Annotated in this window: 67 protein-coding genes (1 of these 67 running past the window's edge); 36 read left to right on the forward strand and 31 right to left on the reverse strand. The window is 58.8% G+C overall.

Going from position 1 to position 53245, the window contains the following annotated elements; translation table 11 throughout:
• Window positions 1–544, forward strand: the 3' portion of a protein-coding gene (gene thiC, locus PO778_RS00435; protein WP_271438210.1) for a phosphomethylpyrimidine synthase ThiC. Its footprint begins 1355 nt before the window's first position; 544 of the gene's 1899 nt are visible here — the last part of the coding sequence; its start codon lies off the left edge, out of view; its stop codon occupies window positions 542–544.
• Window positions 545–616: 72 nt separating this feature from the next.
• Window positions 617–1726: a GmrSD restriction endonuclease domain-containing protein gene (locus tag PO778_RS00440; protein ID WP_271438211.1), complete on the forward strand. Its 1110-nt coding sequence runs from the start codon at window positions 617–619 to the stop codon at window positions 1724–1726.
• Between the two features lie 510 nt (window positions 1727–2236).
• Here PO778_RS00440 and PO778_RS00445 read toward each other — a convergent pair.
• Together PO778_RS00445 and PO778_RS00450 are read right to left on the reverse strand one after the other, a co-directional pair.
• Window positions 2237–2848 carry a DUF2726 domain-containing protein gene (locus PO778_RS00445; RefSeq protein WP_271438212.1) on the reverse strand — a complete coding sequence of 204 codons (612 nt, stop codon included), beginning with the start codon at window positions 2846–2848 and terminating at the stop codon, window positions 2237–2239.
• A 136-nt stretch (window positions 2849–2984) separates the two neighbouring features.
• Entirely contained in the window at window positions 2985–3113 is a 129-nt protein-coding gene (locus tag PO778_RS00450; protein ID WP_271438213.1) for a hypothetical protein, read from the reverse strand.
• A gap of 189 nt (window positions 3114–3302) precedes the next feature.
• Here PO778_RS00450 and PO778_RS00455 point away from each other — a divergent pair, with 189 nt between their 5' ends.
• On the forward strand, window positions 3303–3695 hold the full coding sequence (locus PO778_RS00455) for a DUF6632 domain-containing protein (RefSeq protein WP_271438214.1): 393 nt from the start codon (window positions 3303–3305) through the stop codon (window positions 3693–3695).
• 153 nt (window positions 3696–3848) lie between these two features.
• On the opposite strand, the gene PO778_RS00460 is transcribed toward PO778_RS00455, so the two are convergent.
• Window positions 3849–4193 (reverse strand): alkylphosphonate utilization protein, encoded by a 345-nt coding sequence (locus PO778_RS00460; protein WP_271438215.1) that lies wholly within the window; start codon window positions 4191–4193, stop codon window positions 3849–3851.
• 120 nt (window positions 4194–4313) lie between these two features.
• Entirely contained in the window at window positions 4314–4916 is a 603-nt protein-coding gene (locus PO778_RS00465) for a hypothetical protein (protein ID WP_271438216.1), read from the reverse strand.
• 266 nt (window positions 4917–5182) lie between these two features.
• Here PO778_RS00465 and PO778_RS00470 point away from each other — a divergent pair, with 266 nt between their 5' ends.
• From PO778_RS00470 to PO778_RS00480, 3 genes are all read left to right on the forward strand, one after another.
• Complete coding sequence (locus tag PO778_RS00470; protein ID WP_271438217.1) at window positions 5183–5587, forward strand: GFA family protein; 405 nt, start codon at window positions 5183–5185, stop codon at window positions 5585–5587.
• Window positions 5588–5612: 25 nt separating this feature from the next.
• Window positions 5613–5957, forward strand: a complete 345-nt coding sequence (locus PO778_RS00475) for a hypothetical protein (protein WP_271438218.1) — start codon at window positions 5613–5615, stop codon at window positions 5955–5957.
• An 87-nt stretch (window positions 5958–6044) separates the two neighbouring features.
• Window positions 6045–7571 carry a hypothetical protein gene (locus PO778_RS00480; RefSeq protein WP_271438219.1) on the forward strand — a complete coding sequence of 509 codons (1527 nt, stop codon included), beginning with the start codon at window positions 6045–6047 and terminating at the stop codon, window positions 7569–7571.
• Here the strand turns inward: PO778_RS00480 and PO778_RS00485 are convergent.
• Complete coding sequence (locus PO778_RS00485) at window positions 7568–8026, reverse strand: YaiI/YqxD family protein (protein ID WP_271439312.1); 459 nt, start codon at window positions 8024–8026, stop codon at window positions 7568–7570. The genes PO778_RS00480 and PO778_RS00485 overlap by 4 nt on opposite strands.
• A 140-nt stretch (window positions 8027–8166) precedes the next feature.
• On the opposite strand from PO778_RS00485, the gene PO778_RS00490 reads away from it, so the two are divergent.
• Both PO778_RS00490 and PO778_RS00495 read left to right on the forward strand, forming a co-directional pair.
• Window positions 8167–9123 carry a hypothetical protein gene (locus tag PO778_RS00490; RefSeq protein WP_271438220.1) on the forward strand — a complete coding sequence of 319 codons (957 nt, stop codon included), beginning with the start codon at window positions 8167–8169 and terminating at the stop codon, window positions 9121–9123.
• 23 nt (window positions 9124–9146) lie between these two features.
• Window positions 9147–9584, forward strand: coding sequence for a COG3650 family protein (locus PO778_RS00495; RefSeq protein WP_271438221.1), 438 nt, complete (start codon window positions 9147–9149; stop codon window positions 9582–9584).
• A 17-nt stretch (window positions 9585–9601) separates the two neighbouring features.
• On the opposite strand, the gene PO778_RS00500 is transcribed toward PO778_RS00495, so the two are convergent.
• Together PO778_RS00500 and PO778_RS00505 are read right to left on the reverse strand one after the other, a co-directional pair.
• Window positions 9602–10027 carry an OsmC family protein gene (locus PO778_RS00500; RefSeq protein WP_271438222.1) on the reverse strand — a complete coding sequence of 142 codons (426 nt, stop codon included), beginning with the start codon at window positions 10025–10027 and terminating at the stop codon, window positions 9602–9604.
• Between the two features lie 43 nt (window positions 10028–10070).
• Window positions 10071–10673, reverse strand: a complete 603-nt coding sequence (locus PO778_RS00505) for a hypothetical protein (protein ID WP_271438223.1) — start codon at window positions 10671–10673, stop codon at window positions 10071–10073.
• Window positions 10674–11005: 332 nt separating this feature from the next.
• Between PO778_RS00505 and PO778_RS00510 the strand changes: the two genes are divergently transcribed.
• On the forward strand, window positions 11006–11212 hold the full coding sequence (locus tag PO778_RS00510) for a cold-shock protein (protein WP_160729178.1): 207 nt from the start codon (window positions 11006–11008) through the stop codon (window positions 11210–11212).
• 72 nt (window positions 11213–11284) lie between these two features.
• Entirely contained in the window at window positions 11285–11527 is a 243-nt protein-coding gene (locus PO778_RS00515) for a hypothetical protein (protein WP_160729179.1), read from the forward strand.
• A gap of 38 nt (window positions 11528–11565) precedes the next feature.
• Here the strand turns inward: PO778_RS00515 and PO778_RS00520 are convergent, their stop codons facing one another.
• Window positions 11566–12015, reverse strand: coding sequence for a GFA family protein (locus PO778_RS00520; RefSeq protein ID WP_160729180.1), 450 nt, complete (start codon window positions 12013–12015; stop codon window positions 11566–11568).
• Window positions 12016–12177: 162 nt separating this feature from the next.
• On the opposite strand from PO778_RS00520, the gene PO778_RS00525 reads away from it, so the two are divergent.
• Window positions 12178–12744 (forward strand): fasciclin domain-containing protein, encoded by a 567-nt coding sequence (locus PO778_RS00525; RefSeq protein WP_160729181.1) that lies wholly within the window; start codon window positions 12178–12180, stop codon window positions 12742–12744.
• Between the two features lie 116 nt (window positions 12745–12860).
• Here PO778_RS00525 and PO778_RS00530 read toward each other — a convergent pair whose 3' ends face one another.
• On the reverse strand, window positions 12861–14324 hold the full coding sequence (locus tag PO778_RS00530) for a S41 family peptidase (RefSeq protein ID WP_271438224.1): 1464 nt from the start codon (window positions 14322–14324) through the stop codon (window positions 12861–12863).
• A gap of 278 nt (window positions 14325–14602) precedes the next feature.
• Here PO778_RS00530 and PO778_RS00535 point away from each other — a divergent pair, with 278 nt between their 5' ends.
• Window positions 14603–15205, forward strand: a complete 603-nt coding sequence (locus PO778_RS00535; RefSeq protein ID WP_271438225.1) for a YbhB/YbcL family Raf kinase inhibitor-like protein — start codon at window positions 14603–14605, stop codon at window positions 15203–15205.
• A gap of 31 nt (window positions 15206–15236) precedes the next feature.
• Entirely contained in the window at window positions 15237–15488 is a 252-nt protein-coding gene (locus tag PO778_RS00540; protein WP_160729184.1) for an SWIB/MDM2 domain-containing protein, read from the forward strand.
• Between the two features lie 6 nt (window positions 15489–15494).
• Here the strand turns inward: PO778_RS00540 and PO778_RS00545 are convergent, their stop codons facing one another.
• Window positions 15495–15893, reverse strand: a complete 399-nt coding sequence (locus PO778_RS00545; protein ID WP_271439313.1) for a DoxX family protein — start codon at window positions 15891–15893, stop codon at window positions 15495–15497.
• 158 nt (window positions 15894–16051) lie between these two features.
• On the opposite strand from PO778_RS00545, the gene PO778_RS00550 reads away from it, so the two are divergent.
• Window positions 16052–17305 (forward strand): dipeptidase, encoded by a 1254-nt coding sequence (locus PO778_RS00550; RefSeq protein ID WP_271438226.1) that lies wholly within the window; start codon window positions 16052–16054, stop codon window positions 17303–17305.
• Window positions 17306–17383: 78 nt separating this feature from the next.
• Here the strand turns inward: PO778_RS00550 and PO778_RS00555 are convergent, their stop codons facing one another.
• The 9 genes from PO778_RS00555 to PO778_RS00595 form a co-directional block, all read right to left on the reverse strand.
• Entirely contained in the window at window positions 17384–17569 is a 186-nt protein-coding gene (locus PO778_RS00555; RefSeq protein WP_271438227.1) for a DUF3008 family protein, read from the reverse strand.
• Window positions 17569–17796, reverse strand: coding sequence for a hypervirulence associated TUDOR domain-containing protein (locus PO778_RS00560; protein ID WP_271438228.1), 228 nt, complete (start codon window positions 17794–17796; stop codon window positions 17569–17571). The genes PO778_RS00555 and PO778_RS00560 overlap by 1 nt, the downstream gene beginning before the upstream one ends.
• Window positions 17797–17853: 57 nt before the next feature.
• On the reverse strand, window positions 17854–18135 hold the full coding sequence (locus PO778_RS00565; protein WP_271438229.1) for a hypothetical protein: 282 nt from the start codon (window positions 18133–18135) through the stop codon (window positions 17854–17856).
• A gap of 84 nt (window positions 18136–18219) precedes the next feature.
• Complete coding sequence (gene dapD, locus PO778_RS00570) at window positions 18220–19044, reverse strand: 2,3,4,5-tetrahydropyridine-2,6-dicarboxylate N-succinyltransferase (RefSeq protein ID WP_271438230.1); 825 nt, start codon at window positions 19042–19044, stop codon at window positions 18220–18222.
• A gap of 81 nt (window positions 19045–19125) precedes the next feature.
• Window positions 19126–20184 (reverse strand): phosphotransferase family protein, encoded by a 1059-nt coding sequence (locus tag PO778_RS00575; protein WP_271438231.1) that lies wholly within the window; start codon window positions 20182–20184, stop codon window positions 19126–19128.
• Between the two features lie 11 nt (window positions 20185–20195).
• A complete protein-coding gene (locus PO778_RS00580; protein ID WP_271438232.1) occupies window positions 20196–21284 on the reverse strand; it encodes a Zn-dependent alcohol dehydrogenase in 1089 nt (362 codons plus the stop codon).
• Window positions 21284–22615 carry an acyl-CoA dehydrogenase family protein gene (locus tag PO778_RS00585; RefSeq protein ID WP_271438233.1) on the reverse strand — a complete coding sequence of 444 codons (1332 nt, stop codon included), beginning with the start codon at window positions 22613–22615 and terminating at the stop codon, window positions 21284–21286. The genes PO778_RS00580 and PO778_RS00585 overlap by 1 nt, the downstream gene beginning before the upstream one ends.
• 29 nt (window positions 22616–22644) lie before the next feature.
• Entirely contained in the window at window positions 22645–24081 is a 1437-nt protein-coding gene (locus PO778_RS00590; RefSeq protein ID WP_271438234.1) for an MFS transporter, read from the reverse strand.
• Window positions 24078–24923, reverse strand: a complete 846-nt coding sequence (locus PO778_RS00595) for an SDR family NAD(P)-dependent oxidoreductase (protein WP_271438235.1) — start codon at window positions 24921–24923, stop codon at window positions 24078–24080. The genes PO778_RS00590 and PO778_RS00595 overlap by 4 nt, the downstream gene beginning before the upstream one ends.
• Window positions 24924–25115: 192 nt before the next feature.
• Here PO778_RS00595 and PO778_RS00600 point away from each other — a divergent pair, with 192 nt between their 5' ends.
• The 3 genes from PO778_RS00600 to PO778_RS00610 are packed head-to-tail and all read left to right on the forward strand — an operon-like array spanning window position 25116 to window position 28262.
• The gene (locus PO778_RS00600) at window positions 25116–26297 is read left to right on the forward strand and encodes an acyl-CoA dehydrogenase family protein (protein ID WP_271438236.1); all 1182 of its coding nucleotides are present in this window, start codon (window positions 25116–25118) and stop codon (window positions 26295–26297) included.
• Between the two features lie 3 nt (window positions 26298–26300).
• Entirely contained in the window at window positions 26301–27440 is a 1140-nt protein-coding gene (locus PO778_RS00605; protein ID WP_271438237.1) for an acyl-CoA dehydrogenase family protein, read from the forward strand.
• Between the two features lie 15 nt (window positions 27441–27455).
• Window positions 27456–28262 (forward strand): SDR family NAD(P)-dependent oxidoreductase, encoded by an 807-nt coding sequence (locus PO778_RS00610; RefSeq protein WP_271439314.1) that lies wholly within the window; start codon window positions 27456–27458, stop codon window positions 28260–28262.
• A 67-nt stretch (window positions 28263–28329) separates the two neighbouring features.
• On the opposite strand, the gene gmk is transcribed toward PO778_RS00610, so the two are convergent.
• Genes gmk through PO778_RS00625 form a run of 3 tightly spaced genes read right to left on the reverse strand, consistent with a single transcriptional unit; the run spans window position 28330 to window position 29991 of the window.
• Window positions 28330–28965, reverse strand: coding sequence for a guanylate kinase (gene gmk / locus PO778_RS00615; RefSeq protein ID WP_271438238.1), 636 nt, complete (start codon window positions 28963–28965; stop codon window positions 28330–28332).
• Window positions 28966–29025: 60 nt separating this feature from the next.
• Window positions 29026–29436 carry a hypothetical protein gene (locus tag PO778_RS00620; protein ID WP_271438239.1) on the reverse strand — a complete coding sequence of 137 codons (411 nt, stop codon included), beginning with the start codon at window positions 29434–29436 and terminating at the stop codon, window positions 29026–29028.
• Between the two features lie 51 nt (window positions 29437–29487).
• Window positions 29488–29991, reverse strand: a complete 504-nt coding sequence (locus PO778_RS00625) for an SspB family protein (RefSeq protein ID WP_271438240.1) — start codon at window positions 29989–29991, stop codon at window positions 29488–29490.
• A 106-nt stretch (window positions 29992–30097) separates the two neighbouring features.
• Between PO778_RS00625 and hisB the strand changes: the two genes are divergently transcribed.
• From hisB to pal, 13 genes are all read left to right on the forward strand, one after another.
• A complete protein-coding gene (hisB, locus tag PO778_RS00630; RefSeq protein ID WP_160729198.1) occupies window positions 30098–30691 on the forward strand; it encodes an imidazoleglycerol-phosphate dehydratase HisB in 594 nt (197 codons plus the stop codon).
• Window positions 30684–31310, forward strand: a complete 627-nt coding sequence (gene hisH, locus PO778_RS00635; protein WP_271438241.1) for an imidazole glycerol phosphate synthase subunit HisH — start codon at window positions 30684–30686, stop codon at window positions 31308–31310. The genes hisB and hisH overlap by 8 nt, the downstream gene beginning before the upstream one ends.
• Before the next feature lie 13 nt (window positions 31311–31323).
• A complete protein-coding gene (gene hisA, locus PO778_RS00640) occupies window positions 31324–32052 on the forward strand; it encodes a 1-(5-phosphoribosyl)-5-[(5-phosphoribosylamino)methylideneamino]imidazole-4-carboxamide isomerase (RefSeq protein ID WP_160729200.1) in 729 nt (242 codons plus the stop codon).
• Window positions 32049–32810, forward strand: coding sequence for an imidazole glycerol phosphate synthase subunit HisF (hisF, locus tag PO778_RS00645; protein ID WP_271438242.1), 762 nt, complete (start codon window positions 32049–32051; stop codon window positions 32808–32810). The genes hisA and hisF overlap by 4 nt, the downstream gene beginning before the upstream one ends.
• Window positions 32811–32878: 68 nt before the next feature.
• Window positions 32879–33052 (forward strand): PEP-CTERM sorting domain-containing protein, encoded by a 174-nt coding sequence (locus PO778_RS00650; protein WP_160729202.1) that lies wholly within the window; start codon window positions 32879–32881, stop codon window positions 33050–33052.
• Between the two features lie 31 nt (window positions 33053–33083).
• Window positions 33084–33413: a phosphoribosyl-ATP diphosphatase gene (locus tag PO778_RS00655; protein ID WP_271438243.1), complete on the forward strand. Its 330-nt coding sequence runs from the start codon at window positions 33084–33086 to the stop codon at window positions 33411–33413.
• Window positions 33414–33424: 11 nt separating this feature from the next.
• Window positions 33425–33802, forward strand: coding sequence for an HIT domain-containing protein (locus PO778_RS00660; protein ID WP_271438244.1), 378 nt, complete (start codon window positions 33425–33427; stop codon window positions 33800–33802).
• A gap of 80 nt (window positions 33803–33882) precedes the next feature.
• On the forward strand, window positions 33883–34341 hold the full coding sequence (locus tag PO778_RS00665) for a YbgC/FadM family acyl-CoA thioesterase (RefSeq protein ID WP_271438245.1): 459 nt from the start codon (window positions 33883–33885) through the stop codon (window positions 34339–34341).
• Entirely contained in the window at window positions 34338–35057 is a 720-nt protein-coding gene (gene tolQ / locus PO778_RS00670; RefSeq protein WP_160729206.1) for a protein TolQ, read from the forward strand. The genes PO778_RS00665 and tolQ overlap by 4 nt, the downstream gene beginning before the upstream one ends.
• Window positions 35058–35537 (forward strand): ExbD/TolR family protein, encoded by a 480-nt coding sequence (locus PO778_RS00675; protein ID WP_271438246.1) that lies wholly within the window; start codon window positions 35058–35060, stop codon window positions 35535–35537.
• A gap of 9 nt (window positions 35538–35546) precedes the next feature.
• The gene (tolA, locus tag PO778_RS00680; RefSeq protein ID WP_271438247.1) at window positions 35547–36353 is read left to right on the forward strand and encodes a cell envelope integrity protein TolA; all 807 of its coding nucleotides are present in this window, start codon (window positions 35547–35549) and stop codon (window positions 36351–36353) included.
• 2 nt (window positions 36354–36355) lie between these two features.
• Window positions 36356–37735: a Tol-Pal system beta propeller repeat protein TolB gene (gene tolB / locus PO778_RS00685; protein WP_271438248.1), complete on the forward strand. Its 1380-nt coding sequence runs from the start codon at window positions 36356–36358 to the stop codon at window positions 37733–37735.
• 55 nt (window positions 37736–37790) lie between these two features.
• Complete coding sequence (pal, locus tag PO778_RS00690) at window positions 37791–38303, forward strand: peptidoglycan-associated lipoprotein Pal (protein WP_271438249.1); 513 nt, start codon at window positions 37791–37793, stop codon at window positions 38301–38303.
• A gap of 59 nt (window positions 38304–38362) precedes the next feature.
• Here pal and PO778_RS00695 read toward each other — a convergent pair whose 3' ends face one another.
• Complete coding sequence (locus PO778_RS00695) at window positions 38363–38512, reverse strand: hypothetical protein (RefSeq protein ID WP_271438250.1); 150 nt, start codon at window positions 38510–38512, stop codon at window positions 38363–38365.
• A 181-nt stretch (window positions 38513–38693) separates the two neighbouring features.
• Between PO778_RS00695 and PO778_RS00700 the strand changes: the two genes are divergently transcribed.
• Window positions 38694–39230, forward strand: a complete 537-nt coding sequence (locus tag PO778_RS00700) for a J domain-containing protein (RefSeq protein ID WP_160729211.1) — start codon at window positions 38694–38696, stop codon at window positions 39228–39230.
• A 22-nt stretch (window positions 39231–39252) separates the two neighbouring features.
• Here the strand turns inward: PO778_RS00700 and PO778_RS00705 are convergent, their stop codons facing one another.
• The 4 genes from PO778_RS00705 to PO778_RS00720 form a co-directional block, all read right to left on the reverse strand.
• Window positions 39253–40020, reverse strand: a complete 768-nt coding sequence (locus PO778_RS00705; RefSeq protein WP_271438251.1) for an SDR family NAD(P)-dependent oxidoreductase — start codon at window positions 40018–40020, stop codon at window positions 39253–39255.
• A 21-nt stretch (window positions 40021–40041) separates the two neighbouring features.
• On the reverse strand, window positions 40042–40923 hold the full coding sequence (locus PO778_RS00710) for an ATP-grasp domain-containing protein (RefSeq protein WP_271438252.1): 882 nt from the start codon (window positions 40921–40923) through the stop codon (window positions 40042–40044).
• A gap of 22 nt (window positions 40924–40945) precedes the next feature.
• The gene (locus tag PO778_RS00715; RefSeq protein WP_160729213.1) at window positions 40946–42265 is read right to left on the reverse strand and encodes a cystathionine gamma-synthase family protein; all 1320 of its coding nucleotides are present in this window, start codon (window positions 42263–42265) and stop codon (window positions 40946–40948) included.
• Window positions 42266–42404: 139 nt separating this feature from the next.
• A complete protein-coding gene (locus PO778_RS00720; RefSeq protein ID WP_271438253.1) occupies window positions 42405–43817 on the reverse strand; it encodes an SLC13 family permease in 1413 nt (470 codons plus the stop codon).
• A gap of 323 nt (window positions 43818–44140) precedes the next feature.
• On the opposite strand from PO778_RS00720, the gene PO778_RS00725 reads away from it, so the two are divergent.
• Window positions 44141–45022: a hypothetical protein gene (locus tag PO778_RS00725; protein ID WP_271438254.1), complete on the forward strand. Its 882-nt coding sequence runs from the start codon at window positions 44141–44143 to the stop codon at window positions 45020–45022.
• A 70-nt stretch (window positions 45023–45092) separates the two neighbouring features.
• On the opposite strand, the gene infC is transcribed toward PO778_RS00725, so the two are convergent.
• Together infC and pdeM are read right to left on the reverse strand one after the other, a co-directional pair.
• Window positions 45093–45614 (reverse strand): translation initiation factor IF-3, encoded by a 522-nt coding sequence (gene infC, locus PO778_RS00730; RefSeq protein ID WP_160729216.1) that lies wholly within the window; start codon window positions 45612–45614, stop codon window positions 45093–45095.
• Window positions 45615–45762: 148 nt separating this feature from the next.
• Window positions 45763–46455 carry a ligase-associated DNA damage response endonuclease PdeM gene (gene pdeM, locus PO778_RS00735; protein ID WP_271438255.1) on the reverse strand — a complete coding sequence of 231 codons (693 nt, stop codon included), beginning with the start codon at window positions 46453–46455 and terminating at the stop codon, window positions 45763–45765.
• A gap of 44 nt (window positions 46456–46499) precedes the next feature.
• On the opposite strand from pdeM, the gene hemF reads away from it, so the two are divergent.
• From hemF to PO778_RS00755, 4 genes are all read left to right on the forward strand, one after another.
• On the forward strand, window positions 46500–47357 hold the full coding sequence (gene hemF, locus PO778_RS00740) for an oxygen-dependent coproporphyrinogen oxidase (protein WP_271438256.1): 858 nt from the start codon (window positions 46500–46502) through the stop codon (window positions 47355–47357).
• A gap of 79 nt (window positions 47358–47436) precedes the next feature.
• Window positions 47437–49311, forward strand: a complete 1875-nt coding sequence (locus PO778_RS00745) for a M1 family metallopeptidase (RefSeq protein WP_271438257.1) — start codon at window positions 47437–47439, stop codon at window positions 49309–49311.
• 68 nt (window positions 49312–49379) lie between these two features.
• Entirely contained in the window at window positions 49380–51470 is a 2091-nt protein-coding gene (locus tag PO778_RS00750) for a RelA/SpoT family protein (protein ID WP_160729220.1), read from the forward strand.
• Window positions 51470–51829, forward strand: coding sequence for a VOC family protein (locus tag PO778_RS00755; protein ID WP_271438258.1), 360 nt, complete (start codon window positions 51470–51472; stop codon window positions 51827–51829). Before PO778_RS00750 ends, PO778_RS00755 begins: the two co-directional genes overlap by 1 nt.
• On the opposite strand, the gene PO778_RS00760 is transcribed toward PO778_RS00755, so the two are convergent.
• Together PO778_RS00760 and PO778_RS00765 are read right to left on the reverse strand one after the other, a co-directional pair.
• A complete protein-coding gene (locus tag PO778_RS00760) occupies window positions 51826–52143 on the reverse strand; it encodes a DUF1905 domain-containing protein (protein WP_271438259.1) in 318 nt (105 codons plus the stop codon). The two genes, PO778_RS00755 and PO778_RS00760, sit on opposite strands and share 4 nt — an antisense overlap.
• Window positions 52144–52149: 6 nt before the next feature.
• Window positions 52150–53232, reverse strand: coding sequence for a peptidylprolyl isomerase (locus PO778_RS00765; RefSeq protein ID WP_271438260.1), 1083 nt, complete (start codon window positions 53230–53232; stop codon window positions 52150–52152).
• Between the last annotated feature and the right edge of the window lie 13 nt (window positions 53233–53245).

The raw sequence follows: 53245 nt of genomic DNA on the forward strand, positions 1-53245 counted from the left end.
CGACCACATCACCAGCGGCATCGGCGCGGCGCAGATCGGCTGGTACGGCACCGCCATGCTTTGCTACGTCACACCGAAAGAACACCTCGGCCTGCCCGACCGTGACGATGTGAAAGTCGGCGTTGTCACCTACAAACTGGCCGCCCACGCCGCCGATCTGGCAAAGGGGCACCCGGCCTCGCAAGTCCGCGACGATGCCCTGTCAAAAGCGCGCTTCGAATTCCGCTGGCGCGACCAGTTCAACCTGTCGCTCGACCCCGAAACGGCAGAGGAATATCACGACCAGACCCTGCCGGCAGAGGGCGCCAAGACCGCCCATTTCTGCTCCATGTGCGGCCCGAAATTCTGCTCGATGCAGATCAGCCAGGAAGTGCGCGACTTCGCGGCAAAGCAGAACCAGTCCCCCGAAGGCTTCCTCGCCAGCGAAAAACTGGGCGCGGATACGGCAGAGGCGAGCCGCTTGGCGGCCGAGCAAGGTATGCGGGAGATGTCGAAGAAGTATGCTGAAAAGGGCAGCGAGCTGTATTTGCCGGAGGATAGTTAGTAGATCAACCTTGCGGTCAAGGCAGCCAACCCTCACACAGTTCTAAGTAAATCCGAATTTATGGCGGACACAATGGAAGATGACTTCGAAGAATCGCCCGAGCTTGACCGGGAGCTCGCACTAATTGAGAAATCCCAGTCCGATGAGGATGAGTTAAATGAAACTCCCCCTTCAGACATTGTTGCTTTCAATGAGCTCAGATCGTGTTCCGACCTAAAAAGGCTTAGAGACGCGAAGCAGTTGCAGATTCAGCCGGAATTCCAACGCGAGGATGTATGGCAGGCTACTCAGCAGACGCGATTTATCGACTCTCTTGCCAAGCAACTTCCGATTCCCAGTATGTGTATCAGCTTAGACTACAAGACTGATAAGCGTCAGATTGTCGACGGCCTTCAAAGAATGTCTTCTATCCTCAAGTTCCTAGGTGACGATAGTTGGCGCTTGTCAAAACTTGAGGACATCGATAATAGAATTTCCAACAAGACTGTTGGCCATATAAGGAAAAACCACCCCGAGATATTTAGCAGGGTGGAGAACACTGTAATTCCGGTAACGGTTCTTCGGTGTGACTTGGCTAAAAGAAGTCACCAAGAATATTTGTTTACTATCTTTCATCGCCTCAATACGGGTGGTATGAAATTGAACAACCAAGAGATACGTAATTGTATTTACAGTGGATCGTTCAACGAGATGCTCAAGCAAGTCGCCTGGTCAGAGAATTCCAAGGCCATTTTTGGCCTTGTAGAAGGAAAGAAATACCGGTTTTCGACTGAGGAATTGCTACTTAGATTCTTGGCGTTCTCTGAAGATTTAGCCTCGTATAAACGCCCGCTTCCAAGGTTTCTGAACGAGTATATGGCCAAGTTCAGGATAGCAAAAGATGAAACGGTAGCCGAGAAAAAGGATGTCCTCGAACGCGCGCTCAAGGTTGTTTACGAAAAAGCATTGGCAAGTGAACCGCTCCCTCGATTGAGTAAAGCAACAGTCGAGGCTATCTTCGTCGGAGTTATCACTAACCTTGAGAAGGTCGAGATGCTTCCCGCCGAAGAGATCTCAAAGCGATATCAGCAGCTGCGTCAACATGACGAATTTAGTGTTGAATCGCTAAAGGAAGGATTGTCAGACGCTACCAAAGTCACCTCGAGGCTCAACACAGCAGCGAGCATTTTTGGCGCTGATTAGTGATCCGTTACGCCAGAACGCGAAAGCTCCTCCAAAAGCTCGACAGCTGCTTCAACGATTCCCAAGCTAGCGATCCTACACTCTCGATCGTTTACTCGAAGGCGGCTATCCTTGAAGTCTGCGGATGGCTAGAGGAAGCATTCGACGAGATAGCTCATAATTGCGTTCGGAAGAGGCTTCGAACACTGGAGCGGCGGAAGTTTTTGAACGATAAAATCAAGGCCACTTATGGCTTTGAATACAATACAAAAGCACGGCCGCTGATTACCCACGCAATCGGCGTTGTAAAACTGCTCGAGATCGAGAAAAATTTGGAGAATGACGCCTCTCTTACAGTTCTGAAAACTACGTGCTCTAATCTGAATAAACTTCGACAAGACGCTGCACACACTACGATCTATGGACGCAAGATGACCTATCCTGCACCATCGGTCGCGATACAGGAATTTGAGAAGTGTCTTCCGATAGTGAATCGCCTTTGGGTATTAGTGAGAGAGTAATTTATCTTGCTCAGTCAGCCACCACCAACTTCTCCACCAACGCCCGCAGCTCGCTCGGCGTCGTGTGCCCGGCGACAATCTCGTGATAGCCGATGCCCGCTTTTCGTAGCGCCTCTTTCTTCACCGCATCGCGGGCGGCGGCGCTGCCCTGGTGGTGGCCGCTGCCCTGATATTCCAGCGCGTGAACGACGCGGCATTTCTCGTCCATCAGCGCGAAATCGACGCGTTTTGAATTGACGCAGAGATAGGCGTCCTTGTCTTCGCTGGCGATAAATTCGCCCAGCGATACCTGCGCCATCACCTGCCATGCGGGATTGCGGGCGATCACTGCGCTGTCCAGCGCCTGAAACACTTTCGCCTCTGGCCGGTTCAGCAGCGCGCGGGGCGAGAAATCCGCCCGCATCACCGTTTTCAGCTGGTCGCCAGCCAGATCGGCCGCGCTGGCCTGATGCTTTTCGGCAGCCTTGACGACCTTGAGGCCGCCTTTCTTCCCGTCGTTGCGCCCGCGCCAATAGGCTTTGCGCTTTTCGCGGTCGGCCTTTTCAAAGGCGCGTTCAAGAAACATCCCGATCGCTGCGCCAATCGCGAGTACGATCAGCAAGGCTATTGGCCGGTCTAACAAGTAGTTCGCAGTCTCCATAGGCGCGGAATATTATGCAAATCTGGAGAAATAGTGAAACTGACTGTTTGTCTGGGGGGTGGCGGGGCACCGGACACCATCTCGCGCCCGGTGCTCCAACGGTCACTTGCGTGCGGACTTAGTCGTTCTTCATATTCTCCAGCCCCTTGATGGAGCCGGGCTTGGTCGAAGGCTGCGAAGCGTTGGTTTTTACCTTTTCCTTCTTGGGTTTGCGGGCTTCGCGGTTCGATTTCTGTCCTTTGGACATGGTGTTTCCAATCGGGGCGGAATGCCCCGCGCGCAGCCTACGCCCTTTTCGCAGGACGCTTGCATGAAATCGGTCGGGGTTTGATCGGGCAGTGCTATCAACTGAACTTGTCCACCGCATGATTTGCCAGCGGTAAGCTTGCGGCCTAGCTCACGGTACACCGGGGTCGCTCTTGGAGAGGGCTTCGTTATGCTTGGCAAATACACATATCTGCAAGCCGCGCTGGTGGTTTTTGGCGCGATATTCTGTCTGGTCTATCCGCTGGCGCTGGTCTGGCCCGCGGGCTGGATGTGGCACGAGGGGCCGCCGCTATCCAACCATTATTATGCGATGATCCTGGGCGTGTATTTCACGCTGGGGGTCCTGCTGATGCTCGCCGCGCGCAATCCGGCGGAGCATCGCTCGCTGATCCGTTTCACCATCTGGTCGAGCGTGGTTCACGCACTGATCATGGCGGTGCAGGCGTATGGCGATCCGATGCATAGCGGCCATTTGCTGGGCGATGTTCCGGCGCTGCTGCTGGTCGCCGTGGTCCTGTGGTGGCTGACGCGAGGGGCGGAAAACCCAGCGTTCGCCGGATAGAGCGCGCGCGCAGGCAGGGGTACGGGCCGCGATACGCCCGTGCCGCCTGCCATGCGTTCGGGCAGACTGCCGTGAAAGAGGGTGGAGGTGATTGGTCGTTAGGCCGAACGGACCGTTTCTGCCGGGCGGCCCATGCCTCGAATGAACGGCGCGTTAGCGCTTCTTCACAAACTCCGCGCGCAGAACGAGGCCCTTGATACCCGGATAACGGCAATCGATTTCCTGTGCGTCACCGGTCAGGCGAATGCTTTTGATCAATGTGCCTTGCTTCAGCGTCTTGCCCGCGCCCTTGACCTCCAGATCCTTTATCAGGGTGACCTGGTCGCCATCGGCCAGTAAATTGCCAACCGCATCGCGCACCTCGATCTGATCGTCGTCGTCGCCGGCGTCCGCCAGACCTGCCGCTTGTTTTGCTGCGAGCTCCGAGGCCGGCATCCATTCGCCGCTTTCCTCGTCATAAACGTAATCTTCGTCGGTGTTCTGATCTGCTGTGCTCATCGCCGCGATATGGGCCAACCGGCATCGCTTGTCGAGCCGGCCAATGGGAAGGGTGGGCGGCGCCGCCAATCAGATGTTTGGCCAAGGCGCCGCGCCGTTCCCGAAGTACCGCGAAGGGCCCTAGCCATGCGCGCCCGGATGGTTTTCGAACGCGAACTGCTGCGATGGCGCTATTCCCCACGATGCGTAATAGGCGATCTTGTTGCTGTTCGGGTCGAACGGGAATGTCTGCTGCGCCGGGGCCAGCCCGATCAGGACATCGTCTTCAATGCCGAAATTGAACCGCATTTCAGTGCCCGGTGCGATGCCCTGGTCAGCCGGGTTGAAGGTATAGACCTGGTTCTTGAACAGGTTGCGGTAATCGCCTGTCTTGTTGATCCGCACGATCCCGCTGACGGCGGCACCCTGGAACAGTTCGAAACGGAAAATAGGTTCGCCAGGCCGCGCTGCGTGAGGGTCGGCTGTCGCGGCAAGGTTGTTGATCAGCGTCTGGCGTTGTTCACCCATTTCGGTTTCCAGATGCACAGCCATCTGCGACCAGATCCGCGGGCCTTTCTTCAAGGCTTCCAGAAATGCCGGGGCACCGATTTCATCGACGGCGCTGTTGAAAATATCGTTGAAACACGAATTCTTGTCAGCAATCACAGCCGCAGTTTTTGGAGCATTGTTTTCTTCCGCCAGGTCGACGCCGGATTTCCGGGCTTTAGCTTCTGCAATATCCATTTCACTCATCCTCTAAAATATATTGAAAAATATTAAGAAAAAGATTTGTCTTTTTCTTCATGCGGATGCGATTCCTCGGCCTATGGGAGAACCCTTAGTCCGAGTCGGATCTTTTTATTGGACAAATACGAAACAGGACTCGCCAGCGACGGCTGCCCAGTGGTTTGGCGCGTTGCGAATGATCAGGACAGCGCATGGTTTCGGGCGCCCTTGTCATTGCCCGGTTTGCGCACAATGATGCGCGCAGAGGAAAGGGAGGAATCGCCATGACGCAACATCTAGAGGGCCGCTGCCTGTGCGGGGCAATCAGCTATTCAGTGGCGGGGGAGCCGGCCGGTCAGCTGGTGTGCCATTGCCGAGATTGCCAGCGCCAGACGGGCAGCGCCTGCTCTACGATCATGGGCGTCCCGGCGGTTGCACTGACGATCAACGGAGAGCCGTCGGTTTTTCAGCATGAGGGTGAAAGCGGGCGCAGCGTGAAGCGTTTCTTTTGCGGCGACTGCGGATCGCCGTTGTTCACCGAGGCCGAGGCATCACCCGGGGTGATGTGGGTGAAAACTGGCACGCTGGACAATCCAGATGCCTTCACGCCTCAGGTACATATCTGGTGCGCCAGCAAGCAAAGCTGGCTCGAAACCGGCGACGTGCCTGCGGCCGAGCGCAATCCATGACTGTGCAGTGGTCCGGAGAAAGCCTGTGAATTTCTGGCGCGCAGTTCTGGCTCTTGCGGCGCTGTATAATCTGGTCATCGGCGGAGGCAGCATGGCCGCGGCGGAGCCGGGCAGCCAGATGCAGATTACCGGTCTGCTGGTGGCATGTTTCGGCATTGTCTATGCGATCTGTGCGTACGATATCGCTCGCTTCCGCCCGGTGTTATGGGCTGGAGTGATCGGAAAGGCGGGGGTCATCGCCATGCTCGCCCCGCAGGTTGCCAGCGGCGCACTTCCTGCAGCAACCGGCTGGATTCTGACGGGTGACGCGCTTTTCACCCTGTCTTTTCTTCTGATCCTGCTTTGGGGGAAGGGTGAGGGCCGCGCTTAGCGTTCTGGAACTGACAATGTCGCTATCGTCCTATAAATGAAACGGATGAAATGATTTCTTTCCGCATGTAATCAACGGGAGGATGGCATGGCAGACAATTTAGACGGCACACTAAATACTTCAAACATTGTGATGAATTCGATGATTGATTGCGGTCATCTGCGAATTCCCCAGATCGAGGCATTTTTCGCTCATCTGCAAGAAGATGAAGCGCAGGTGATGGCCCTGTTCGGGTTCATCGAAAATCCTGTGCACCCGCCGCGCGTGCCCCCATCGGGCAACATCGAATTCGGCTTCATGCTGTATTGGATACACCATCCTCCTGTGGAACTTCTCGCCTTGCTGGCGGAGTATCCAGTGCTGGACCAGTTCTTCACCTGTTTCCAGCAGATGGCACCAGCGTCAAAGATAACCGAGGCGGATTATCACGCGGTGACCGATGCAATTGCGGATGGCGGCGTTGCATGGACCGATGGAACCATGATCGGAACCGGCAAATATGAACAACTGGACCCGAGATGGGCGATTGCCGCGATCAATTACGCGGTGAATCTGGTGTTCCCTTCCACTCTGGAAACTTTTCGAAAGGGTGCCACGCCTGATTTGCCTGCACCGGTTCCGTTGCAGTCTTCAGGCGGGGAGGCGCTCTCACTGGCCATCGTCGGAGATTGGGGGGCAGGCAGTTATTCCGAAACGAATGGTGAAATCTGTCCGGCTATCCGGATCCGTGACCAGATGGACAATAGCGATGTGACGACGGCAGACTATTTCATCCATCTGGGCGATACATACTACGCCGGAACCGGGGCATGGCGTGCCCCAAGCAACGAGGAAACACACAACCTGTATGACCTTTGGCCGCAGGACTGGGCCGGGAAAAGCTACACACTCAATTCCAACCATGAAATGTATGGCGCAGCTGAAGGATACTATAAAACTGCGCTCCAGTCTGGCGGCAAATTCAGCGCCCAGGCTGGCTTCAGCTATTTCGCGCTGACATACGGCGAATGGCTTATCCTTGGCCTTGATTCCGCATATTACTCGGACGCAGGCAACGCCACGCCAGCGCATCCGCACAATTTCTACATGGAGGGGGCGATAGGATCGCCCGTGCATACCGCGCAGACCGATTGGCTGGCGCAGTTCAAAACGCACACCGGCCCAATCATGGTGATGACCCACCACACGGCTTGCGACCTCACCGGGGCGCAGACAAATCTGCTTTATCAGCAGGTCAAGGATGCTCTGGGGCGGGGGCCCACGCTCTGGTACTGGGGCCATCTGCACAACGGCATTGTGTATTCCCAGCTCGACGGATCAGGCGGGGGGAGCTCGACAAAGGGGCGCTGCTGCGGTCATGGTTCGATACCATTTGGCAGAGCTTGGGGCCTGGAGGACAGCAGCGGCAATTTACTGCCCAACATCGAATATTTTGCCCGCACTCCCGATCCGAAAGCACCCAATGGCAAAGTCGATAACGCAAAAACGCGGATGCGAAACGGGTACGCTGTGGTCGATCTGTCGCCTGATGGCGGATGCACCGAAAAATTCTACGAAGTCGATACCAATACCCCGGTCTGGTCCCGCAGCTGGAGCGCGGGCGAGCTGGCTTAGCCTGCGCGTTTCAGGCGGTGCAGTATCTGATCGAGCGATTGGAGGAAGTTTGAGCGGTCCGCCTTGCTGAATGGCGGCGGACCGCCGATCCCGTCAGCAGCTGCCATGCCTGACCGCAAATCGGCCATGATCGCCCGCGTTGCGATCGCGCTGCCGATCATATCGGCTGTAAACGGCTTGCCGTTATGGCCCAGAACCTGAGAACCGGCACCAAGGCACCTTTCCGTAAGCAAGATATCGGCGGTGATGACGATGGTTTGCGCGTTGGAATTTTCTGCGATCCAGTCATCGGCCGCGTCAAAACTGTCATCCACCAGAACGCGCGAGACCAGCGGGCTGTCGGGAATGCGAAACGGCGAATTGCTGACGACTTTCACTGCGACGCCGTGTCTTGCGGCAACTTTGTAAATCTCTGCCTTCACCGGACACGCATCGGCATCAATCAGTATTTCAATGTTGGGTCGATCAGCCAAAATCAGCTCTCCAAATATACCATTCCGATGAAGCAAATGGCTGGCATTGCAAGACGAAGTGGCTATTATTTTGACACGCCGTGCCGCAGCATGTGCATTAATGGGGAAGGGGATCGGGTCGCATGGTCACAGGTTTCAAACACAGTATCGCCGTTCTGGGCGGGGCACTTACGCTCGGCATCTCATCGCCGGCAGCCGCGCAGGATTACAGCATCTTTATCGCTGATGTCATCGGACAGACGATCGCAAACATGAATTTTTCGGCGGGCGGGCCAACCTGCATGACCGGCCTCGCCATGTCGGACAAGGAAGTGGATGAGGCGCGCTTGCCAGCGCCGCGTGTGATGCAGCAATATTTTGATGCTGCGCGTGACGGCGGGCAGAAAAGCACGCAGTTCAAGCTTGGCAAGAAAACGCGCTGGCAGGCTGGCGATATCTTGGCCGGGGCTGACACGCTGAACGCGCAGAGCGATCCGCTGGCTGTGGCTGGCAATCGGCTGGAGCAAGAGGCGCTCCGGTTCTACCGCGCGGGCAATCACATGACAGCGCTAGGCCAGTGGGCCGTGCTGGCACCCGATGATACGGTGGCGGGCGTCTATACCGGCCTGTTCGAACGCGAAAGCGGTGAATGGCTGCTTCGCGAGTTGGACATCTTCACTGCCGATCAAATCGTCGAACCTGCTGCGCAGTATTGTCTGGAGCCGGGCGATGTGACCGCGTTCAAGATCTCTTCAGCGGAAAACTGGGTTAAGACAAGCGAGGGCCAGCTGGAAAAAGCAGAGGAAAAACTGGCAAAGCAGCAGGTCAAGCAGCAAGAGATCGAAGCGAAAGCCGCGAGCAAGCCCAACAGCAAGGGCCTGAAAACCAGGGCGCAGCGGATGCGCAATGTAACGGAGCTTCGCATTGCCAAGGTCGATGAGAAGAAGGAGCAACTTGCCAAGGCGAAAGAGCAATTGGTCAAGATGCAGGACGGGAAGCGTGAGCTGGACGAATTGGCAGGCGAAGCCCGCCTTGCGCAGCGTTTCAGGATAGTCGAAACGGAAGAGGAGGCGGCTGCCTCCCAATCGCCAGCAGAATAAGGATGGTTGCAACCATGCCAAGAATGAAGAGACTTTGCGTGATCGCGGCACTGCTGGCCGCGCCTCTCGGGGCCTGCAACAATGATCAGGCTTCTGGGATTGTCACTGCCGAAAGCGCGCAATCGTTCGACGGTATTTCCGAAGCCGAAACGCTGCGGTTTATTGGAAACGAGCCATTCTGGGGCGGGCAAGCCACGGGCGACACTTTGATTTATTCGACACCGGAAAATCCCGATGGTTCGGAAATCACCGTCAAACGGTTCAGCGGACTTGGCGGACTTGGTTTAAGCGGCACGCTTGCCGGTGCTTCCTTCGACATGGCGGTCACACCCGGCGAATGCAGCGATACCATGTCGGATCGCACCTATCCGTTCACAGTGACACTCATTATTGGTGAAGATAGCCGGACCGGTTGCGGCTGGACAGATGCACAGCCTTTTTCCGGTCCGGAGAGTCCATAGCGATTAACGTTCGAGGCTCAGCCTTCGAAGGTGGTTTCCAGCGTGATTTCGCAGTTGAGAAGTTTCGAGATCGGGCAGTTTTCCTTTGCGCCGGCCGCGATTTCTTCAAATTCCGACTGCGAGATGCCGGAAACATTCGCCGACAGCTTCAGTGCTGACTTGGTCACTGTGAAACCGTCTCCGTCCTTCTCAAGAGTTACGTCGCAAGTTGTGTCCAGCGTGCCTTGCTCATGCCCAGCCTTCGCCAGAGCAAAGCTGGTTGCCATCGTAAAACAGCTGGCGTGCGCTGCGGCGATCATTTCTTCGGGATTGGTGCCCGGATCATCTTCGAAGCGGGTGTTGAACCCGTAAGGTGCGTCAAGCGCGCCGGACTTGGTCGCGACGTGGCCCTTCCCATCCTTGCCGAGGCCTTCGTATTTGGCTGATGCTGTGTTCACGGTCATGTTTGGATTCCTTTGTAATGTCTGATGTTGGCGCGCGGCAGCTTCAGCGGCGCGAAGTTTGCGGCGAAGAAAGTACCGTGATCGTCGCGGCGCCTGATCTCTCGGCTACCCTGACGACCGGTCGGCCGCTGGTCTGCCCTGAAGCGGCGATGCTTTGCGTCTGGTCAATTGAAATTGTGTGTTCGCGGCCAGCGGGAGCCTCGTCGTTCGCGCTGTCGATGCTCTTTCCGGTCAGCGGATGGACTGACAAAGCCGGTGTGCTGGCCAATGTGTTGTTATTTTCATTGGATACCAGCCGGTATCCATCTTCAGTGCGCATTTCGGTATAGCCATCGATGCGGGCCTCATCGAACGGCTCGGCTTCGGAACGGGCAAAATATTTGTCGGCTGCTGCGGCATATGCCGAATCGGCGCGGGCTGTATGGCGCACCTCTCCGTTCACCTTCATTACCGAGACGTGGCCCGGCGGGGGGCTGAGGCGGGATACGTCATCATGCCCAACCGCAAGCGAAACGCCATGCTGCGGAACGGCCTCAAGGCCGCGTGTCTTGCGCGCCAATGGATCGGTGTCGATCGATGTCCCAACAACTGCGCCAGAAGTCATGGCGGCCGCCACACCAATGAAAATAAACGAGAGTTTGCGCATTTCGCGATCCTTGCTGCTTCTTACCATACCAATGGGGATCGCTGATTTCGGTTCCGCGCTATGTCGTCGGAGCCGCAAATTTCGCCGAAATTGGGCGCGCTGGTGAAGGTACAGGCAGCAATCGTTAGGTAAATGGCGTCACGCGTGCTACTAGAGTTTCGCTGACGTCGAATTTGCGACGGACTTCGGTACTATGACTACGGTGACGGCGCGGCTTTCTGCCCCCACTTCACCACGGCTGGCGACGACTTCCTTTCATTTCACGATCTGATGCATACCCGCTAGCGGCGATACTGCTGCAGCGGTCCTACGTTCTCGAAAGGAACGCCAATATGACTACCGGAACAGTAAAATTCTTCAACGCCGACAAGGGCTATGGTTTCATTCAGCCTGAAGACGGCGGCGACGACGCATTCGTTCACATCACTGCTGTCCATGCCGCTGGCATGCAGACGCTCGATAAGGAACAGCGCGTCAATTTCGAACTGGAAACAGGTCGTAACGGCAAGACGTCTGCGGTAAATCTCTCCGCTGCGTAATTGCTTTTGAAAACCGGGCGTCACCAAGTGCGGCGCCCGGTTTTTCGCTAACTGGAACGCAGGAGGACTGAGTTGAGTCAGAATTTCGAATTCTACAATACCCGTGCCAACGAGGCAGCCGCAGAAGCCAACGCTGCAACGCTTGATAATGTTCGTGAGCGCGCGCTCCGATCGGAAACTGCCTGGCGTGAAATGGCTGACCGGGCGAAGCAAATGGAAGCCGACCGCGAAACCGCACGCGTCGATCGTGAGAAACGCCAAGCCGAACTGGCCGCCTCTGAAGCAGCAGAAATCAGCGAACCCCTGACTGCCTGACTAGACGGGCACCTATTATCGGCACGAAGCGCACCTGATCAATCGAACGACAGGCCGGACGCTTCTGCCTCGGCAATGATTTCGGCACCTGTTTTCATCGGTGTCTCTTGCGAAAAGTCGTAGAATGCGGGCTTTTCGTCGACGAAAATTTGTTGCTCTATTTCGATCCCATCACGGATATCGAACACCCCCGCCGTGAAGCTGTAGTGGTCCGTCGGAGTGAAACGGTACCACAGATTGCTCCCGCAATTCTTGCAGAATGCCCTCTCCGCCCAGTTGGATGACGGGTAGCTGCTGACGTGTTCTTCCCCTGAAATCTCAAAACTGTCTCCGCTCATCCCCATGAACGGGCCGCCGCCCCATCTGCGGCACATCACGCAGTGACAAACATCGACCACCGGCTTCGCTTGATGCAACTGGATCGATACTTTGCCGCAAAGGCAATGGCCCTCAGCGCTCGCGATTGCGCCCTTCTTTGCATCCGTCATGATCTATCCTCCGTACCTTGAGACGTATCCCAGGATACAGCCCATCCGGTTGGCCTGTGCAATGTAGAGGAACGAGAATTTTCGGAACTACCGACCCACGCGTGCATTGACCATACAAACCCCCAACCGGGGATCCCCCTCAATAATCCAAGGATTAAATTCATGAAAAAATTTGCTATTCCAGCACTCGCATCTGCTCTCGCTCTCGCCGCATGTGGTTCGCCGGCAGAAGTGGACGATACAACCGCTGATACCGAAGCAGTTTCGGCTGAAGCAACAGACACCGGCACCATTGTCGATGTTGCTTCGGGCAATGAAGATTTCTCGACGCTCGTGACAGCAGTAACGACTGCAGGCCTCGGCAACACGCTGGCAGGCGATGGTCCGTTCACCGTGTTCGCACCGACAAACGCAGCGTTCGCCAAGGTACCGGAAGAAACCCTCAACGGTCTGATGACACCGGAAATGAAGGATGATCTTGTCGGCCTTCTTACCTATCACGTCGTCCCGGGCGAAACGAATGCAGCCGCCCTGGTCCAGGCAATCAACGACAATGACGGAAGCTATGAACTCGGCACTGTAAACGGCGGCAAACTGACTGCGACGCTTGATGGCGAAAACGTCATTCTGACCGACGCAGCCGGCGGTACCGCGACTGTGACCGCTACCGATGTGGAAGCATCGAACGGCGTGATCCACGTGATCGATACTGTCGTAATGCCAGGCTGATCCAGCGATCTGCAATTGCTTGAAAGGCGGCTCCCTTACGGGGGCCGCCTTTTTTGTTGTGCGCGTGAAATGATGTCAGGTGTACGCTCCGGTGCGCGCCCAACATTATTCGTTTCTCAGAACAGGCCCGGCACCTCGCGCTGCGCCGCAGTCGGGCGATCCGGCTGGAGCAGCTGGCTGCGGTCCAGATTGATCCGTTCATTCTGCGCGCCGGTAAGCCCGGTTCCGGTGATCGCGGTGCAGCTGGCGGCCCCGTCACGCAGGAATGACAGTGCGCGGGCGACCGACGCTTCTGCCGGATCTCCAAGCTGCGCGGTTACGTCGTCTTCGGCGGCACAAGTGTTGGGCACGACAGACGCAAGACCGGTGAAATATTCACCCTGGCCATCGGCATTTTCGGTTTTGAAGGTCACGGCGCGAATCCTGTCATCGCACTCTGCCTTGTCGAACCCGAATTGCCCCACCGGTTTGCCGAACGTGTTGGCACCCACAAGCGCCATGTTGCTGCCCAGATACGGGATGAAGGAATTGGTCACCAGTTCGCTGGCCGATGCCGTTCCGCCGCGCCCGATGAATGCAATTTTCGTGGGTGCGATGGCAGAAACATTCGTGCCGAACAGCGTGGACTCGTTCTCGCTCGCTTTGCTGGGGCGCAAGGTGGTCCGACTGAACACCTGCCCCACATTGTCACGCCCCATCAAATCGCCCATCAATTCGGCGATCCGGACGAGCCCGCCACCATTATAGCGGAAGTCGACGATGACTTCGGTTATCCCTTGCGCGCGGAAGTCGGCAAAACCCGTCCGCAGATCCTGGTCTGCAGAATCGATGAAAGTTCGCAGGTTGATGTAACCGACCAGTTTGCCGCCATCATTGATGATTTTCGCGCCGTATCTGTCCGACACCGGATCGAGCGGGTATTCCGCCTTGCTGACGGAAACCTGCTGCTGCGTTCCATCGTTCAGGCGAATATCGAATGTACGGGCTACCCCGGGATCGGACGGGCCGAGCCTGTTGACCACGCCTTGCGGCCCTTCATTGGCCATGATGGTCTGGATGGATTCTAGGGTTCCCGCGCTGGTGCCCACCGTCAGGATTTCCACGCCGCGGTCGAACCCCTGCGGAAATGCCGGGGCATTTTCGAACGCCTCAAGAATGAAAACGCGGTTCGCCCCTGTGTCATAGCCGAGCCGGATGCCGAACCCGGCGCTTGATCCGGAACTGAAGAACGCGTTCTCTTCCTCGATCGAGGTAATGTAGGTGAAGCCGCGATCCTTTGATTGCGCCCGGGCGGGGGCGACCAGTGCATCAAGGTAGGATTGCACGGATGCATGCGCGGATTTCTGGACTGTGCGGTCGATCAGGTCAGGGAACAGGTACCATTCGTCGAGAACTGCGAAGGCGAAGTCCTGCCTTGCGGAAAGAGAGCAAGCTGTCGGGGTGGGGGTGCCGCCAGTGCCTCCTCCTCCGCCGCCTGTCGCGCCGCCGCCGGTGATGGGGCTGCCCCCGGAGTCCCCGCCTCCGCAAGCAACGAGCGAAGCGGCGAGCGTGATGCTCAATAGGTTGCGACCAATTCCCATGGCGAATTTGCTCCCGATACACCCCCTGTACCGGCCCCAACAGGCCGGAATAACTGGAGAATTAGACGAAGGATGACCGCTGTCAGACGCGTGGGCAAGCAAATATCAGGCTTAATCCGGCATAAATTTCCGACATTGGCAGTGCGCAAAGCACTTTTCGGCCCGAAAATGACACCGGAGCGGTGGAAAACCTGCCAATTCGCCCCAATTTCCCCCTGCGAAGCCTCGCCGCCTCCGCCTCGGCGGCCTAGAACCCTTATCCAAGGAGAAGAATGGAAATGTCCGCTGAACTACCCGACTGGCTGACCCCTGCTTTGGTCAAACCGCACGCGGGACATGCGAAACTTACCGTCGCCCGGCTGGCCGACAGGCGTACCCTGGGGCGCGGCGGTTTTTCTCTCAAGAGCCCTGCCTTTGAAAATGGCGAAGCGCTCGATCCATGTTTTACCGCTGACGAGGAAGACGCTGTCGCGCCGCCTCTGGAATGGAGCGCGCCTCCTCCCGGCTCTCAGGAAATCGTCCTGTTGGTGGAAGATGCCGACACCAATGGCGACAATCTGACTTGCCACTGGTCTGTTTGGGGTTTGCCCGGACAAAAGGGCATGCTGCTGGAAGGCGAGACGCCGCCGCGCGTCGGCAAGAATTCAAAACGCAATTCGGAATGGCAGCTCCCAGCGCCGCCGGAAGATGATGCGCCGCATCAATATGTATTTCAGATCTTCGCGCTCGACCTTCCACTTACCTTGATGCCTGGCGCCAGCAGTGCCGAGCTGATCAAGTCGATGGAAGGCCATGTCGTCGCTGCAGCGGTGCTGACGGGCACCTATAAGCGCGAAGAAGGTGACGACGAAGAATGGGACGAGGATGACGACTTTGAATAACTTTAAAGCCAACTAGGAAAGGATCATTATCATGGCTGGCAAGAACAATGCACTTCAGAAACCCGTAACTCTTTCGGGTGACCTCGAAAACGTAATTGGCAAGGGCCCTATGACCCGCGCTCAGGTTACCTCGAAGGTCTGGGAATACATCAAGGCGAATGACCTGCAGGACAGCAAGGACAAGCGTCAGATCAATCCCGATGCGAAACTTGGCGCGGTAATCGGCAAAGACCAGATTTCCATGTTCAAGATGACTGCTGCGGTTTCGAAGCACCTCACCTAAGATCGTTTACGATTTGGGGCGGAGCGGCCAATTGGTCGCTCCGCTTACCCACAGCGCAAGCCAGATGATAAGCGGCTGCGCAATCATACGGGGCACATGATAGGCGAGACCCATACCGCCATCTTCCCGCGCAAGATCCATCGCAAAATGATTGATATTGGCCGGCCATACGCACAGCGCGTACAGGGCAAGTCCAATTCCCGCTGCCATGCGCAAGCGCGGCGACCACGGCTGAATCAGTCCGGCCGCGCCTAGAAACTCCGCGATCCCGGTCCACAATACGACCGCCTCCGGATAGGGGACCCAACCGGGCATTATCGTTAGAAAACCCCGCGGCGCGGCGATGTGAAAATAACCGGCGGCAGCATAGAATGCGGCCAGAACCCATCGCAGAATTGGCCGCATCGCGAACTTCCTGTTCACGATGCCGCACCCCTGCCAGCGCCGATTAGTCCGATCGTGACGGCTACAGCCATGTTCATTTCCGCTTGCTCCCCCTTTCCACCGCCTGTGAATGCGATAGAACTTAACCAAACCATAGGGTCATGATCCGGAGATCGTAAATGAAAAAGCTCGCACTGCTCCCGCTTATCGCGCTGTTGGCGTCGCCCGCTGCCGCACAGTCTGCGGAAGAGATCGCTGCCGCAGCGCTGGAGGCTGCACCGGTTTGGGACGGGCATAATGACGTCCCGATTCAGCTTCGCGGGCGGTTTCGCAATGTCATCGCCGATTTTGATTTCGAGGATACTACCGACACCGGTCCCGAACATTCCGAAGGGCGCACAATGCACACCGACCTTGCACGGCTGCGTGAAGGGAAGGTCGGGGCGCAGTTCTGGTCGGTTTACGTCACCGCAGCACTGAGCGAGCCCGAAGCAGTGCAAGCGGTGATCGAACAGATCGATGTGACCAAGCGGCTCATTTCCCGTTATCCCGATGATCTGGCGCTTGCGCTGACCGCTGACGAAGTCGAAAAGGCGGTCGCCGAAGGGCGCATCGCTTCGCTGATGGGTATGGAAGGCGGCCATTCGATCGGATCGAGCCTCGCGGTGCTTCGCCAGACTTACGAGATCGGTGCGCGCTACATGACGCTGACGCATTCAAAGAACACGCCCTGGGCGGATAGCGCAACCGACACCCCGCAGCATGATGGCCTGACGGATTTCGGCAAGGATCTGGTGCGCGAAATGAACCGGATCGGGATGCTGGTCGACCTCAGCCATGTCAGCGAGAAAACCATGCATGATGCGTTGGACGTGGCAAAGGCTCCGGTGATTTTCAGCCATTCGGGCGCGCGCGCGATCAATGGGCACGCGCGTAACGTGCCTGACAGCGTGCTGTCACGGCTGCCTGAAAATGGCGGTATCGTGATGATTGTGGGCCTGCCAGGCTTCCTGAACGAAGATGCGCGGCAATGGTATTCGGCGCGTGAGGCCGAACAGACGCGGCTGTCAGTCCTATGGCAAGGGCAACCCGCCGCAGTCGAGGCAGCCATGGCCGAATGGGACGCGGCCAATCCGGTGCCGATGGCGACGATTGCCGACATGGCTGATCACATTGATCAGGTGCGCAAGATGGCCGGGATCGATGCGATCGGAATTGGCGGAGACTACGACGGGATGCCAACTGGGCCGGTCGGAATGGAAGACGTGGCCGGTTACCCCGCGCTGTTCACCGAACTGGCGCGGCGCGGTTATTCGCAAGCCGACCTTGAGAAGATATCGTTCGGCAACATGATGCGCGTGCTGCGTGCCGCAGAAGCATACAAGGCCAGTGTGGCCACAATGCCTGCAATCGAAACCCCAGTCCCCGAGTGAGCGGACGCATGTGACGGCCAAACAAAGAGGCCTCCGTCCCTGTGTCAGGACGGAGGCCTTTTTTGTTTGGGGGGAGTATCAGCCAGCGGTTTCGGGCAAGTCGCTCCTGTCTGTGGATGCCATAGTTTCGAGTTCATCCTCTGACATGGTCTCGTACATTTCCTTCGATGCGCTTTGCAGGTCGGACTTGTCCTGCTCTCCGCGTTTCGCGGCAAGCGCTGCACCGGCAGCCTGCTGCTGCGCCTTCGAACTGGCTTTGGGCATCAGTCCTGCGCTTCCAGCTCTGAACCGCGCTTCAAGACTTCGTCGCCGTCTTCCTGTTTGATCAGATAGGCCGGATTGTCATTGTCGCCGTCCTTGGTCACCTCGGTCCCCTGAAGCGTGCGCGTTACTTCACGCTCGAACCGATCCTTGATCTGGCCCTTGCCTTCGCCGTTGCCCCAGTTCCATTTGACATACTGGTCGGTCTGGAAACTATTCGAGTTGCTCATTGATTTCTCCGATGGTTTGTCCCGTCCATCAGCCGGCCAAAAGGGCCTCCCCGCAGCTTAGTTTGCGATGCTGGTATCGATTTCGTCAGCATCGTCGCTGACAATACTGTCGGTCTGGTCGCCTGCGCGTTCTTCGCCCACGGTGGATTCTGAAATCCCGCTCATTGTGGCTTCTTCTTCGACATCACCTTGGCTTAGCGCGCCGGTGATCCAGATGATCGACATGATGGCAATCGCCAGGAACAGCCCGATACCAAGTACCCAGCGCATATGGCCGGTCTTGGTGCCGCCGCTGGCATCCGTTTCGTCGATGTGGATTTCTTCGCCTTCTTTATGCATGTCTCTAGCTCCCGAGAAAAGGGTGCGACCCCCTGTTACAGCTATCGAACGGTCAATTGACCGACCGGTTCCGGGAGCGTGCGATCAGTCGCGCAGCAATTCGTTGATCCCGGTCTTCTCGCGGGTTTGTGCGTCGACGGTTTTTACGATGACTGCGCAGGCGAGCGACGGGCCGCCATTCGGATCGGGCAGGGTGCCCGGTACGACAACCGAATAGGGCGGAATGAAGCCGCGCGAAATCTCGCCTGTTTGCCGGTTCACGATTTTCGTGGACGCAGTGACGAACACGCCCATGGCAACCACTGCGCCTTCGCCGACAATAACGCCTTCGACGATTTCGGAACGTGCACCGATGAAGCAATTATCGCCGATGATCGTCGGATTGGCCTGCATCGGTTCGAGCACTCCGCCAATGCCGGTGCCGGCAGAGATATGACAATTCTTGCCGATCTGCGCGCACGATCCGATCGAGCCCCAGGTGTCCACCATGGTGCCTTCGCCGACATACGCGCCGATATTGACGAAGCTGGGCATCAGAACGCAGCCTGGCGCGATATAGCTGCCGGCACGGGCAATGGCGCCGGGCACAACCCGAAAGCCGGCTTCGCGGAAACGCGCATCGTCCCACCCGGCAAATTTGCTCGGGACTTTATCGAATGCTGGATGGCCGGCGGAACCGCCGTCCATTACCATGTTGTCATTGAGCCGAAAGCTCAGCAACACAGCCTTCTTTAGCCATTGATTGACCTTCCAGCCGCCATTGCCATCAGGTTCTGCAACACGGCCTTCGCCACTGTCGAGCATAGCCAGCGCTGCCTGAACGTGCTCGCGCACATCGCGGCTATCCTGGGTTACATTGGCGCGGTCTTCCCATGCGGCGTCGATGGCGGTTTCAAGATTGGCTGTCATGATTGCTCCGGATGTGGCTTCAGGATGCGCTGCTAGCCCTCGCCGCCAGCGGCGGCAAGGGTGCAGGCAGGGCGGGCTGGATTACATCCCGGCTTGCTTGGCAAAATGATGCGCGCGTTCCACCAGCGGGATTACGCGATCGGACATTTTCCTGGCGTGCGCGCTCGATGCGGTGCCATCGATAACGCGTTTCTTGATGCCCTGGATAATTCCGGCGAGGCGGAACAGATTGTATGCGAAATACCAGTCCATTGGCGGCACGGGATACCCGGTGCGGGCCACGTAGCGCTCGGTCGCTTCCTCGATTGTCGGTATGCCGAGCGCCTTGTGATCCAGCCCGCCGATTCCCGCGCGGCCATCGACCGGACTGATCCAGTTGAGCATCAGGTAGCTGAAGTCACCGATAGGATCGCCCAGGGTCGACAATTCCCAATCCAGCACCGCAATCACGCGGGGCTCGGTCTTGTGGAAGATCATGTTGTCGAGCCGGTAATCGCCGTGCACGATGCTGCTGGCGTGCTGTTCCGGAATAGTCGTTGGAAGCCATTCGATCAGCTCGTCCATTTCCGGAATCACTTCTGTTTCCGACAGCTTGTATTGTTTGGACCAACGGGCGATTTGCCGCGCGCAATAATCGGTCGGCTTGCCAAAATCGCTCATCCCGACGGCTTCGACGTCGGTCATGTGCAGATCGGCCAGCGTATCGATCATCGCGTTATAGATGGCTGTGCGCTCATCCTTGTCGGATGCGGGCAGGGCACCGTCCCACAGGCTGCGGCCGTCGGCCATGCTCATGATGAAGAACATCGATCCGATGACATCACGGTCTTCGCACAGTCCATAGGCCTTGGGCACAGGGAAACCGGTTGGACCCAGCGCGGCCATGGCCTTGTATTCACGGTCGACCGCGTGTGCGCTGGGCAGCAGTTTGCCGAATGGCTGGCGCCGCAGGACATAAGACCGGTCAGGGGTGTCGATCCGGTATGTCGGGTTCGATTGGCCGCCCTTGAATTTGGACAATGTCAGGGGGCCGCAAAACCCCTCGACATTGGCTTCCATCCATTCCGTAAGCCTGGCTTCGTCAAGCTTGTCCGCGTCGGGCACCTCTACGGTGCCGACCATTTCCTTTTCATAATCCATCTCGTCTGCCCTCAGTCGAAAACAATGACGGAGCGGGCGCTGTGGCCCTCGCGCATCCGGTCGAAGCCCTTGTTGATGTCTTCCAGCGGGATCCGTTCGGCAATGATCGTATCGAGGTCGAGCAGACCGCGCATGTAGAAATCAACCAGCCGCGGCAGATCCACCGGGAAATGGTTTTCACCCATGATTGCGCCCTGCAATTTCTTGCCCGAAAGCAGGTCCATCGCGCCGAGGCCGACCTTGCAGTCGAGCGGCATCATGCCGAGGATAATCGCGGTGCCGCCGCGCCTGAGCGATGCGACCGCCAGATCCGCGGACGCCTGCCGGCCAACGGCCTCGATCGCGTAATGCACGCCGCCCTTGGTCATGGAGATGATCTGCTTTGCTGCATCGGGCGCCAGCGCGTCGACGGTGTGCGTCGCACCCAGCACCTTGGCCAGTTCGCGCTTTTCCTCCAGCGGATCGGCCGCGATGACCATGCCTGCACCGGCGATCTTGGCCGCGTTGATCGCAGCAAGGCCAACCCCGCCGCACCCGATCACTACCACGGTTTCACCCGGTGTCAGGTTTGCCGCATTGAAGATCGTGCCGGCCCCTGTTGTAACGGCGCAACCGATCAGCGCAGCGCGGTCCAGCGGCATGTCCTTGTCGATGGCGACGCAGGCATGTTCGTGGATCAGCATTTGTTCGCTGAATGCCGACAGGTTGAGCATCTGGTTGACCATTTCACCGCCATTGCGGGTGATGCGCACCGGTGCATCGGCCGGACGGCGTGTATCAGCACCAAGGCACAGGAACATCCGGCCGGTGACGCAGAATTCGCAGTGGCCGCAGAATGCCGAAAGGCACGAGACGACATGGTCTCCCGGCTTCACTGTCTTCACCTCGCTGCCCACAGCACGGACGACACCCGCTGCCTCATGCCCGGGAATTGCGGGCAGGGCATGCGGATATGCGCCGTCGATGAAATGCAGGTCAGAATGGCAAAGCCCGCAAGCCTTGGTGTCGATCAGCACCTCGTGCGGTGCCGGCTCTCCCAGTTCGACCTCGCCAATGACGAGGCCGTTACCGGGTTTCTCCAGAATAGCTGCCTTGACCATTAGCGGGTCGCCGCCAGGTCGCCGGAGCTGATATCGCTGCCGGTGGGAGCAGGACCCTTGCCGTCACGCAGGGCGTTTGCCGTCGGGCCGGGGTTCGGCATGTGCTTGGCAAATTCCATGCGCGCGATCGAGCGGGCGTGCACTTCGTCAGGACCGTCAGCCAGACGCAGAGTGCGCTGGTGGGCATAGGCGCTGGCAAGGCCGTAGTCGTTGGATACACCGCCGCCGCCATGGGCCTGGATCGCATCATCGATGATCTGCAGCGCCATATTCGGGGCCTGCACCTTGATCATGGCGATTTCCTGCTTGGCGACCTTGTTGCCGACCTTGTCCATCATGTCGGCAGCCTTGAGGCACAGCAGACGGGTCATCTCGATGTCGATGCGGGCACGGGCAACGCGCTCTTCCCAAACCGAGTATTTGTAGATCGGTTTGCCGAAAGCTTCGCGTTCCTGAAGGCGGCGGCACATCTTGGCCAGCGCTTCTTCTGCGACGCCGATCGTGCGCATGCAGTGATGGATGCGGCCAGGCCCGAGGCGGCCCTGCGCGATCTCGAACCCGCGGCCTTCGCCGAGCAGCAAGTTGCTGACGGGGACGCGCACGTCGGTCAGTTCGACTTCCATATGGCCGTGCGGCGCATCGTCGTAACCGAACACCGGCAGGTGGCGCAGGATGTTTACGCCTGGCGCATCCATCGGAACGAGAACCTGCGACTGTTGGGCATGGCGCTGTGCGCCGGGATTGGTCTTGCCCATGACGATCGCCACCTTGCAGCGCGGATCGCCGAGACCCGACGACCACCACTTGCGTCCGTTGATGACATATTCGTCACCGTCACGTTCAATGCGTGTTTCGATGTTGGTCGCGTCCGAAGATGCGGTGAAGGGTTCGGTCATCAGGAAGGCCGAACGGATTTCACCGTTCATCAGCGGCTGGAGCCACTCGTCTTTCTGTTCGCGCGTGCCGTACCGGTGGAACACTTCCATGTTGCCGGTGTCAGGCGCGGAACAGTTGAACACTTCGCTTGCCCAGCCAACGCGGCCCATTTCCTCTGCACACAGGGCATATTCGAGGTTGGTTAGGCCGGGGCCTTCGAATTCGAAGCTGTCATCCACATGGCTCAGCTGGCCCTGCGGCGGCATGAACAGGTTCCAGATGCCCTGCGCCTTGGCTTTCACCTTCATGTCTTCGATGATCGGAATGACCTTCCAGCGGTCACCCTCTTCATCCTGCTGCCGATACGTTTCCGTGTTGGGGCGAATGTTCTTTTCGATGAAATCGCGCACGCGGTCGCGCCAGTGGGTTTGCCGGTCTGTCAGGTCGAAGTTCATGAGTATTCCTTTCTGATTCGAAGAATGGCTTAGGGTATCAATTGGCCGCCGTCGACGTCAGCACGTGCGGCGGCATTGAGAGTGGCAAGGCGCGCTTCGTGTTCGGCGCGGTCGATCGGGAAGCGGAGCAGGAACAATGCAGAGGTCACGCCCAGAACCACGATCAGGATGCAATATTGCAGGATCAGACTGTCGATCACCGGAGACGCAACCTGACCCGGAACGGCTTTTTCAGGCAGCCCCGCAATGGCGACGATCAGGCCGGTTACGAAGATGCCAACCCCGGTCGCGCATTTCTGGATGAACCAATAGCCTGAATAAAATGATCCTTCTGCCCGGCGCTGGGTCCGCTCTTCGAAAGCCTCGACGATTTCCGCGACCATCGAGGATGCCGATATCATCACCATCACCCCGAATGTGTTGCTGAACAGGACGAAACCGAACAGCAACATGGTGGATGCGGGGGTGCCCAGTTCGGGCCATGTGCCGGCACTGAACAGGGCGTAGGGGATGAGGTAGATGACCATCGAAATGACCGTGGCGGCTGCTGCAACCTTCGGTTTGCCCCATTTGCGATGTGCAGGGCCAAGCGTCACGAAAGTCAGGACAACGCTGAGGAACAGGACGATCGGATAATAGAACAGGTCGCTTTCGGAAAATTGCCATACGAACAGGTAAAGGTAATTCGACAATGCGAAGGTCATTCCCTGGCTCACATATGCGCCCAGCGCGCCGCCTGCGAGGATGAGGAACGCCCGTTCCGACAATGCCTGTTTGATCTCGCTGAAGGCGGTGCGGAAACTGAATGGCGGCGGCTTGTCCTTGGGCAGTTTTGCAACCCGGCTGTGCTGCCCGATAGCGGAAAGGAGTACGGAGGCTGCCATCACCACCGCGCCGAAAACGCCGTATGCTGCGTAACCCTCTGCCGATAGCAGGCTGTCAGCAAGGAACACCTGATAGGCGAGGAACAGGATCAGCAATCCGCCGGTCCATCCAAACAGGAACCGGTACCTGAACAACGTGGTCCGCTCGTCGTAATCACTGGTCAGTTCGGGTACCAGCGATGTGGAGGGCACTTCGCATGCGGAAAGCAGCAAGCGCACGAGCACCGCCAGACCGAGCAAGCCAAGGAAGCTCGGCGCAGCATCGACCGGGGGTTGCCACAGAAGGACCCATGCAATTGCAAGCGGAATTGGCGCTGCGTAGAGCCAGGGCAGCCGGCGGCCCCACCGTGTATAGGTCCGGTCAGACAGGTTGCCGAGCAAAGGATCGACAAACGCATCGATAATCAGGGCGAGGGCGAGGGCCAGACTGACCAGCTGCGCCTCCATGCCCAGCACCTGGTTGTAGAAAATCAGCAGGAAAACGGAGAACCCGTTGTCCTTCACCCCGAATGCCACCGCGCCAAAGCCGTGGAACAGCTTGATCCGCATTGGCAGAGTCTGGGTTTGCGTTTCAGCGGTCACTGCTGGTTAGCCTCCGCCAAAGCGCGCAGGGCCTCGAACATATCGGGTTCTTTCGGATCCCATGAGTATTTGGGACCGATGGTTATCCCGCCATCGACGATGATCGATGTGCCGTTGACGAAGGATGCCTCTTCGCTGGCGAGGAAGGCCATGGCATTGGCGATGTCTTCCGACTGACCGCCGCGGGCGACAGGCTGCGCGCCGGCAGACATGGCGGCAATCGCTTTCTTGCCGATTTCGGCTTGCTCTCCGCTGAGCTCGAGCGAGTTGGTGAAGATGTTGGTGTTGATGAAGCCCGGCTGGATCGCGTTGACGCGGATCTGGTGCTTGGCAAGATCGGCGGCTGACATCTTCGTCAGATGCAGCACGCCCGCCTTGGCCACGGCATAGGCGTTGGGCGAATATCCGGGGCCAACCGCGGCAACGCTCGACGTGTTGATGATCGATGCGTTCTTGCGCCCGATCATGTGCGGTACGGCATAGCGGATGCCGAACGCGACGGACCGCAACAGCAGGTCCATGGTGCGGTCCCAGCCTTCCGGGTCGATCTCGTCGATCGGCGCGCCGTCACCCCCGGCACCTGCATTGTTGAACACGATGTCGATGCCGCCGGTTTCCGCAGCCGCACGGTCCATCAACGCCTTGATATCTTCCGTGCTGGTGACATCGCAGTGTTGGAAATGAATCGCGCCATTGGACTGCGAGGCAAGTTCCGCGCCGCCTTCTTCGTCAATATCGGCAGCGAAGACAGTTGCGCCTTCGCTGGCCAATAGCAGCACGGATGCCTTTCCAATGCCCGATGCAGCACCGGTTACGACAGCAGTCTTGCCTGAGAATCGCATATACCTCTCCCAAGGTTTGTATGGCTGCCAGCTTAGGCTTGGCGCGGGTCTCGTCAACGCTGCACTCGCTGACGCTACGGCAAGGCGCGAAAGCATGCTCCCGCTTGCACGACCCTGCCTTTTGCCCTTAACGTAAACGGCAATTGGAGAGGGGTTTTACAGCCCTGTAAACCGAGTCGAGAGGAACACATCATGGCAGATCTGGAAACTTTCCGCGCAGAGACACGGAGTTGGCTCGAGGCCAACTGCCCGGACGAAATGCGGCAGCCCGTAAGGGACGAAGAAGACGTTTATTGGGGCGGCCGCAAAGCCACCTTCAAGAACGACGCGCAAAAGGCGTGGTTCGATGCGTGCGTCGCCAAGGGGTACACCGTTCCGGCATGGCCGAAGGAATATGGCGGCGCCGGATTGAGCGCGCCCGAGGCGAAGATTCTGCGCGAAGAAATGGGCCGGATCAATGCACGCCCGCCGCTTTCCAGCTTCGGCATTTGGATGCTTGGCCCTGCGCTACTGAAGTTCGGCACGGAGGCGCAAAAGCTGCGTTTCCTGAACGAAATCGCGCGCGGCGAAATCCGCTGGTGCCAGGGTTACTCGGAGCCGGGTTCGGGTTCGGACCTCGTCTCGATGCAGACTTTTGGCGAGGACAAGGGCGATCATTGGGAAGTGAACGGCCAGAAAATCTGGACTTCGTACGCTGACCATGCCGACTGGATTTTCTGCCTCGTGCGGACCGACAAATCGAACAAGTATCAGGGCATCACCTTCATGCTGTTCGACATGGAAAGCCAAGGCGTCGCGACCAAGCCGATCCTGCTGATCAGCGGCAACAGCCCGTTCTGCGAAACTTTCTTCGACGATGTGAAGGTGCCGAAGGAATACGGCGAAGGCATTCCTGCGCAGGTCGGTGAAGTGAACCGCGGCTGGGACGTTGCCAAATATCTTCTTGGGCACGAACGCGAAATGATTTCCGGTGCCGATGGCGGTGATCGGACGTCTGCAATCGGTGCAGCAATGCTGCGGCAAACGGGTGAGCTTGATGCTGTTCTTCGAGCCGAGCTCGCCATGTTCGACGTGGATGCGCTTGCTTACGGCGCCATGGGCGAGAAATTCCTCGACGAGATGAAGGCCGGCAAAGGCCATCCCGCACAGCCGAACATGATGAAATATGTCGGCACAGAACTGAACAAGCGCCGTCACGAACTGATGATGTCGGCTGGCGGTTCGACCAGCCTGGAGTGGGACAGCGAAGAAACCGGCGGCGGCAAGCCATCGCGTAATTGGCTGCGCACCAAGGCCAATTCCATCGAAGGCGGCACCAGCGAAGTGATGCTGAACGTCGTTTCCAAACGTATCCTCGACCTGCCGGGAGCCTGATCAATGCCGCTATATCACGATGAAGATCAGGCGATGCTCGCCGACACTGCCGCTCAGTTCATGTCTGAGGAAGGCGCGATTGCAAAACAGCTGCGCCATTGGCGCGACCGCGATTGCAAGGACGGTTTCGGCCACGAATTGTGGAAACAGTTCGCCGAAATGGGTTTTACCGGAATTCTGGTGAACGAAGACGATGGCGGCATGGGCATGGGTAATGTCGAAGCCGGCATCGTCCTTGAGCAGATCGGCCGTAATCTCACCCCGTCTCCGTTTCTCACCAGCTCCGTCCTTGCGGCGACTGCGCTGAAAGACGGAAGCGATGATCTGCGCGGACGTTATCTGCCGGGCCTGCTGTCAGGTGACAGCGTCTTTGCAGTGGCGATCGACGAGGGCGCGAAGCACCGCCCCGAAAGGATCAAGACAAAGGCGGAAAAATCGGGTAACGGTTTCAAGCTTTCGGGCCAGAAGGACTTTGTCGTTCACGGCGCGAGTGCAGACATGATCGTGGTCGCTGCGCGCACATCCGGTTCGGATGACGATGAGGACGGCATCACGCTTTTCGCGGTGCCCAGGGATGCAGCGGGCCTCGATCATGCCGCTGTCCGGTTGGTCGACAGCTCTGTCGCAACGCACATGAAGCTGGACGGTGTCGAACTGGATGGAGATGCGGTTATCGGCGAAGTCGATGGCGGACGCGAAGTTCTCAACAAGGTGCTCAACGCAGGCCGGCTCGGCGCAGCAGCGGAAGGCTGCGGCGTTGCAGGCGGCGCGATGGACATGACCATCGATTACCTCAAGCAGCGCAAGCAATTCGGCAAGCTGATTGGCGAATTCCAGGCGCTTCAGCACCGTGCAGCGCACCTTTATTCCGAAGTCGAAATCGCACGCGCGGTGACGATCAAGGCCGGGCAGCTGCTTGATGCAGGCAGCGAACAATCCGACCTGATGGTCTCCGTCGCCAAGGCAAAAGTCGCAAAGGCGGCTGGCCTTGCGGTGAAAGAAGGCGTTCAGATGCACGGCGGCATCGGAATGACCGACGAATATGACATCGGCCTGTATATGAAGCGCGACCGTGCGCTGCAGGAATTCCTGGGCGATGCCTATTACCACGCAGGGCGCGTTGCCCAGATGAGCGGATACTAAGGAGAACGAACGATGATGAAACTGACTGATTTGTTCGGCCTCCAAGGCAAGATCGCTCTGGTAACCGGCGGCTCGCGCGGGATTGGCAAGATGATCGTGGAAGGCTTGCTCGAAGCGGGCTGCGCCAAGGTTTATATTGTCGCCCGCAAGAAAGAGCAGGTCGATGAAACCTCTGCCGAACTGGGCGATAAAGTTATCGGTTTGACCGGTGATCTTTCGCAGATGGAAGGGATCAAGGCGTTGGCTGACGATCTGGCCAGCCGCGAAGAAAAGTTGGACCTGCTAGTGAATAATGCCGGTGCCGCATGGGGCGAACCGTTCGAGGAATTTTCAGAGGCCGGCTGGGACCGGACGATGGACCTGAACGTGAAGACACCGTTCTTCCTGACGCAAAAGCTGCTGCCTTTGCTCAAGGCCGCGGGAACCAAGGAACGTCCGGCCAAGGTGCTGATGATCGCCTCGATCGACGGGATGAAGTCGAACCCGTGGCCGACTTACCCGTACCAGGCATCGAAAGCTGGCCTGATCCACCTGACCCGGCGGATGGCCGCAGAACTGGTTGGCCACAATATCATCGTCAACGGCATCGGCCCGGGCGCCTTCCCCAGTGCGATGAACCGTGCAGCACGCGACAATGCAGACCTGGTGGAAAAGGGCATCCCTTCGCGGCGTGTGGGTGTGACCGAAGATATGGCTGCGGGTGCGATCTACCTGCTCAGCCGTGCAGGCGACTATGTCGTGGGTACGACTATTCCGATCGATGGAGGCGTGGTGAACGCTAATATCGGTGCCGGCAATTTCGTTGATCCGTCAGGCACCTGATCGCTGCAAAATGCGTAATCAAGAAAGGCCGCCGGAGCGATCCGGCGGCCTTTTCTGTTGAAGTGCCTTATTCCATCAATTCGCGCACGAACGGGATTAGTCCGGTCTGGCGCGTGCGCTTCATCCGTTCGGCATGCAGTATCTCGCGGACCTTGACGAAGCACTGGTCGACATCGTCATTGATGACGACATAATCGTATTCTGCCCAGTGGCTGATTTCGCCGCGGGCCCGGTCCATCCGGCCTTCGATTACATCGGCGGTGTCTGTCCCGCGCGATTCAAGGCGGCGGCGAAGTTCGACCAGGCTGGGCGGCAGGATAAACACGCTCACCACATCCTGCTGGTCTTTTTGATAAAGCTGCTGGGTGCCCTGCCAGTCGATGTCGAACAGGAAATCCTGCCCTTCTTTCAGTCCCGACCGGATATATCCCTTCGGCGTGCCGTAGCGGTGATTGAACACATGCGCCCATTCGTAGAAATCGTCTTTTTCGACCATTTCATCGAACTGGGTTTCGCTGACGAAGTGATAATCGATCCCGTCAATCTCGCCCTCGCGGCGCGGACGCGTGGTCGCAGAAACGGAGAGTTTGATTTCCTCGTCCGCGGTCAGCAGCATATGCGAAATGGTTGTCTTTCCCGCGCCCGAGGGGGAGGAAAGAATGAACATGAGTCCGCGGCGGTGGAGATCTTCTTGGTCGGCCATGCCCGCTAATGCGTCAGGCATAGCTGCGAAATCAAGGCCGGATGCGGAATATCCGCGCCCTTAGTTGTCTTTCGACTGCTCGATCAGCGCCTTGTCTCCGGCACGCTTGGACTTGCGGCGTTTCTGGCTGCGGTCAAACAGCGTCTTGGCCACTACGCCGCCGCCAACGACGATCGCGCCCGGAAGTGACCGTGTGGCGACCTTTGCCAAGGCAAACGAAACGATGTTTTGCCCCAGTGTCTTGTTCTGGACGATATTGCTGGCGGTTTCCTTGCCGTAGCGGCCGCTCAGGAAACCTTTTTCAACCGCGCTGCGCAGGACATACGACCCGGCGCGCATGGCAATGTCTGCCATGATCAGATTGGTTGCGGGATTGGTGCTGGGGCCGGGCACCTCTGCGGCATCACCCGGCGTATGTTCGCGCGCCTCTGCAATCGCATCAGCGCCGATTTCTGAAACATGTTTGACCATAGATTTATCCGCCCCTGCACGGCGCGGACCCAAGCTGCCGCCGGTCTGCGCCTATTTCTTGCGGCCGAAATCGACCGTGACGACGTTTGAGCCGTCTTCGCTTTCTGTAACGGCTGGATGCTCGCCCGGTTCCGGAACGTCATTCTCTGCATCTTCATGCTCTTCGGGTGACATGTCGGCGACAGTTGCCTGAAACTGCAGGCCGAAATCGACCGCCGGATCGACAAACGCAGTGATGGCCGAAAACGGGATGTCCAGCTTGGCCGGCACCGCGTTAAAGCTGAGGCCGACGGTGAACCCGTCATCATCAACGCCCAGGTCCCAGAACTTGTTCTGCAGGACGATGGTCATTTCGTCAGGAAAGCGTTCACGCAGGCTGGTGGGGATCGATACGCCCGGTGCGCCGGTCTTGAACGTGATGTAGAAATGATGGTTGCCGGGCAGTTCGCTGCCCATTTCGACGATTTGTCCGAGCACGCGGCCAACCACGGCACGCAGTGCTTCTTGTACGATCTCGTCGTAGGGGATCAAGCTATCGGGCGTTTCGTCACTCATATCGGTTGCTAGGTGGCGAGATGCACGCGCATGGTCAAGCGGGAATAGAGGAATGTCATCAATCCTCATGCTTGCGCGTCCATTCGGAGCGCGTATAGCGCACCGCATGCGTACAGCCCGAATAGAACGAAACACCGCCGAAACGAAGATCGAGGTCGAAGTAAACCTCGATGGCACCGGCAAATATGACGTATCGACCGGCATAGGATTTCTCGACCACATGGTGGAGCAGTTCAGCCGCCATTCGTTGATTGATGTGACGATGAAGATCGACGGCGATTTGCATGTCGATCAGCATCACACGACCGAAGACAGCGCGCTCGCCCTGGGACAGGCACTGGCGCAGGCGATGGGCGACAAGGCGGGCATCGGGCGATACGGCACGGCCTATTCCCCGATGGACGAAACGCTGGCCCGGGTCGCGCTGGATATTTCAGGGCGCCCCTATCTGGTGTGGAAGGCAGGCTTCAGCCAGGAAAAGCTGGGCGAATGGGATACCGAACTGATCGAACACTGGTTCCATTCCGTGTCGCAGACCGCGGGCATCACGCTCCACATCGAACTGATTTACGGCACCAACAACCACCACATCTGCGAAGCGATCTACAAGGGTTTTGCCCGCGCTATGCGCACCGGTGTCGAACTGGACCAGCGCAAGGGCGGGGCAATTCCCAGCACCAAGGGGCAGCTAGGTGGCTGAAGCAATCGCGCTGATCGATTACGGCGCGGGCAACCTGCATTCGGTCGAGAACGCGCTGAAAGCGGTCGGCGCGAAGGTCGCCGTTACCGCCGATCCCGATGTCGTCCGCGCAGCAGATCGCATCGTGCTGCCCGGTGTCGGATCGTTCAAGGCATGTGCCGAAGGGCTCAAATCCATCGATGGGCTTGTCGAGGCCATGACCGAACGGGTCGAAATTGGCGGCGCGCCGTTTCTGGGCATCTGCGTGGGGATGCAATTGCTCGCCACACGCGGGCTCGAACACGGTGAGACGAAGGGCTTGAACTGGATCGCAGGCGAGGTGGAGCTGATCGAAAAAACCGATCCGGCGATCAAGGTGCCGCATATGGGGTGGAACGATGTCGCGCTGACCACCCATGTGCCGAGCCACGATCTGCTGGAGGAGGGCGAGGCCTATTTCCTGCATTCCTATCATTTCACGGTATCCGACCCGCACCATATTGCCGCAATGACAGATCACGGCGGCGGCCTGGTTGCGGCGGTGGCGCGTGACACTATTGTTGGTGTGCAGTTTCACCCTGAAAAGAGCCAGGCCTACGGATTGGCCTTGCTCGAACGGTTTTTGGACTGGCGCCCTTGATTGGAGTTTTGGCATGATTGTCTTTCCCGCGATCGACCTGAAAGGCGGCGAAGTCGTGCGTCTGGCAGAAGGCGATATGGACCGCGCGACCGTTTACGGGGATGACCCGGCGGCGCAGGCCATGCTGTTCGCCGAGGCCGGCGCGCAGCATCTGCACGTGGTCGATCTCGACGGTTCCTTCGCCGGCAGCGCGCAGAACCGCGAAGCTGTCGAGGCGATCGTCGAAGCGTTTCCCGGCCACGTCCAGCTTGGCGGAGGCATTCGGACACCGGGCGATGTAGAGGGATGGTTCAATGCCGGTGTCGCGCGGATCGTGATCGGCACTGCGGCTCTGAAGAATCCCGAATTTGTCAAACAGATGGCGAAGGAATGGGAAAACGGGATCGTCGTGGCGGTCGATGCGCGCGATGGAATGGTCGCGACCGACGGCTGGGCGGAAGTATCCGATGTGCCGATCGCGGACATGGCCCGCCGGTTCGAGGATGCGGGCGTCGCCAGCCTGCTGTTCACCGACATCGGGCGTGACGGTATGCTTAAGGGCTGCAACATCGATGCGACCGTCGAGCTGGCCCAGCGCACCGATCTGCCGGTTATTGCCAGCGGCGGGGTCAAGGGGCTGGACGATATTCACATTCTCGCGATGCAGGCCAGCCAGGGGATTGAAGGCGTGATCACCGGGCGCGCTTTATATGACGGGCGTCTGGATCTGGCGGCGGCGATTGCGATGGCGGCGCGGGCGTGACAGTCCGCATCCGGGTTATCCCCTGCCTCGACGTCGCCGACGGGCGCGTGGTCAAAGGCGTGAATTTCGTCGATCTGCGCGATGCAGGCGATCCGGTGGAACAGGCGCAGGCCTATGATGCGGCGGGCGCTGACGAGCTGTGTTTTCTCGATATTTCGGCCACGCATGAAGGGCGCGGCACTCTGCTCGATGTCGTCAAGCGCACAGCAGAGGTGTGCTTCATGCCGCTGACCGTGGGCGGAGGCGTTTCTTCAGTAGAGGATGCACGCGCTCTGCTGCTGGCGGGCGCAGACAAAGTTGCGATCAACAGTGCCGCGGTCAAGCGGCCAGAGGTCGTCTCCGAGATTGCGGCCAAATTCGGCAGTCAATGCGTGGTCGGCTCTGTCGACGCCCGCAAAACGGGCCCCGGCAAATGGGAAATTTTCACCCATGGCGGTCGCAAGCCGACCGGGATCGATGCGCTTGGACACGCCAAGCGGCTGGCCGATCTGGGCGCGGGCGAATTGCTCGTCACATCGATGGACGGTGATGGAACCAAGGCGGGTTACGATCTGGAATTGACCCGTGCGATTGCCGACAGCGTCGATGTGCCGGTGATTGCCAGCGGCGGAGTCGGCACGCTCGACCATTTGGTGGAGGGGGTCACGAGGGGCCACGCAAGCGCTGTGCTGGCTGCATCGATATTCCACTTCGGCGAACACACGATAGCAGAGGCGCACGCCGCCTTGCGCGCTGCCGGGCTTCCTGCCCGCGCCTGATACGTCCCTCTGCGGGACGGGGGTTATATTGCAGTTGCGAAATATGCGCATCGGTCCATGTGCGCCGCATGAGGACATGCATCTTTTTGCTTGCGGGCGCGGTTATTGCATCGCCCGCCCATGCCGGCGGCGGAACACCCATTCCCGAGCCTAGCAATATGGCGCTATTCGGCCTCGGTCTGACCGGCCTGATCGTGGGCCGCATGATCGCGCGCCGGAAACAGAACCAGCAGGACGATTGACGGTTTTCCCGATGCGCGGCATGGCCCGGGCATGAGCAGCATTCCCGATACACTCGCCCGGCTTGAACAGACGATTGCACAGCGCAAGGGCGCCGACCCTTCGTCCAGCTATGTTGCGAAACTGCATTCGCGCGGCTTGCCCATAATCGCCCGTAAGCTGGGCGAAGAAGCTGTCGAGGCTGTCGTCGCCGCGCTTGCCGAAGATCGCGATGAATTGGTCGGCGAGGCGGCCGATGTCATGTTCCACCTGCTGGTTCTCTTGTCGGCCAAGGATGTTTCGCTGGCTGAGGTGATGGCCGAACTTGACCGGCGCGAAGGTGTGTCGGGGCTTGATGAAAAAGCCAGCAGGCCGGCTGAATAGGGAGCAACCACATGCCGATTGACGCAACCCAGCCATATGATGACCAGAACATCTTCGCCAAGATACTGCGCGGAGAGATCCCGTCGACCAAGCTGTATGAAGATGAATGGGCGTATGCGTTTCCCGACATAAATCCGCAGGCTGAACTGCACGTGCTGGTCATCCCCAAGGGAAGCTATGTCAGCTGGGACGATTTTTCCGCCAAGGCGTCCGACGCCGAAATCGCCGGTTTCATCCGCGCGGTCGGTAATGTCGCGCGTGAACACGATCTGGTACAGCCGGGTTACCGCTTGCTGGCCAATGTTGGCGCGCATGGCGGGCAGGAAGTGCCGCATCTGCATGTGCACCTGTTCGGCCGCCAGTTCCTGGGGCCGATGATCGCGCGCTAGGCACCGTTCGCCGCTGCATCCCGGCTGCATCCAACAATCGCTTGCCGCGCGATTCCGCGCTGCGCTAAGGCGGCGTGAATATGAGCAAAACGCCAAATCCGCCCGGGGGAACCTTCGATGGCCCGCTGCACCTTTATGCGGTGCGCGTCTATTATGAAGACACCGACCTTTCCGGGATCGTCTATCACGCCAACTATCTGCGCTGGTTTGAAAGGGCGCGTTCGGATGTCCTGCGAATGCTGGAAATAGACCAGCGGGCCGCGATCGAAGCGGGGCAGGGCGCGTATGCGGTGGCCGATATCCAGATCCGCTATGCCCGTCCGGCAAAGCTTGATGACGATGTGATAATCCACACGCGCTGCACCGAAATAAAGGCCGCCAGCGTGTTGATGCACCAACGTGCAATGCGCGGTTCAGAATTGCTCTGCGAAGCAAGCCTGCGGGTGGGTTTTGTCGCGCCAACCGGACGCCCGACCCGGCAGCCGCAAGAATGGCGCGACGCATTTGCCAAGATCATTTCCCGAGAAGAGAACGAATGAACCTATTTCCTATCCTTGCTGCGGTTTCTGCTGAGCCGGTCCATTCGGGCAGGCTCAACCCGATGCAATTGTTCCTCGACGCCGACATCGTGGTTCAGGCGGTGATGCTGGGCCTGATCCTTGCCAGCATCTGGGTCTGGATGATCATCATCAGCTTCAGCCTGCGCCTTGCCCGGGTGAAAAAACGCTGCGCCGCGTTCGAAACGGAATTCTGGAAGGCCGACGATTTCGATGCCTTGGTGAAGCAGCGTGCCCGCCAGGATATTCCGTCTGCCAACATTGCAGCTGCCGGCATGTCCGAATGGCGCAGATCTGCAAAAGGGCGCACCGGCCCGCTGGACCGCGATGGCACGCGTCAAAGGCTGGCCGGCGCAATGGAAAGCCAGGTCGCGCAGGAGGCAGACAGCCTCGCCGATCGGCTCAACTTCCTCGCCACCGTCGGTTCAGTCGCGCCGTTTGTGGGTCTGTTCGGGACCGTTTGGGGTATCATGAACAGCTTCTTCCAGATCGGCGTACAGGAAAACAGCTCGCTCGCGGTGGTTGCGCCGGGTATTTCCGAAGCGCTGTTTGCAACTGCCATCGGCCTGTTCGCGGCAATCCCCGCGGTCATCGCATACAACCGCTTCAGCCATGGCGTGAACTCGCTCGAATCGCGTCTGCAGCGATTTGCGGACCGGTTCCACGCCAGCCTCAGCCGAGAGCTGGAGCGCCTTTAAATGGGGATGGGTCTCGCATCTTCATCGCGCCGGGGCGGCCGCCGTTCGAAACGGACGCCGATGGCTGAAATCAATGTCACGCCATTCGTCGACGTGATGCTGGTGCTGCTGATCATTTTCATGGTCACCGCGCCGCTGCTGTCATCCGGTGTTCCTGTCGAACTGCCTGACAGCCGCGCCGCCGCACTGCCGCAGGAACAGGACCCGGTCACGATCACTGTCGCCTCTGACGGTGTGATCTATCTCGGCAATGAGCCGCTGGCCCCCGGCGAATTGCCCGACCGACTGGCGAATGTCACCTCAAACCCGGACGGGACGAAGCCGCAGGTCACCTTGCGCGGCGACAGGATGCTCGATTACGGGCGCATGATGGCCGTCATGGGCGAGTTGAACCGTGCAGGCTTCAACTCGATTGCACTGGTGACGAGCAGCACGGCGCAGCAACCGGCGGTCATTTCCGGTTCAGAGTTGGAGCAATAGCTGGCTAGTATGGCAGCGTCCGCACTCCGTACCGAAGAGATTATTGCGCTGGTCGCGGCAGTGGCGCTGCATCTGGCGCTGGTGGTCGTGATGCTGGTCCGGTCGCCGGCTGAACCAGTTCCGGTGCCCGAACGGGTAACGGTCAGTCTGGCCGAAGATGTCGGGCTTGAGGCTATGTCCCCGCAGCCGGTGCCTGAAAGCCGTGAGGCAATTGCCCCGACATTGTCCGACAGCCCCGCGCCGGAAGTGACGGAGACACAGATTACCCCGCCGATCCCTGCGCCAAGACCGGTTGCAACCAGCGCGCCGTCGCGCCCAGCTGTATCGCGCGAGCCGCGCCGCCGGCCCGACCGGCCTGAAAGCAGGCCGCAGTCCCGACCTCAGCCGCAACCACGCTCTACCCCAACGCGCAGCGGAGGCAGCCGGATCGGCGCGGACTTCCTGCCGGGTTCCGGATCAAGTTCGAATACTGCGGAAACGCGCGCCCCGGCAGCCACTTTTGGCCGCGCCGAACAGGCGGCATTGAGCCAGGCAATCAATCGCCAGCTCAAGCCCCACTGGCGCGCGCCGCAGGGGCTGGAAACCGAACGGTTGGTGACAGTGCTCACCTGGCGGATGAACCGCGACGGTTCGCTCGCAAACACCCCCACGGTGGTAAGCCAGACCGGAATAACCGATGCAAACCGCGCGCAGGCACAGGTTCATGCGGAGCGCGCCATACGTGCGGTGCAACTCGCCGCACCATTCAACCTGCCGGACGAATTCTACGATAAGTGGAGTTATATCCGCGACTGGCGTTTCGACAGAAGGCTTTGACAATGCGAATTTGGACTTTCCTGATTGCCCTGACCATAGCAGCGCCCGCCGCTGCGCAGGATCTTGGTACCCCCGTTCCGCAAGGCGGAGAGGTCGAGACTGTCGAGCAGGAGGGCGGCCTTTCGGGCAGCGTCACCGACGAAAGCGATTGGGAAGATCTGGGTATCGCAATCGCCGGATTTGCAACCGACCGCGACGTTGAAACGCCTGCCAGCAGTTCGGGGACTGCGGGGCTGGGCAAACAGATGGCGCAGGTGGTTTTCAACGATCTGCGCAATAACGGCCTGTTCAAACCAACAGGGCCCGATGCATTGCCGCAGCCCAGCTTTACCCAGATTACCGCGCCCAACTGGCCGACATGGTCGAACCGTAGCGCGGAAATGCTGGTGCATGGCTATGTCCGCGCACGTCCCGACGGGCGGCTGACCGTGGGCTGTTATCTCTATGATGTTGCCCTGCGCGATGAACTGGCACGCTCCGGTTGGGTGGTTCCGCCTGCGGATTGGCGCAGGGCGGCGCATAAATGTGCTGATCTGGTCTATTCGCGGCTGACCGGCGAAGACCCGTTCTTCGACAGCCGGATCGCTTATATCGCGGAAACCGGACCGAAGGATAACCGCACAAAACGCCTGGCCATCATGGACAGCGACGGCGCAAACCACCGCTTCATCACAACCGGTCGGTCTACTGCGCTGACACCGCGTTATTCGCCGGATTACCGCAAGCTTCTGTATCTCAGCTATGTCGACGGTAATCCGCGTATCTACGTCTATGACATCGGCACGGGCCGTCAGACGCTGATCACGCAGAGCGAGAACCCGACCTTTGCGCCGCGCTGGTCGCCCGACGGAAACTGGATTCTGTATTCCATGGCCGTATCGGGCAACACCGATATCTACCGCGTGTCCGCAGAGGGCGGGCCGAGCATGCGCCTGACCAATACGCCGGGTATCGACATCGGCGGTTCCTATTCACCCGATGGCAGCAAGATTGTGTTCGAAAGCGACCGGTCGGGCAGTCAGCAAATCTACGTGATGGACGCCAATGGTCGCAATCAGAAGCGGCTGACATTCTTTGGCGGCCGCGCTGCGACGCCGGAATGGAGCCCGCGCGGAGACCAGATCGCGTTCACCCATATTGCAGGCAATTTCCGCATCGCGGTGATGAACCCGCGCGGCGGCGATCTGCGTCATCTGACCGATAGCTGGCAGGATGAAGCCCCGACCTGGGCGCCAAATGGCCGCATCGTACAGTTTTTCCGGACTGCCCGAAATTCGGGCGATACCTCACTCTGGCAAGTCGATCTGACAGGCCGAAATGAAAGGAAGCTGCCGACGCCGGTGGACGCGTCAGATCCGGCATGGGGACCGATTCTCCCCTGAATGCATTGATTTGGAGTAAGCTGGGTCGCAAAATCCCAGCGTAAGGAGACGTCAGATGAATACTCGTTTCACCACTATTGCTCTGCTTGCAGGTGCTGCCGCGCTGGCCGGCTGCAAGACAACCGCGCCAGAAGTGCTTCCGCCCGAACCTGGCCCGTCTACCCAGACCACCCCGAACAACCCCGCGCCAGCTGGCCCGGTGCTTGGCACTCAGGAACATTTCGTCAATGGCGTGAACGGCCAGAACGTGATTTTCTTCGACACTGATCGGTTTAACATCGATGGCGAAGATGCCGCTGCCCTGCAGGCGCAGGCGCAGTATCTGATGCGCAATCAGGCGATCAACATCACGGTGGAGGGGCACTGCGACGAGCGCGGCACCCGCGACTACAACCTTGCTTTGGGTGAACGCCGGGCCAATGCGGCGAAGAACTATCTGGTCAGCCTTGGCGTGCCGGCAAACCGTATCCGTACGGTCAGCTACGGCAAGGAACGCCCGGTCGCGACCGGATCGAATGAACAGGCATGGGCGCAGAACCGCCGTGCGGTTAGCGTCGTTATTAGCTGATTATTCTATGGTAATGCAAAGGGGCGGCCGGGCAGCAGCTTGGCCGCCCTTTTTCATGATTACGGCAGCTCGACCGACGCCGAGATCGACATTTCAGGCAGCTCGCTTTGCGGCAGATCACCCTGCAAACCGCCCAGCAGCGCCGATGCGGCGAACAGCGCCATCGTGATTGCAGAAATAGTTGCGGAGAGGGAGGCTTGCTTGCTCATGATACCTTTAGACCGTGTACTTACCTGCCGTTAGGCGGAATATATGAAAGCTTCGTTGCGTTGCAACATTTCAATCAGCAACTTTGTTCCCGGCCTTTCAAAGTCGCGCAATAATCCCTAGACTGAACGACATGCCCATTCGACCAACACCTTCCCGCGCGGCTGGCGCTGTGCTGATATCGTGACCGGAAAGGGGCGTTCGAACGATTGGGGCTTCCCGCGCTGGCGCAGCTATGGCTCGTCGCGAGAAACCGTGGCTCAGCGAGAATGCGACCGGCATGGTTGCAGCGATGCGGGACTGTGTCCGGCTCCGAAATCGCCGAACAGCCCGGACCGTTGGTATTTCTGCCAGAAACACGCGGCAGAATATAACAAGGGCTGGGACTATTTCGAAGGGCTGGACAAGGAACAGGCTGCTGAACGCCAGCGCACCGAACAGCGCGACGCCGACGCTTATGCCGAGGCATCGCATTACGGCTGGTCTGGCGGGACGGGCGACGGCAACCGCTCGGCAGATGAAATGCTCGCGCTGGAAGTTCTGGAACTGGAAGCCGATGCTGATTTCGAACTGATAAAGCGATCATTCCGGATCAAGGCGAAGGCCGTACACCCGGATGTGAAGCCGAACGACAAGGAAGCGGCCAAGGAATTTCAGAAAATCTCCGTCGCCTACGAAGTTCTCAAGCAGGCTGAAGAACGCCGCGAATGGAAGGGATGACCGCGCTAGCTTGCTCCGGCGATCAATTGTCGTTCCACCACGGCGTGTCAGTGTAGGGGCGAATATCCAGTTCATGTGTCCACGCGCTGCGCGGCTGATGTGCGAGGTGCCAATAGGTTTCTGCGACGGCGGCTGGATCAATTATCCCGTCCTCGCCCTTGCTGGCCTTGTAAGCATCGAAACTGTCGCTCAGCATTTTCCCTAGTGTGTCGGGCGCGTCCACTGGCCCGTCAATCACGATGTGGGCGACATGGACCCCCTTTGGCGCAAATTCGGCATTCAGCGATTGGCACAGCATTCGCCGCCCGCCCATCGCCGCCGCATGACTATGCTGACCGGCATTGCCCCGCACCGCTGCAGTTGCGCTGGTGACCAGAAGCGAGCCGGTACCGCGCTGCGCCATGTGCGGAAGCAGGGCAGAGGCCAGGCGAAACGGAGCGAAGGTTGCCAATCGCCAGCCCAGCTCAAACGCCTTGTAAGTGGTGTCTTCCAGCCGGCGGTTGCCAATCTGCGCGCCGAGATTGAACAGTGCGCTGTGGATGGGGCCGATACTGCGTTCTACGTCCTCCACCAGATCCTCAATCGAATCCGGTAGTGAAGCATCCAACAATTTGCCGCTCGCCTCCCCGCCAGAATCGCGAATGTCATCAACCAGCCTTTGCAGTCCCGCCTCGTCGGAACGTCTTGCCAGAACGGCGTGATAACCGCCTGCGGCAAACCGTTTTGCGACGTGCCCGCCTATGCCGGCGCCCGCCCCCAGAACTAGGAAAACCGGTTTCTGATCGGGCATGTGCGTCTCCGTATCGAGGTGTTACAGGCGGCTTTCGATAGCAGAGGCGAGCGACTCTCCCAATTCCGGACCCTGTACCGGGTAAAGGAATGGCTCGATCGCTTCCGCTTCCATCACCATTAAATGCCCGGCCACATCGCGGATCAGATCAATCCGGGCATACAGCGGGGCGCCGCCGGGCATGGCAGCCACCACAGATGCAGCTTGGCTGATATCCTCTGGCTGAGGTGTGAATTTGGCTTCCTTGCCACCATATAGCGACTGGATGCGATATTCGCCGTCTGCCGCAGTCTTGCGAATTGCATGGCTGAACCGGCCATCGATGAACACGAAAGAGAGTTCGCCTTCATCCTTGATCGAAGGAAGGAAAGGCTGGATCATCGCGGCCCGGCCCATGGTCCATTCGTCAGCGGGCAACGATCCGCGCGAAAACAGATGCTGGCCCAACCCCCCGGCACCGACCTGACGTTTCACAACTATGGTTTCGCAGCCGAACCGGTCCAGCGCCTGCTCGATATCGGCCAGCCCGGGGTTATTTGCCCAAACGGTTGGAATAATGCGCGCACCCTTGCTTTCGAGGTCGAGCAAATAGCGCTTGTCCATGTTCCAGCGCACCAGCGATGGAGGGTTGCAGACCGCGATCCCGGCCTCTTCCAGAGTTTCGAGCGCGGCAAGAAACTCAGCTGCATGGTCCTGATAGTCCCACGCGGTGCCCAGCAGGACCAGATCGACACCGGCAAACGCTTCACGCGGGCTTCGCCATTCGATTTCGGTCAGCGTGCCGCGTCGCCCCTCGATGGCGGGGCGTAACGCTGCCATCTGGAGGTCGTGTTCAAACGCATCGCCGCGGCGCGTGCCAGCGCTGGGCATGGTTTCGGGGCAGGCGAGAAATCCGATATGCATTACCGCCTGCCCCGCAATACCGTCAGACTGCGTCCAGCGCCTGGCCGAAGTCGGCGATCAGATCGTCCGGGTCTTCGATGCCGATACTAATGCGCACGAGGTTGGGCGTGATGCCCAGCTGCGCCTTGCGTTCATCAGGCACTGACAGGTGCGTCATGGCAGCAGGGCAGCTCGCCAGCGTTTCGGTGCCGCCAAGGCTGACAGCGAGTTTTGCGATCTTCATCGCATCGAGGAATCGGAAGGCCTCTTCTTCGCCGCCTTTGACGAAAAGCGAAAAGGTCGAGCCTGCGCCGAGACAATGACGATCGTATATGTCTTGCTGGCGAGGGTCTTCGATGAAGCCGAGATAGCCGAGTCCTTCGACCTTTGGATGGTCTTTCAGGAATGCGCATACTTTTGCTGCATTTTCGCCCGCGCGCTGCATCCGCAGTTCAACGGTTTCAAGGCTGCGCATCAGCATCCATGCGGTGTTGGGATCGGCAATGCCACCCATCGTGTTGCGCAGCGCACGGACAGGATCCATCCATTTTTTCGCCCCGGCGATGCTGCCAGCGACAAGGTCGGAATGGCCGCCGACATACTTGGTCAGCGAATAGACCACGATATCCGCGCCATGATCCAGCGGGCGCGACCACAGCGGCCCAAGGAAAGTGTTGTCGATCGCGATCGGGGTGGTTTCCGCATCAAGAATGGCATCGCGCGATGCCTTTACCGCTTCCACATCGACCAGCGCGTTGGTTGGGTTGGCCGGGCTTTCGAGATAGACCATCGCGACCTTGCCGCCCTGATCTGCTGCTTGCGCCTTGGCCTTTTCCAGAACCGCGTCGATTTCGGCGCGTGTGGCACCGGCGGCGAAGTCGATATAGGTGATGCCGAACTTGCTGAGTACCTTGGCGACGAAGCCTTCGGTTGCAGCATAAAGCGGGCCAGAATGGACGATCACATCACCAGCATTACAATAGGCAAGCAGCATGACGGTGATCGCAGTCATTCCGCTGGAAAACGACAGTGCATCCTCGGCACCGTCCCAGATCGCCAGGCGGTCTTCCAGAATTTCCTGGTTAGGCCCGTTGAACCGCGAATAGACGAGACCTTCTGCGCCGCCCGGGCGTTTGCCGGTAATGCCTTCGAAGTGGCGTTTGCCTGCGGCCGAATTTTCGAACGCAAAGGTGCTGGTCAGGAAAATCGGAGCCTTCAGCGAACCTTCCGAGAGGGCCGGGTCATACCCGTGGCCCATCATCAGCGTGCTCGGTTTCAGCTCGCGGCCATTGATGGTTTTGACTTTGGGCTTGGGATTGCGGCGCGGGGTTGGAGTTTCAACGGCGTCGGTTGCATCGGTCATTGCGATGTCGCTTCCTATTCAAACGCTCCTAGGAAGGCAGGAGCCAGATGGATCGTTCGGCCCCCCGTCCCTAACCTCCGCAGGAACGCATCTCCGAACGATCTTTCATTCAATCCGGTATCATTTGAAACGACCGGCTTCAACCAAAGAGAATGGCGACTGCCCAGACGAGTCCCACGATCAGGAAAATACCGACGATATCTAGGATTACGCCTGCACCGACCATGCGCGGTAGCCGGATACGGCCGGTGGACCATGCAATCGCGTTTGGTCCGGTTCCCGCCGGCAGCATGAAGCCCCAGCTGGCGGCGAGCGCGGCGGGCATTGCCAGCAAGACCGGGTCAACACCCATAGCGACCGTCAGGCTGGCGACGACCGGGATGATTGCGCTGGCCGTCGCGACATTGCTGGCGAACTCTGTAATCAGCACGACCATCGCGACAATCGCCAGCGCGGTTACGATCAGGGGGACGGCGGACAGCGGCAGCAATGCGTTGCCAAGCCATTCTGCAAGGCCCGATGCGCCCATACCTGCAGCCAGTGCCAGTCCGCCGCCAAACATCATGATGACTCCCCACGGTGCGCGGTCTGCTTCCTTCCAGACCAGCAGCGGGCGGCCAGTCCCGTCAGGCAATACGAACAGCAATATACCTGCCACGATTGCAATCGTCCCGTCGGTCAGTGACCCGTCCGGCAGATATGCCTTCAGCAGAGGTGCGGTCATCCACAGAAGGAAAGTAACACCGATCAGCGGTACGAGCCGCTTTTCGGGCACTGTCCATGCGGCGTGAGTGTCGATCGCCGCCCGTGCTGCGCCGACATCGAAGGGATGCGATGCCACGCGCTGGACCCGGGCGATGATGAAGGCTGCGATGGGGATGCCCACCAGAACGATGGGCAAACCGTAAGCCGTCCACTGCGCGAAACTGATCTGAAGCCCGATCATGTTGTCGAGCAGGGCTACCGCAATCCCGTTGGTCGGAGACCCGACAATCGTGCCCAGGCCGCCAATGGACGCGGCGAACGCAATCCCCATGGGCAGGGCTCCGGCCAGTCCCTCCTGCTCTTCTGCAGCCAGCCCGCCGCCAGCCAGCACGGCAAGTGCCATCGGCATCATGATCAGGCTGGTCGAGGTGTTCGAAATCAGCATCGAAAGCAGCGCCGCGCTCATCATGAAGGCGAGCAGCAATCGGGCCTGTCCGCCTCCGCTGCCGACCATCTTCAGGATCGCCAGTGACAATCTGCGGTGCAGGCCGGTGCGTTCGATCGCCAGCGCTATGAATGCGCCGCCCAGGATCAGGAACAGGATTGGCGCGTAATAGGCGGCAGCTGTTTCCTTGGCGGTCAGCACACCGGCGAATGGCAACACGACAAACGGCAAAAGGGCGGTCGCGGTCAGCGGGATCGCCTCTGTCATCCACCACGCAGCCATCCAGACGACCAGCCCGGCGACCATCCATGCCTGCGCCGGCATACCGGCAGGCGCAGGAAACACGAGCGTCAGCGCAAAGGCCGCAAGGCCCGCGACGAAACCGATCTGTTTTGCTGTCAAAAACTTCCCTCCTCCAGAGTGGAAGCCAAACCATAAGTTCCGCCGCGTTTAAAGCTTTATCCGTACAGCTTGCGGATGCGTTGGAAGAAGCCTGGATATTCCGACGGTCTGGTCAGCCACTTCTTGCGGACTGCACAAGTGATGCTCGAGATAGTTTTGCCAAAAAAGCATTCAATATTTCAAAGAGATAGTAATAATCTTCAATAGGATTCGTTATATTTCGCTTTTATACAATCAAAATAAATAGGGGTGATTAGTCTTACAGAAATCGAGGGACTTTCCTGCGAGTCGCAATTGTAAAATCGCAAAACAGGAGAGTTAAAATGGTTTGTAGATCAGGTTCCGTTGAAAGAGCGGCAGACAAATCGACAAAAGCCGCTGAACAAGTCAAAAAGCTGGAAGACGCTCTGAAGTCTAGGTCTGAAGCGGTGAAGAAGGAATTCTATGACGAGATCGATACTCATCTCGCCGACGCGAAAATTACTGATGCGAGGCAATTGGAGTATGCCTCTGACATCAAGACCGAATATACGAGCGAGTTCAGCCTCGACAAAATCGCAGGGGTTGTGGTGTCCGCGCTCAAAGCTGCAATCGCTGCAAGCGCGCCGGGCGTTGAAAAGCCGGCGATGAGCGAAGAGGCGATCAACGCCTATGTCGATGTCGTGAACACAGTCGCAGAGGCTGCGAAGTCGAATTCGGAGTCTTCGTCGAGCCTTTCTTTTTCGATGACCCGGTTGGCGCCGGGTATGTTCGGTTTTCTGAAGGCTACTTCAACCAACATTCGCGACGAGGACACCTTCGGTTCTGAGGAAGTGACCTCCACTGCAATTTACTATCGCCTGATGCAAAGCATCGACGATATCAAAAATCAGGCCGAGTTTGGCGAGGCGGTGATCGATGCCGCCAATCTGAAAAAGATGAAGGAATTGCAGGCCGGTCTCACCGATCTCCTCGCCGAGGGTAAGCTCACGGTGGATGAGTGGATCGCGAAAGACGGTGCATACGAAGGCATGATCCAGACGATCCGCGACCGTCTCAAAGCCCACGGTTGGGATGAGAAGCAGATCGCTGTACTCGAATCGTCGGTCAGCGGTCATGCGCGCATGGTCAGCGGCGCATTGTCGAAGCTGCGTTCAATGGGTTCGGAATTTTCCAAGGCAATCGAAGTATCTGAGGAGCGGCTCCGCGTGGGTCACTTCAACTGATTGCGACGACAATAAAAAAGGGGCGCCTGTTTCGGCGCCCCTTTTTCAATCAGTTTTGCCTTTCGCGGCATTACTTCGGTGCGAGCACCATCAGCATCTGGCGGCCTTCGAGGCGCGGGAATGCTTCGACTTTGGCCACTTCGGCTGTGTCGTCCTGCACCCGGCGAAGCAGGTTCATGCCCAGTTCCTGGTGCGCCATTTCGCGTCCACGGAAGCGGAGCGTAAGCTTCACCTTGTCCCCATTGTCGATGAATTTGAAAACGTTGCGCATCTTCACGTCATAATCATGCGTGTCGATGTTCGGACGCATTTTGACTTCCTTGATGTCCTGCGTTTTCTGGCTCTTGCGCGCGAGGTTTGCTTTCTTCTGCGCTTCGAACCGGTACTTGCCAACATCGAGGAATTTGCACACGGGCGGGTCTGCGTTGGGCGAGACCTCGACCAGGTTCAGGCCAACATTGGCCGCCTGTTCGATTGCTTCGTTGGTGTACATGACGCCAAGGTTTTCGCCTTGGTCGTCGATCACGCGAACTTTGTCGCTCTGGATGAAATTATCGTAGCGCGGGCCGCTCTTGGTGGGCGGCGTGTTCATGCGCCGGGGTGGACGGGCTATGGGGCTATCTCCTGAATTGCCAATGTAATCGTGTCGTGTTTGTGGGTGCTACTTAGGGACGAATGCCTTGAAACGCTAGCCTCGTCGGGGGTGCGATGCGGAAAAACATGGCAGTGTGTGCTGGCCGCTACGCTGCCTTCTGCCACAGGGTGAATTTCGCCAGTTTCCCGCCCGCAGGCAGCACCGCACGGATGGTGTCCGCCGGTTGCAACGCTTTGACAATTGCGGGGTCCCCTGCATCCATTCCGCCGGTCAGTGTGCCGAACGCCGGCAGGATCATCCGCCCGCCTGTTTCAGCCCCGCTCGCGATAACAGCGCACGGCCGGCGAATTCTGCGTTTTCTGACACTTAGCTGCAGGCGGGGATGGAAATGACCGGAAAATTCCGGGCGCGTTTCGCCCTGCTTTGCTTCATGCCGCAGAACGGTGCCCGATATCTCCAGTTCTTCCGCTATCGAGCCGCCCGCTCGCGCTTCCATATGGGGGTCATGGTTGCCAGTGATCCATACCCAGTCGACCGCACGGGTCAGGGCAGACAGCATCCCTGCTGCATGAGGTTCAAGGCGCGCCGATCCCTCGCTGTCGTGGAAATTGTCACCCAGAGTGAAAACGCGCCGCGCACCCGTCTCGCGAATCGCTTCCGCAATCCGCTCCAGCGTTTCACGGCTGTCATACGGGGGCAGCATCTGCCCGTGCTTGGCAAAGAAGCTCGCTTTCTCAAGATGCAGATCTGCCACCAGCAGCGCGGATTCTGCCGGCCAGTAGAGCGCGCCGGAAGTTGTCAGCGCGAATTCCTGATGTGCGAACGAAAGGGGAACCATTCAGCCCACTTGCCGCAGCGATACGATAATGGCAAGCCGGTTTCATGACCGATTGGAATGACAAGACTACCGCCGCGAAAGAGTGGTTTGAAACCCTGCGGACCAACATCTGCAACGAGTTCGAGGCGATCGAACGCGAAGCGGGCAGCGATGCAAGCTTCGCCTTCACCCAGTGGCAACGCGAGGAGGAGGGCAATCCCGATCCCGGCGGGGGCACGCAAGGGCTGATGAAGGGGAAGGTTTTTGAAAAGGTCGGGGTCAATGTATCGACCGTGCGCGGCAATTTTTCGACGGAATTTGCAGGGCAGGTCAATGGCGCCAGCCCGGAAAGCCCCGGCTTCACCGCAACCGGAATCAGCCTGGTCGCACATATGGCCAACCCGCATGTTCCGGCAGTGCACATGAACACGCGGTTCCTGACCACCGGCAAGGCGTGGTTTGGCGGCGGCGCCGATCTCAACCCGCCTATCCCGTATGCTGAGGACACGGACGAATTCCACGCCGCATTCCGCGCCGCGTGTGCGGGCCACAATCCGACCTATTACGAACGGTTCAAGAAATGGGCGGACGATTATTTCTACATCCCGCACCGCAAATGCCACCGCGGTGTCGGCGGAATTTTCTACGATCATCTCGAATGCGATGACGATGCCGCATTCGATCGAAATTTCGCCTTCACAAAGGATGTTGGCCAGACGTTTCTTGATGTTTATCCCAAGCTGGTGCGCCGCCGTCTGGACAGCGATTTCAGCGAAGCGGACAAATTGCAGCAATTGCAGTGGCGCGGCCGCTACGCTGAATTCAATCTGGTTTATGACCGAGGGACCTTGTTCGGCCTGAAAACGGGCGGCAATATCGACGCCATCCTGATGAGCCTGCCGCCAGAAGCTGTCTGGACCTGATTTAACCGGCGACCTTGTTCATCGCCTATTGATCCACCATCTGCCACGCACCGCCGCAACCATTCCTCCGGAGTTATCCATGCGTTTCCTTTCCGCGTTCAGCCTTCTGCTCCTTGCCGCTTGCAATCCCCCGGAAACGGGCGATCCGTCGGCGCCGAAGGTTGCGCCGATACTCACCACCGAAGACGCGCACGATGACCAGACGTTTGCGGAGCCTGAAAAAGCGCGAGTGACTCATATCGATCTCGATCTCGATCTCGATTTCGAGCGGGAAATGGTCAGCGGCAGCGCAATGCTGGATATCATCGCCGACAAGGGCGTCGACACGGTTATCCTCGATTCCGACGGCTTGAAGATCGATTCGATCAGCGATGCCGACGGCAAACCGCTGCAATACAAGGTCGGCGACATTGTCGAGGGCAAGGGCGCGCCGCTGTCGGTCGAGATGGGCGATGCACGCGAAATTACCATTACCTATTCGGCCAGCGACGCAGCGGCGCTGCAATGGCTTGCACCCGAACAGACTGCCGGAGGCAAGCATCCCTACCTGCTCAGTCAGGGGCAGGCGACGCTGAACCGTACCTGGATCCCGACGCAGGACAGCCCAGGCATTCGCCAGACATGGTCCGCGCGGATTACAGCGCCTGAGGAACTGACCGTCGTGATGTCCGGCCTGTCCGAAGACGATCCGGAAACGCTCGACGATGGACGCCGCGCGTTCACATTCGAAATGGACAAGCCGGTTGCGCCCTATCTGATTGCAATTGCCGCGGGTGATATCGTGTTCAAGGAACTGGGGCCGCGTTCCGGAGTATGGAGCGAACCGTCGATGATCGACGCTGCTGCCGCTGAACTTGCCGATACGGAAGCAATGATCGATGCGGCGGAAAAGCTGTACGGTGACTATCGCTGGGGGCGCTACGATATGATCGTTCTGCCGCCTTCATTCCCTTATGGCGGGATGGAAAACCCCGTCATGACGTTCCTGACGCCGACTTTCATCGCCGGTGATCGCAGTCTGACCGGTCTGGTGGCGCATGAACTGGCGCACAGCTGGTCCGGCAACCTCGTGACCAATGCCAACTGGACCGATAGCTGGCTGAATGAAGGTGTGACCTCCTATTTCGAAAACCGGATTGTCGAGGAAATCTACGGCAAGAAGCGCGCCGATCAGGAGGCCGCGCTGAGTTTCGCCGCGATCGAGAAAACCTTGGCCGAAGTCGGCAACGAGGCGCCGGGCACCGCCTTGCACCAACCGGCCAACACCGATCCGGTGGGCAGCGCGATTGTGTATGACAAGGGCGCATTCTTCTTGCGAACTGTCGAAGGCATCGTCGGCCGCGACCGGTTTGATGCCTGGCTGACGCAGTGGTTTGACAACCATGCTTTCCAGCCTGCGACGAGCGTAATGATCCTCGCTGACATGGAAGAAAACCTGGTAAAGGACGAGGCCGAGGCGGAAAAGCTGAAGCTGCGGGAATGGATTTACGAACCCGGCTTGCCGGATAATGTCGCGCGTCCCGGCGCGGCCGCGTTCGCAGAGGTTGACGCAGCAGCGAAGGCCTTCACGGCGGACCGCACTCTGGACACTGCATCCTGGGACAAGTGGACGTCAGCCGAACGCCAGCGTTTCCTTGCCAAGATACCGCGCAAGATGAGCAACGCCGATCTTGCTGCGCTTGACGATGCGCTGTCGCTGTCGGGTTCGGGCAACAACGAAGAATTGTTCCTGTGGCTCGAACTGGCAATGCAGAACCGGTATGAAGCCGCGGTACCGACAACCGAGAAATTCCTGACCGAGGTCGGGCGCCGCAAATTCGTCGCTCCTCTGTTCGAAGCGCTGATGGATCAGGGCAGTTGGGGCCAGCCAATCGCCAAGCGCATCTACGCCAAGACACGGTCCGGCTATCACGCCGTTACGCGCGGCACTGTAGATGCGATGGTGAACGGCTAGCATCTAATTCGCCGCACAAGAAAATTTGCGTTGCATCGCAGGACTTTTGCCCCACAATCGGCGGCAAGATGCTGCGCCAGTATGAACTTGTAGAACGGGTCCTCGAATACGATCCCGACGCCGATGAGGCGCTGCTCAACCGTGCCTATGTGTATACCGTACAGAAGCACGGCAGCCAGAAACGCGCGAGCGGTGACCCATATTTCAGCCATCCGGTAGAGGTCGCGGGGCTGATGACCGATCTTCAGCTCGATCAGGAAACGATCATGACCGCGCTGCTCCACGATACTGTGGAAGACACGCTGGCCACAATCGATGATATCGAGGCTAATTTCGGGCCAGAGGTTGCCCGCCTGGTCGACGGCGTAACCAAGCTGTCCAAGATCGAAGCGATGCCGGAAAACGAACGCGCGGCTGAAAACCTGCGCAAATTCCTGCTCGCCATGTCAGAGGATATCCGCGTCCTGCTGGTGAAGCTGGGCGACCGGCTGCACAATATGCGCACGCTCCACTTCATCAAGAAGGAGGAAAAGCGCCAGCGCATCGCGCGTGAGACGATGGATATCTACGCCCCCCTGGCTGAGCGGGTGGGCATGTATGAATACATGCGTGAAATGCAGCTGCTGGCTTTCGAACAGCTGGAGCCGGAGGCGTATCGCACCATCACTGGGCGGCTGGAACAGATCCGGATGCAGGATGGCGGGCAGGTTGATGCGATTGCCTTGGCGATCAAGCAGGCGCTGGCCGAGACCGGGTTGAATGTCGAAGTTTCGGGACGGGAAAAGCACCCGTATTCGATCTGGAAGAAGATGGCCGAACGGCATGTCTCTTTCGAACAGGTCACCGATATCATGGCGTTCCGGGTCATCACCGAAAGCGAAGCGGATTGTTATGCGGCCATGGGCGTACTGCACACCGTGTGGCAATTCATTCCCGGGCGGTTCAAGGATTACATCTCCACCCCGAAAAACAACGGCTACCGCAGCCTGCATACCTCGCTGATTTATGAAAACTCCATGCGCGTCGAGGTGCAGATCCGCACCCGCGAAATGCACCAGCGAAATGAATTCGGCCTGGCCGCGCACTGGGCTTATAAACAGGGCGACAAGCCCGACGGTGCAGTCGGCTGGCTGCGCGACCTGATCGAAATTGTCGATGCCAGCCATGATGCCGAGGAACTGCTCGAACACACTCGCCTGGCGATCTATCAGGACCGTATTTTCGCCTTCACGCCCAAAGGCGCGCTGTTCCAGCTGCCCAAGGGTTCGACGCCGGTCGATTTCGCCTTTGCGGTGCATACTGATCTGGGCGCGCAGACCGTCGGCGCGAAGATCAATGGGCGGCACATGCCGCTGCGCACGCCGCTTGGAAATGGCGATGTGGTCGAGATTATCAAAGGGTCCAGCGCCGCGCCGCAGCTAAGCTGGCTGGGTTTTGTCGTCACCGGCAAGGCGCGGGCCGCGATCCGCCGCGCCGTGCGGCTGAAAGAGCGCGCTGAAGTCGCCGAAATCGGCAAGAAACTGTTCGATGAAATCGCCACCCGCGTCCCGGCCAAGATCGGGAAGAAGGCAATCCGCGAGGCTGTCAAACGGCTGGAGATGGAGGATGAAGAAGCCTTCATGTACGCGATTGGCGCGGCCAAGCTGGAAGACCGCGAAGTGATGGAAGCGCTCGTCCCGGGATGCACCAGCGAAATGGAGCAGGGCGAAGATTGGGCGCGGCAGGAACGCGCAATTTCCATACGCGGACTGACTGCCGGTGTCGGTTTCAAACTTGCTGAATGCTGCCACCCGGTGCCCGGCGACCGCATCGTGGGCCTGCGCAAGGCGGGCGAGGGCGTAGAAGTCCATGCAATCGACTGTTTCGAACTGGCCAGCGGGATCGATGCTGACTGGCTCGACCTGTCATGGGGCAAGGCCTCGAAAGGCGCGATCGGCAAACTACGTGCCACGCTTTACGACCGGCCGGGTGCGTTGGCGGAAATGGCGGGCATATTCGGGCAGAACATGGCTAATATCCGCGCGCTGGAACTGTCACAAACAGAACACCCTTTCGGCGTCTATGAGATAGACCTCGAAGTGCAGGATCTGGCGCACCTTACCCGCATCCTCAGCGCACTTCGGGCGAGCGATGCGGTGGCGCAGGCTGAACGTATCTGATGGGCGTTGTCGGGTTAGATCACGTCCAGATCGCGATCCCGGCAGGCGGTGAAGATGCCGCGCGTGAATTCTTCGCCGGTCTGCTCGGGATGGCAGAGGTGCCGAAGCCCAGCAATCTTTCATCCAGTGGTTGCTGGTTCGGAAGCGGATCCGTTGCCATACATGTCGGTGTCGATCCGGACTTTACACCTGCGGGCAAAGCACACCCTGCGCTGCTGGTCGATGACCTCGCGGAACTAAGGCAAAGGCTGGACGAAGCGGGTTTCGAAACACGCGATGACAAACCGGTCGAGGGATATGCACGGTTCTTCACCTGCGACCCGTTCGGCAACCGTATCGAATTGATGCAGCGTCTTTAAAGCAGTTCCAGCTGCACCATAACTGTATCGCCTTCAGCCAGCTCTTCAGCGCGCAGCACCTTCTTGCTGACTAGCAGTATCCATTCGCTGGACTTGCTCTGCGGAAACACTGAGCTTTTCCAGCGTGTATCGCCAATGCTGGCGAATACTTTCACCGATCCGAAGCCGCGCCGCGCGCCGAGTTCCAGACGCAGCAGCCGTTCGTGCATGGCAATCGCTTGCGCATCCTCACCAGTGATCGCGACAAGATGATAGGTCCCGCGTTCGCCCTGCCAACGCCGCATTTGCGTGCGGCAGGTCAGGATTTCACTCATTGGCCGTCACTGATTGGGAGCGCGCCGGATTGGCACGGGGATATTGCAGATATCGGCACCGCCAGCTGGGACGATGAAGAACGGATCGCGCCGGTTGGCCCGGGCATCCGCATATCGGGCGAATGCTTCACCTTCCGTGGAAAGGTATTCGAATGCTGGCCGCTCGCCTCCGGAGAGGTCGCTCGCGACCCGGATCGACATTATCGGTGTGCGTTTCTCCGCTTCGTCTTCAGTATAGAATCCAAGTGCACCCGATCCGCGCGGCAGGCTGGAGAGGTGCTCCATGCCGGAAATGATGCGTCCGACCAGCGCGATATTGCGGTCAAGGTGGCGGGGCGCTTGGCCGATAACCGTGTAGAGTTCCGCGCCAGATCCGGTGTCGGGGGAATAGCCGCGCCCAACCCCGACCATGCCATAGCAATGTACGGGCCAGAACTGCTCGTCTTGCCCGGCAATCGGCCAACCATTCGCGATCATGGCAATTTGTGAATACCGGTCTGAGAAAGTGGCTTGCGCGTATTGGCGCGCATCCTCTTCACCAAGCCCCTGCAAGACTTCGAAATCGGCTCCGCCGGCAATCAAACCAACCATTGTCGCAGCTGATTGAATACGCATTTTTGATGGGCCGTCAGCGGCAAACGCTGGAGACGTATAATCGTCTTCTTCCATCACCCGTAGCCCTTCGGGCAGCGGCTTTGCGTCACCTTCCGCCTCCGGATTGTCATAATTCGGATCGCCCCACTGGACGACGTAGTTATCTTGCACCCGGTTGACGGTGATATCGTCGTACCAACCGGCCCGCGCGAGAGTCCGGATATTTTGGGTCCACCCTTGGCTGAACGGAGCGGGCATTAGCTGGATGATCACTTCGCGTGCGTTCCCCTCTGCATCGGGGGCGAGTGTCATCACCAGCAGGTCTTCTGCGGCAATCGGTATCCAATCATCAGCAGGCGCAGCGTCCACTATCTCGTTCGGCGAAGGGGCCGGCTGTTCCCCCGCATCCTGTGCCAATACGGGCGCGGTTAGTGCTAGCGCGAAAGGCGCGGCGAAGGCGGCGGCAGCGGCGGCCAGTGTCAGGTTCTTTTTCATGGCTGCACCTTGG

It is taken from the genome of Pontixanthobacter luteolus (genome assembly GCF_947494915.1).
GTDB lineage: Bacteria > Pseudomonadota > Alphaproteobacteria > Sphingomonadales > Sphingomonadaceae > Pontixanthobacter > Pontixanthobacter luteolus.

What these genes read in the sequence shown, in the direction of transcription:
- PO778_RS00495 (WP_271438221.1), top strand. Translation starts at nt 9,147, where the DNA reads ATGAAGAGACTTTGCGTGATCGCGGCACTGCTGGCCGCGCCTCTCGGG.
- PO778_RS00600 (WP_271438236.1), top strand. Translation starts at nt 25,116, where the DNA reads ATGGCAGATCTGGAAACTTTCCGCGCAGAGACACGGAGTTGGCTCGAG.
- PO778_RS00470 (WP_271438217.1), top strand. Translation starts at nt 5,183, where the DNA reads ATGACGCAACATCTAGAGGGCCGCTGCCTGTGCGGGGCAATCAGCTAT.
- PO778_RS00545 (WP_271439313.1), bottom strand. Translation starts at nt 15,893, where the DNA reads ATGCGGCCAATTCTGCGATGGGTTCTGGCCGCATTCTATGCTGCCGCC.
- PO778_RS00500 (WP_271438222.1), bottom strand. Translation starts at nt 10,027, where the DNA reads ATGACCGTGAACACAGCATCAGCCAAATACGAAGGCCTCGGCAAGGAT.
- PO778_RS00525 (WP_160729181.1), top strand. Translation starts at nt 12,178, where the DNA reads ATGAAAAAATTTGCTATTCCAGCACTCGCATCTGCTCTCGCTCTCGCC.
- PO778_RS00535 (WP_271438225.1), top strand. Translation starts at nt 14,603, where the DNA reads ATGTCCGCTGAACTACCCGACTGGCTGACCCCTGCTTTGGTCAAACCG.
- PO778_RS00675 (WP_271438246.1), top strand. Translation starts at nt 35,058, where the DNA reads ATGGGGATGGGTCTCGCATCTTCATCGCGCCGGGGCGGCCGCCGTTCG.
- PO778_RS00760 (WP_271438259.1), bottom strand. Translation starts at nt 52,143, where the DNA reads ATGAGTGAAATCCTGACCTGCCGCACGCAAATGCGGCGTTGGCAGGGC.
- PO778_RS00505 (WP_271438223.1), bottom strand. Translation starts at nt 10,673, where the DNA reads ATGCGCAAACTCTCGTTTATTTTCATTGGTGTGGCGGCCGCCATGACT.
- pdeM (WP_271438255.1), bottom strand. Translation starts at nt 46,455, where the DNA reads ATGGTTCCCCTTTCGTTCGCACATCAGGAATTCGCGCTGACAACTTCC.
- PO778_RS00650 (WP_160729202.1), top strand. Translation starts at nt 32,879, where the DNA reads ATGAGGACATGCATCTTTTTGCTTGCGGGCGCGGTTATTGCATCGCCC.
- PO778_RS00480 (WP_271438219.1), top strand. Translation starts at nt 6,045, where the DNA reads ATGGCAGACAATTTAGACGGCACACTAAATACTTCAAACATTGTGATG.
- PO778_RS00580 (WP_271438232.1), bottom strand. Translation starts at nt 21,284, where the DNA reads ATGGTCAAGGCAGCTATTCTGGAGAAACCCGGTAACGGCCTCGTCATT.
- PO778_RS00695 (WP_271438250.1), bottom strand. Translation starts at nt 38,512, where the DNA reads ATGAGCAAGCAAGCCTCCCTCTCCGCAACTATTTCTGCAATCACGATG.
- PO778_RS00510 (WP_160729178.1), top strand. Translation starts at nt 11,006, where the DNA reads ATGACTACCGGAACAGTAAAATTCTTCAACGCCGACAAGGGCTATGGT.
- PO778_RS00565 (WP_271438229.1), bottom strand. Translation starts at nt 18,135, where the DNA reads ATGCATAAAGAAGGCGAAGAAATCCACATCGACGAAACGGATGCCAGC.
- PO778_RS00725 (WP_271438254.1), top strand. Translation starts at nt 44,141, where the DNA reads ATGGTTTGTAGATCAGGTTCCGTTGAAAGAGCGGCAGACAAATCGACA.
- PO778_RS00530 (WP_271438224.1), bottom strand. Translation starts at nt 14,324, where the DNA reads ATGGGAATTGGTCGCAACCTATTGAGCATCACGCTCGCCGCTTCGCTC.
- PO778_RS00555 (WP_271438227.1), bottom strand. Translation starts at nt 17,569, where the DNA reads ATGCCCAAAGCCAGTTCGAAGGCGCAGCAGCAGGCTGCCGGTGCAGCG.
- PO778_RS00440 (WP_271438211.1), top strand. Translation starts at nt 617, where the DNA reads ATGGAAGATGACTTCGAAGAATCGCCCGAGCTTGACCGGGAGCTCGCA.
- PO778_RS00540 (WP_160729184.1), top strand. Translation starts at nt 15,237, where the DNA reads ATGGCTGGCAAGAACAATGCACTTCAGAAACCCGTAACTCTTTCGGGT.
- PO778_RS00660 (WP_271438244.1), top strand. Translation starts at nt 33,425, where the DNA reads ATGCCGATTGACGCAACCCAGCCATATGATGACCAGAACATCTTCGCC.
- PO778_RS00765 (WP_271438260.1), bottom strand. Translation starts at nt 53,232, where the DNA reads ATGAAAAAGAACCTGACACTGGCCGCCGCTGCCGCCGCCTTCGCCGCG.
- PO778_RS00465 (WP_271438216.1), bottom strand. Translation starts at nt 4,916, where the DNA reads ATGGATATTGCAGAAGCTAAAGCCCGGAAATCCGGCGTCGACCTGGCG.
- PO778_RS00450 (WP_271438213.1), bottom strand. Translation starts at nt 3,113, where the DNA reads ATGTCCAAAGGACAGAAATCGAACCGCGAAGCCCGCAAACCCAAGAAG.
- hemF (WP_271438256.1), top strand. Translation starts at nt 46,500, where the DNA reads ATGACCGATTGGAATGACAAGACTACCGCCGCGAAAGAGTGGTTTGAA.
- PO778_RS00490 (WP_271438220.1), top strand. Translation starts at nt 8,167, where the DNA reads ATGGTCACAGGTTTCAAACACAGTATCGCCGTTCTGGGCGGGGCACTT.
- PO778_RS00550 (WP_271438226.1), top strand. Translation starts at nt 16,052, where the DNA reads ATGAAAAAGCTCGCACTGCTCCCGCTTATCGCGCTGTTGGCGTCGCCC.
- gmk (WP_271438238.1), bottom strand. Translation starts at nt 28,965, where the DNA reads ATGGCCGACCAAGAAGATCTCCACCGCCGCGGACTCATGTTCATTCTT.
- hisB (WP_160729198.1), top strand. Translation starts at nt 30,098, where the DNA reads ATGCGTACAGCCCGAATAGAACGAAACACCGCCGAAACGAAGATCGAG.
- PO778_RS00655 (WP_271438243.1), top strand. Translation starts at nt 33,084, where the DNA reads ATGAGCAGCATTCCCGATACACTCGCCCGGCTTGAACAGACGATTGCA.
- PO778_RS00560 (WP_271438228.1), bottom strand. Translation starts at nt 17,796, where the DNA reads ATGAGCAACTCGAATAGTTTCCAGACCGACCAGTATGTCAAATGGAAC.
- PO778_RS00605 (WP_271438237.1), top strand. Translation starts at nt 26,301, where the DNA reads ATGCCGCTATATCACGATGAAGATCAGGCGATGCTCGCCGACACTGCC.
- PO778_RS00610 (WP_271439314.1), top strand. Translation starts at nt 27,456, where the DNA reads ATGAAACTGACTGATTTGTTCGGCCTCCAAGGCAAGATCGCTCTGGTA.
- pal (WP_271438249.1), top strand. Translation starts at nt 37,791, where the DNA reads ATGAATACTCGTTTCACCACTATTGCTCTGCTTGCAGGTGCTGCCGCG.
- PO778_RS00455 (WP_271438214.1), top strand. Translation starts at nt 3,303, where the DNA reads ATGCTTGGCAAATACACATATCTGCAAGCCGCGCTGGTGGTTTTTGGC.
- PO778_RS00715 (WP_160729213.1), bottom strand. Translation starts at nt 42,265, where the DNA reads ATGACCGATGCAACCGACGCCGTTGAAACTCCAACCCCGCGCCGCAAT.
- tolA (WP_271438247.1), top strand. Translation starts at nt 35,547, where the DNA reads ATGGCAGCGTCCGCACTCCGTACCGAAGAGATTATTGCGCTGGTCGCG.
- PO778_RS00710 (WP_271438252.1), bottom strand. Translation starts at nt 40,923, where the DNA reads ATGCATATCGGATTTCTCGCCTGCCCCGAAACCATGCCCAGCGCTGGC.
- tolB (WP_271438248.1), top strand. Translation starts at nt 36,356, where the DNA reads ATGCGAATTTGGACTTTCCTGATTGCCCTGACCATAGCAGCGCCCGCC.
- PO778_RS00575 (WP_271438231.1), bottom strand. Translation starts at nt 20,184, where the DNA reads ATGGATTATGAAAAGGAAATGGTCGGCACCGTAGAGGTGCCCGACGCG.
- PO778_RS00595 (WP_271438235.1), bottom strand. Translation starts at nt 24,923, where the DNA reads ATGCGATTCTCAGGCAAGACTGCTGTCGTAACCGGTGCTGCATCGGGC.
- PO778_RS00625 (WP_271438240.1), bottom strand. Translation starts at nt 29,991, where the DNA reads ATGAGTGACGAAACGCCCGATAGCTTGATCCCCTACGACGAGATCGTA.
- dapD (WP_271438230.1), bottom strand. Translation starts at nt 19,044, where the DNA reads ATGACAGCCAATCTTGAAACCGCCATCGACGCCGCATGGGAAGACCGC.
- hisA (WP_160729200.1), top strand. Translation starts at nt 31,324, where the DNA reads ATGATTGTCTTTCCCGCGATCGACCTGAAAGGCGGCGAAGTCGTGCGT.
- PO778_RS00665 (WP_271438245.1), top strand. Translation starts at nt 33,883, where the DNA reads ATGAGCAAAACGCCAAATCCGCCCGGGGGAACCTTCGATGGCCCGCTG.
- PO778_RS00460 (WP_271438215.1), bottom strand. Translation starts at nt 4,193, where the DNA reads ATGAGCACAGCAGATCAGAACACCGACGAAGATTACGTTTATGACGAG.
- PO778_RS00745 (WP_271438257.1), top strand. Translation starts at nt 47,437, where the DNA reads ATGCGTTTCCTTTCCGCGTTCAGCCTTCTGCTCCTTGCCGCTTGCAAT.
- infC (WP_160729216.1), bottom strand. Translation starts at nt 45,614, where the DNA reads ATGAACACGCCGCCCACCAAGAGCGGCCCGCGCTACGATAATTTCATC.
- PO778_RS00520 (WP_160729180.1), bottom strand. Translation starts at nt 12,015, where the DNA reads ATGACGGATGCAAAGAAGGGCGCAATCGCGAGCGCTGAGGGCCATTGC.
- tolQ (WP_160729206.1), top strand. Translation starts at nt 34,338, where the DNA reads ATGAACCTATTTCCTATCCTTGCTGCGGTTTCTGCTGAGCCGGTCCAT.
- PO778_RS00750 (WP_160729220.1), top strand. Translation starts at nt 49,380, where the DNA reads ATGCTGCGCCAGTATGAACTTGTAGAACGGGTCCTCGAATACGATCCC.
- PO778_RS00620 (WP_271438239.1), bottom strand. Translation starts at nt 29,436, where the DNA reads ATGGTCAAACATGTTTCAGAAATCGGCGCTGATGCGATTGCAGAGGCG.
- PO778_RS00705 (WP_271438251.1), bottom strand. Translation starts at nt 40,020, where the DNA reads ATGCCCGATCAGAAACCGGTTTTCCTAGTTCTGGGGGCGGGCGCCGGC.
- PO778_RS00585 (WP_271438233.1), bottom strand. Translation starts at nt 22,615, where the DNA reads ATGAACTTCGACCTGACAGACCGGCAAACCCACTGGCGCGACCGCGTG.
- PO778_RS00755 (WP_271438258.1), top strand. Translation starts at nt 51,470, where the DNA reads ATGGGCGTTGTCGGGTTAGATCACGTCCAGATCGCGATCCCGGCAGGC.